This is a genomic window from Puniceicoccales bacterium (assembly GCA_031283585.1).
GTDB lineage: Bacteria > Verrucomicrobiota > Verrucomicrobiia > Opitutales > LL51 > JAIRTH01.
Genome location: JAITBP010000003.1, coordinates 57,672 through 115,342 on the forward strand (window position 1 = coordinate 57,672; position 57,671 = coordinate 115,342).

General features: G+C 41.8%; 53 protein-coding genes, 4 tRNA genes and 1 pseudogene (2 of these 58 cut by a window edge). 34 read left to right on the forward strand and 24 right to left on the reverse strand.

Going from position 1 to position 57,671, the window contains the following annotated elements; all coding sequences use genetic code 11:
* Positions 1 to 92, reverse strand: a pseudogene (gene infA / locus LBB20_00550) (translation initiation factor IF-1) (it extends 121 nt beyond the left edge of the window).
* Between the two features lie 93 nt (positions 93 to 185).
* Positions 186 to 1,880 carry an iron ABC transporter permease gene (locus tag LBB20_00555; protein MDR2735322.1) on the reverse strand — a complete coding sequence of 565 codons (1,695 nt, stop codon included), beginning with the start codon at positions 1,878 to 1,880 and terminating at the stop codon, positions 186 to 188.
* 125 nt (positions 1,881 to 2,005) lie between these two features.
* Here LBB20_00555 and rpmB point away from each other — a divergent pair, with 125 nt between their 5' ends.
* The 11 genes from rpmB (at position 2,006) to ligA (ending at position 11,576) form a co-directional block, all read left to right on the forward strand.
* On the forward strand, positions 2,006 to 2,239 hold the full coding sequence (rpmB, locus tag LBB20_00560) for a 50S ribosomal protein L28 (GenBank protein ID MDR2735323.1): 234 nt from the start codon (positions 2,006 to 2,008) through the stop codon (positions 2,237 to 2,239).
* Between the two features lie 101 nt (positions 2,240 to 2,340).
* The gene (locus tag LBB20_00565) at positions 2,341 to 2,985 is read left to right on the forward strand and encodes a hypothetical protein (GenBank protein ID MDR2735324.1); all 645 of its coding nucleotides are present in this window, start codon (positions 2,341 to 2,343) and stop codon (positions 2,983 to 2,985) included.
* Between the two features lie 3 nt (positions 2,986 to 2,988).
* Complete coding sequence (locus LBB20_00570) at positions 2,989 to 4,140, forward strand: sigma-54 dependent transcriptional regulator (protein ID MDR2735325.1); 1,152 nt, start codon at positions 2,989 to 2,991, stop codon at positions 4,138 to 4,140.
* A gap of 89 nt (positions 4,141 to 4,229) precedes the next feature.
* Positions 4,230 to 4,703 (forward strand): low molecular weight protein arginine phosphatase, encoded by a 474-nt coding sequence (locus LBB20_00575; GenBank protein ID MDR2735326.1) that lies wholly within the window; start codon positions 4,230 to 4,232, stop codon positions 4,701 to 4,703.
* Positions 4,693 to 5,151, forward strand: a complete 459-nt coding sequence (locus LBB20_00580) for an RpiB/LacA/LacB family sugar-phosphate isomerase (protein MDR2735327.1) — start codon at positions 4,693 to 4,695, stop codon at positions 5,149 to 5,151. The genes LBB20_00575 and LBB20_00580 overlap by 11 nt, the downstream gene beginning before the upstream one ends.
* A 43-nt stretch (positions 5,152 to 5,194) precedes the next feature.
* Positions 5,195 to 5,890 carry an anaerobic ribonucleoside-triphosphate reductase activating protein gene (locus tag LBB20_00585; protein ID MDR2735328.1) on the forward strand — a complete coding sequence of 232 codons (696 nt, stop codon included), beginning with the start codon at positions 5,195 to 5,197 and terminating at the stop codon, positions 5,888 to 5,890.
* A 50-nt stretch (positions 5,891 to 5,940) separates the two neighbouring features.
* The gene (gene tkt, locus LBB20_00590) at positions 5,941 to 7,956 is read left to right on the forward strand and encodes a transketolase (GenBank protein MDR2735329.1); all 2,016 of its coding nucleotides are present in this window, start codon (positions 5,941 to 5,943) and stop codon (positions 7,954 to 7,956) included.
* A gap of 46 nt (positions 7,957 to 8,002) precedes the next feature.
* Positions 8,003 to 9,199: a phosphoglycerate kinase gene (locus tag LBB20_00595; GenBank protein ID MDR2735330.1), complete on the forward strand. Its 1,197-nt coding sequence runs from the start codon at positions 8,003 to 8,005 to the stop codon at positions 9,197 to 9,199.
* A gap of 24 nt (positions 9,200 to 9,223) precedes the next feature.
* The gene (gene ruvX, locus LBB20_00600) at positions 9,224 to 9,676 is read left to right on the forward strand and encodes a Holliday junction resolvase RuvX (GenBank protein MDR2735331.1); all 453 of its coding nucleotides are present in this window, start codon (positions 9,224 to 9,226) and stop codon (positions 9,674 to 9,676) included.
* A gap of 28 nt (positions 9,677 to 9,704) precedes the next feature.
* A tRNA-Arg gene (locus LBB20_00605) sits at positions 9,705 to 9,779 on the forward strand.
* Positions 9,780 to 9,794: 15 nt separating this feature from the next.
* A complete protein-coding gene (gene ligA, locus LBB20_00610) occupies positions 9,795 to 11,576 on the forward strand; it encodes an NAD-dependent DNA ligase LigA (GenBank protein MDR2735332.1) in 1,782 nt (593 codons plus the stop codon).
* 7 nt (positions 11,577 to 11,583) lie between these two features.
* Here ligA and LBB20_00615 read toward each other — a convergent pair whose 3' ends face one another.
* On the reverse strand, positions 11,584 to 12,420 hold the full coding sequence (locus tag LBB20_00615) for a hypothetical protein (GenBank protein ID MDR2735333.1): 837 nt from the start codon (positions 12,418 to 12,420) through the stop codon (positions 11,584 to 11,586).
* A gap of 98 nt (positions 12,421 to 12,518) precedes the next feature.
* On the opposite strand from LBB20_00615, the gene LBB20_00620 reads away from it, so the two are divergent.
* The 8 genes from LBB20_00620 (at position 12,519) to gap (ending at position 20,968) form a co-directional block, all read left to right on the forward strand.
* Positions 12,519 to 12,608 (forward strand) — tRNA-Ser (locus LBB20_00620).
* Positions 12,609 to 12,690: 82 nt separating this feature from the next.
* Positions 12,691 to 13,443: a hypothetical protein gene (locus LBB20_00625; GenBank protein ID MDR2735334.1), complete on the forward strand. Its 753-nt coding sequence runs from the start codon at positions 12,691 to 12,693 to the stop codon at positions 13,441 to 13,443.
* A gap of 28 nt (positions 13,444 to 13,471) precedes the next feature.
* Positions 13,472 to 14,800, forward strand: a complete 1,329-nt coding sequence (locus tag LBB20_00630; GenBank protein ID MDR2735335.1) for a hypothetical protein — start codon at positions 13,472 to 13,474, stop codon at positions 14,798 to 14,800.
* A 69-nt stretch (positions 14,801 to 14,869) separates the two neighbouring features.
* Positions 14,870 to 16,453: a peptide ABC transporter substrate-binding protein gene (locus tag LBB20_00635; GenBank protein MDR2735336.1), complete on the forward strand. Its 1,584-nt coding sequence runs from the start codon at positions 14,870 to 14,872 to the stop codon at positions 16,451 to 16,453.
* Between the two features lie 86 nt (positions 16,454 to 16,539).
* Positions 16,540 to 17,826 carry a glucose-1-phosphate adenylyltransferase gene (gene glgC, locus LBB20_00640; GenBank protein MDR2735337.1) on the forward strand — a complete coding sequence of 429 codons (1,287 nt, stop codon included), beginning with the start codon at positions 16,540 to 16,542 and terminating at the stop codon, positions 17,824 to 17,826.
* A 168-nt stretch (positions 17,827 to 17,994) separates the two neighbouring features.
* Entirely contained in the window at positions 17,995 to 18,750 is a 756-nt protein-coding gene (locus LBB20_00645) for a nucleoside monophosphate kinase (protein MDR2735338.1), read from the forward strand.
* Positions 18,751 to 18,781: 31 nt separating this feature from the next.
* Positions 18,782 to 19,870 (forward strand): peptide chain release factor 1, encoded by a 1,089-nt coding sequence (gene prfA / locus LBB20_00650; protein ID MDR2735339.1) that lies wholly within the window; start codon positions 18,782 to 18,784, stop codon positions 19,868 to 19,870.
* A 72-nt stretch (positions 19,871 to 19,942) separates the two neighbouring features.
* Positions 19,943 to 20,968: a type I glyceraldehyde-3-phosphate dehydrogenase gene (gap, locus tag LBB20_00655; protein MDR2735340.1), complete on the forward strand. Its 1,026-nt coding sequence runs from the start codon at positions 19,943 to 19,945 to the stop codon at positions 20,966 to 20,968.
* 90 nt (positions 20,969 to 21,058) lie between these two features.
* On the opposite strand, the gene LBB20_00660 is transcribed toward gap, so the two are convergent.
* On the reverse strand, positions 21,059 to 21,541 hold the full coding sequence (locus tag LBB20_00660; protein ID MDR2735341.1) for a hypothetical protein: 483 nt from the start codon (positions 21,539 to 21,541) through the stop codon (positions 21,059 to 21,061).
* A 52-nt stretch (positions 21,542 to 21,593) separates the two neighbouring features.
* Positions 21,594 to 22,043, reverse strand: a complete 450-nt coding sequence (locus tag LBB20_00665) for an SUF system NifU family Fe-S cluster assembly protein (protein MDR2735342.1) — start codon at positions 22,041 to 22,043, stop codon at positions 21,594 to 21,596.
* 411 nt (positions 22,044 to 22,454) lie between these two features.
* Here LBB20_00665 and dnaA point away from each other — a divergent pair, with 411 nt between their 5' ends.
* From dnaA to atpC, 6 genes are all read left to right on the forward strand, one after another.
* The gene (gene dnaA, locus LBB20_00670; protein MDR2735343.1) at positions 22,455 to 23,852 is read left to right on the forward strand and encodes a chromosomal replication initiator protein DnaA; all 1,398 of its coding nucleotides are present in this window, start codon (positions 22,455 to 22,457) and stop codon (positions 23,850 to 23,852) included.
* A 28-nt stretch (positions 23,853 to 23,880) separates the two neighbouring features.
* Positions 23,881 to 25,215, forward strand: coding sequence for a bifunctional UDP-3-O-[3-hydroxymyristoyl] N-acetylglucosamine deacetylase/3-hydroxyacyl-ACP dehydratase (locus LBB20_00675; GenBank protein ID MDR2735344.1), 1,335 nt, complete (start codon positions 23,881 to 23,883; stop codon positions 25,213 to 25,215).
* 1 nt (position 25,216) lies between these two features.
* Complete coding sequence (gene lpxA, locus LBB20_00680; protein MDR2735345.1) at positions 25,217 to 25,993, forward strand: acyl-ACP--UDP-N-acetylglucosamine O-acyltransferase; 777 nt, start codon at positions 25,217 to 25,219, stop codon at positions 25,991 to 25,993.
* An 80-nt stretch (positions 25,994 to 26,073) separates the two neighbouring features.
* Positions 26,074 to 26,955: an ATP synthase F1 subunit gamma gene (gene atpG, locus LBB20_00685; protein ID MDR2735346.1), complete on the forward strand. Its 882-nt coding sequence runs from the start codon at positions 26,074 to 26,076 to the stop codon at positions 26,953 to 26,955.
* A 6-nt stretch (positions 26,956 to 26,961) separates the two neighbouring features.
* Positions 26,962 to 28,368, forward strand: coding sequence for a F0F1 ATP synthase subunit beta (gene atpD / locus LBB20_00690; protein MDR2735347.1), 1,407 nt, complete (start codon positions 26,962 to 26,964; stop codon positions 28,366 to 28,368).
* An 8-nt stretch (positions 28,369 to 28,376) separates the two neighbouring features.
* On the forward strand, positions 28,377 to 28,787 hold the full coding sequence (gene atpC / locus LBB20_00695) for an ATP synthase F1 subunit epsilon (protein MDR2735348.1): 411 nt from the start codon (positions 28,377 to 28,379) through the stop codon (positions 28,785 to 28,787).
* 115 nt (positions 28,788 to 28,902) lie between these two features.
* On the opposite strand, the gene LBB20_00700 is transcribed toward atpC, so the two are convergent.
* The gene (locus LBB20_00700) at positions 28,903 to 29,964 is read right to left on the reverse strand and encodes a M20/M25/M40 family metallo-hydrolase (GenBank protein MDR2735349.1); all 1,062 of its coding nucleotides are present in this window, start codon (positions 29,962 to 29,964) and stop codon (positions 28,903 to 28,905) included.
* 121 nt (positions 29,965 to 30,085) lie between these two features.
* Between LBB20_00700 and LBB20_00705 the strand changes: the two genes are divergently transcribed.
* Positions 30,086 to 31,027 (forward strand): hypothetical protein, encoded by a 942-nt coding sequence (locus LBB20_00705; GenBank protein MDR2735350.1) that lies wholly within the window; start codon positions 30,086 to 30,088, stop codon positions 31,025 to 31,027.
* Here LBB20_00705 and LBB20_00710 read toward each other — a convergent pair.
* Together LBB20_00710 and yidC are read right to left on the reverse strand one after the other, a co-directional pair.
* Positions 30,966 to 31,718, reverse strand: a complete 753-nt coding sequence (locus LBB20_00710; protein ID MDR2735351.1) for a YebC/PmpR family DNA-binding transcriptional regulator — start codon at positions 31,716 to 31,718, stop codon at positions 30,966 to 30,968. The genes LBB20_00705 and LBB20_00710 overlap by 62 nt on opposite strands.
* 9 nt (positions 31,719 to 31,727) lie before the next feature.
* Positions 31,728 to 33,455: a membrane protein insertase YidC gene (yidC, locus tag LBB20_00715; protein ID MDR2735352.1), complete on the reverse strand. Its 1,728-nt coding sequence runs from the start codon at positions 33,453 to 33,455 to the stop codon at positions 31,728 to 31,730.
* A gap of 155 nt (positions 33,456 to 33,610) precedes the next feature.
* On the opposite strand from yidC, the gene nusB reads away from it, so the two are divergent.
* From nusB to LBB20_00740, 5 genes are read left to right on the forward strand one after another with little or no spacing between them, the layout of a single operon-like run.
* On the forward strand, positions 33,611 to 34,078 hold the full coding sequence (nusB, locus tag LBB20_00720; GenBank protein MDR2735353.1) for a transcription antitermination factor NusB: 468 nt from the start codon (positions 33,611 to 33,613) through the stop codon (positions 34,076 to 34,078).
* A complete protein-coding gene (locus tag LBB20_00725) occupies positions 34,075 to 34,563 on the forward strand; it encodes an adenylyltransferase/cytidyltransferase family protein (protein MDR2735354.1) in 489 nt (162 codons plus the stop codon). The genes nusB and LBB20_00725 overlap by 4 nt, the downstream gene beginning before the upstream one ends.
* Before the next feature lie 51 nt (positions 34,564 to 34,614).
* The gene (gene rpmH, locus LBB20_00730; GenBank protein ID MDR2735355.1) at positions 34,615 to 34,764 is read left to right on the forward strand and encodes a 50S ribosomal protein L34; all 150 of its coding nucleotides are present in this window, start codon (positions 34,615 to 34,617) and stop codon (positions 34,762 to 34,764) included.
* Entirely contained in the window at positions 34,755 to 35,099 is a 345-nt protein-coding gene (gene rnpA, locus LBB20_00735) for a ribonuclease P protein component (GenBank protein ID MDR2735356.1), read from the forward strand. The genes rpmH and rnpA overlap by 10 nt, the downstream gene beginning before the upstream one ends.
* Entirely contained in the window at positions 35,096 to 35,779 is a 684-nt protein-coding gene (locus LBB20_00740; GenBank protein MDR2735357.1) for a (d)CMP kinase, read from the forward strand. The genes rnpA and LBB20_00740 overlap by 4 nt, the downstream gene beginning before the upstream one ends.
* A gap of 3 nt (positions 35,780 to 35,782) precedes the next feature.
* Here LBB20_00740 and LBB20_00745 read toward each other — a convergent pair whose 3' ends face one another.
* The 4 genes from LBB20_00745 to LBB20_00760 all read right to left on the reverse strand — a co-directional run bounded on the left by LBB20_00745 (position 35,783) and on the right by LBB20_00760 (position 39,880).
* A complete protein-coding gene (locus tag LBB20_00745) occupies positions 35,783 to 36,460 on the reverse strand; it encodes a type II secretion system GspH family protein (GenBank protein ID MDR2735358.1) in 678 nt (225 codons plus the stop codon).
* Between the two features lie 120 nt (positions 36,461 to 36,580).
* Positions 36,581 to 37,492 (reverse strand): DUF58 domain-containing protein, encoded by a 912-nt coding sequence (locus tag LBB20_00750; protein MDR2735359.1) that lies wholly within the window; start codon positions 37,490 to 37,492, stop codon positions 36,581 to 36,583.
* 17 nt (positions 37,493 to 37,509) lie between these two features.
* Positions 37,510 to 38,499: a MoxR family ATPase gene (locus LBB20_00755; GenBank protein ID MDR2735360.1), complete on the reverse strand. Its 990-nt coding sequence runs from the start codon at positions 38,497 to 38,499 to the stop codon at positions 37,510 to 37,512.
* Positions 38,500 to 38,545: 46 nt separating this feature from the next.
* Positions 38,546 to 39,880 carry a ComEC/Rec2 family competence protein gene (locus tag LBB20_00760; protein ID MDR2735361.1) on the reverse strand — a complete coding sequence of 445 codons (1,335 nt, stop codon included), beginning with the start codon at positions 39,878 to 39,880 and terminating at the stop codon, positions 38,546 to 38,548.
* Between the two features lie 357 nt (positions 39,881 to 40,237).
* On the opposite strand from LBB20_00760, the gene LBB20_00765 reads away from it, so the two are divergent.
* The 3 genes from LBB20_00765 (at position 40,238) to LBB20_00775 (ending at position 43,552) form a co-directional block, all read left to right on the forward strand.
* A complete protein-coding gene (locus LBB20_00765) occupies positions 40,238 to 43,114 on the forward strand; it encodes a hypothetical protein (protein ID MDR2735362.1) in 2,877 nt (958 codons plus the stop codon).
* A 104-nt stretch (positions 43,115 to 43,218) separates the two neighbouring features.
* A tRNA-Leu gene (locus tag LBB20_00770) sits at positions 43,219 to 43,305 on the forward strand.
* 172 nt (positions 43,306 to 43,477) lie between these two features.
* Positions 43,478 to 43,552, forward strand: a tRNA-Asn gene (locus tag LBB20_00775).
* A gap of 13 nt (positions 43,553 to 43,565) precedes the next feature.
* Here the strand turns inward: LBB20_00775 and LBB20_00780 are convergent.
* The 12 genes from LBB20_00780 to LBB20_00835 form a co-directional block, all read right to left on the reverse strand.
* Positions 43,566 to 44,483 carry an SPFH domain-containing protein gene (locus LBB20_00780; GenBank protein ID MDR2735363.1) on the reverse strand — a complete coding sequence of 306 codons (918 nt, stop codon included), beginning with the start codon at positions 44,481 to 44,483 and terminating at the stop codon, positions 43,566 to 43,568.
* 30 nt (positions 44,484 to 44,513) lie between these two features.
* Positions 44,514 to 45,203 carry a 2-C-methyl-D-erythritol 4-phosphate cytidylyltransferase gene (locus LBB20_00785; GenBank protein ID MDR2735364.1) on the reverse strand — a complete coding sequence of 230 codons (690 nt, stop codon included), beginning with the start codon at positions 45,201 to 45,203 and terminating at the stop codon, positions 44,514 to 44,516.
* Positions 45,200 to 46,795: a CTP synthase gene (locus LBB20_00790; protein ID MDR2735365.1), complete on the reverse strand. Its 1,596-nt coding sequence runs from the start codon at positions 46,793 to 46,795 to the stop codon at positions 45,200 to 45,202. Before LBB20_00790 ends, LBB20_00785 begins: the two co-directional genes overlap by 4 nt.
* A 71-nt stretch (positions 46,796 to 46,866) precedes the next feature.
* Complete coding sequence (locus tag LBB20_00795) at positions 46,867 to 48,297, reverse strand: NAD(P)/FAD-dependent oxidoreductase (GenBank protein MDR2735366.1); 1,431 nt, start codon at positions 48,295 to 48,297, stop codon at positions 46,867 to 46,869.
* A gap of 39 nt (positions 48,298 to 48,336) precedes the next feature.
* Positions 48,337 to 50,070 carry a single-stranded-DNA-specific exonuclease RecJ gene (recJ, locus tag LBB20_00800; GenBank protein ID MDR2735367.1) on the reverse strand — a complete coding sequence of 578 codons (1,734 nt, stop codon included), beginning with the start codon at positions 50,068 to 50,070 and terminating at the stop codon, positions 48,337 to 48,339.
* 17 nt (positions 50,071 to 50,087) lie between these two features.
* On the reverse strand, positions 50,088 to 52,598 hold the full coding sequence (gene secD, locus LBB20_00805; protein ID MDR2735368.1) for a protein translocase subunit SecD: 2,511 nt from the start codon (positions 52,596 to 52,598) through the stop codon (positions 50,088 to 50,090).
* Positions 52,599 to 52,637: 39 nt separating this feature from the next.
* On the reverse strand, positions 52,638 to 52,934 hold the full coding sequence (yajC, locus tag LBB20_00810) for a preprotein translocase subunit YajC (protein MDR2735369.1): 297 nt from the start codon (positions 52,932 to 52,934) through the stop codon (positions 52,638 to 52,640).
* 58 nt (positions 52,935 to 52,992) lie between these two features.
* On the reverse strand, positions 52,993 to 53,913 hold the full coding sequence (locus LBB20_00815) for an ABC transporter permease (protein MDR2735370.1): 921 nt from the start codon (positions 53,911 to 53,913) through the stop codon (positions 52,993 to 52,995).
* A gap of 12 nt (positions 53,914 to 53,925) precedes the next feature.
* On the reverse strand, positions 53,926 to 54,888 hold the full coding sequence (locus tag LBB20_00820; GenBank protein ID MDR2735371.1) for a hypothetical protein: 963 nt from the start codon (positions 54,886 to 54,888) through the stop codon (positions 53,926 to 53,928).
* A gap of 98 nt (positions 54,889 to 54,986) precedes the next feature.
* Complete coding sequence (locus LBB20_00825; protein ID MDR2735372.1) at positions 54,987 to 56,381, reverse strand: Mur ligase domain-containing protein; 1,395 nt, start codon at positions 56,379 to 56,381, stop codon at positions 54,987 to 54,989.
* A complete protein-coding gene (locus tag LBB20_00830) occupies positions 56,378 to 57,418 on the reverse strand; it encodes a 3-oxoacyl-ACP synthase III (protein ID MDR2735373.1) in 1,041 nt (346 codons plus the stop codon). The genes LBB20_00825 and LBB20_00830 overlap by 4 nt, the downstream gene beginning before the upstream one ends.
* 48 nt (positions 57,419 to 57,466) lie before the next feature.
* A protein-coding gene (locus tag LBB20_00835; protein ID MDR2735374.1) for a hypothetical protein crosses the window boundary here: on the reverse strand, positions 57,467 to 57,671 show its 3' portion. The gene runs 170 nt beyond the window's last position; the window shows 205 of its 375 coding nt (coding positions 171-375); the start codon falls outside the window, past its right edge — the gene reads right to left on this strand; the stop codon is at positions 57,467 to 57,469.

Sequence of the window (57,671 nt, forward strand, 5' to 3'; positions counted from 1 at the left end):
ACCACATGGTTATTTTCCAACTCTACCTTAAACATCGTCCCTGGAAGGACAGCTATTACTTTACCAACAACTTCTATACACTCATTCGCCATACATCAATAAACAATGGAAACATATAATATTGTCTTAAATTTATTATATAAATGTCAATGATATTCTATCATCGGATTTGTGATTTGGCAATATTATACACGAAATATCGCTCCAAAACTTTTGCCCATCATGGACGAGGTGCCGATGACTGTAACTGCCAAGAATGTCATGGCCCAGACGCCGAGCGCACAGGCTAAAAATGGGCCGTCAGATAGCATATGCATCAGCTCGTAAATTGCCTTTGTAATAGGATAATATTGCTGTTTTTGAGCCAGAACTATGGAGTCTGACACCTCAAGCATTGCCTGGGAGAATACCAGTAGTCCGCCGGATATTAAGTTGGCAGTGATTAGCGGAAGTGTAATCTTCAGTGACGTCTTAAAGGGATGACAACCGAGGCACTGAGCGGCTTCTTCATAGGTTATGCTTGTCTGTTGTAACCCAGCCATGGCCGAGCGAACGGCAAAGGGAATTTTTCTGACAATATAGGCTATGATCAGCAAAGCGGTCGGATTCTCTATGGGGTTGAGAATTTCAAAGGTACGACCGGTCTGGGTCATGGCCAGATAGCCAAAAGCCATTACCAGTCCGGGTACTGCCAAGGGCATCATCGATAGGGTATCTAGGATGTGACGGCCGGGAAACTTTGTTCTAACCACAACAAAAGCTATCGCAGTACCAAGTAGTATTGCACCGACCGTTGCCATACTGGAATATATAAGGCTGTTTTTTATAGATGGTACGGTCAATGGATGGCTCAGTGCGCGTTTGTAGTTATCTATAACAAATATGTCTGGTAATATGGAATTGTACCAATCCGCTGAGAACGACTTTATGATCACTGCCAGGTGCGGTAACAGTGCGGCCATTATGACCACCAGAAATGACCCAGTGCATAGCAATTGTCTGGGCACTGATATGTTCCTTGGGCCGGATAGGTGGGTTGACTTAGCCATCATGGAAAAGGTTTGTCTACCAAGTAATCCTTTCCCAAGAATATAGAACAACACCGAGAAGCCAAGCATGACCGAGACCAGTGCAAATGGAAGTGGATTGTTTCCTATGTCTTTCAGCCCAAAATAGATTTGTACAGGTGTTACTCGGTTATAGTCAAACATGAGCGGTACACCAAGTTCGGTAAAGGCCCAGATGAAGATCAGGGTACATCCGGCAAATATCCCAGGTCTGAGTAATGGAAATGTTATTTTGAAGAATCTTTTCAATCCGCGACAGCCGAGATTGCCAGCGGCTTCGTCTAGGGATGGGTCTATGTTTGCCAGGGCTGCAACCAAACTTAGATACAATATAGGGTATAGGCTTAGCGCGTTCATCAATGCTATGCCCAGGAACTTGTGTGAGCCTAACCAATCTATGTAATTACCTGGTTCGATCATGCCGAGTTTCAATAGGATGGCGTTTAAAACACCGTAGGTGCTGAATATTTGTTGTATTCCTATTGCGCCGACAAATGGCGGTAACATGATCGGTAGCAATATGGCAGATGTTAGGGTTTTTTTGAATGGAAACTTATACCTGTCGGTAAAATAGGCCAGAGGCATGGCTATCAATAGGGACAGTAACGTGGACAGCAGTCCAAGGGCTGTAGAATTTAAGAGGCCATCGATAAATACTCGGTTATGAAATATTATCTCAAAGAAACCTAGTGTAAACCGACCATCGATATTAAAAAATCCACCCTGGACGATTTCCCATATGGGCCAAATGAAAAAGCATCCTAAAAAACTTGCTGTGAGTGCAAAAACACAAAACGCTAAAAACCTTGGCATGTGTCTGGATAATTTGAATGATTTTGGCAAAATGTCCAATAATAAAATTTGGCAAAATTATGATATAAAAAAGGCTTGCCAAAACGCAGTAATTGATCTAGTTTGCACCTATATTATTAAAGTAAATGGCAAGGGTTTGTTTTATTACAGGAAAAAAACCAATTAGAGGCAGTCGTATACGTCGCCGTGGTCAAACTAAGAAAAGTGGTGGCATCGGTACCCATGTGGTTAAAAAGACAAAACGGTTGTTCAGGCCTAATTTGCAGAAAGTTAGGATTGTTTTACCGAGCCGAGAAGTTAAGCGTGTTCTTGTGTCCGTCAAAGCAATAAAAGCAGGTAAAATTATAAAGGCGATATAACATGTTAAAATACAGGTAGTTGGCATTTTTTGGTGCCATAGCTGGAGTCGGAGTTGGTGTATTTGCTGGAGTCATGAGAATTTTAGATTATCATTGTAGCCATGGAGCCTTTCGCGAGTTATTCGTATTTCGATGATTTTGATGACGAAATTGATGCCGTTGAATGGTCAGAGATGGAGTGGCGGAAGTATTTGGCGAAGATCGATGTCGACGTGTCTTTGTTTTTAAAATTATTTGTTGAAACTAGGAATATTATAAACCACATGGAGATAATAGCTTCTCACATGGGATGGATTAAGCAATCCGGTAGTTTTTTAGGTTCATTGTCACAGATCGGCGAAAAGGATCCATATACAATTCATAGGCAACCAGTTGCGATCGTTACCCGGGCGTTGTATTGTTTTTTGGCTAAAAATTGGGAACTGTTCATGAATGAGCATAAATCTCCGGATCCGCAATTGTGCTGGGTTTATGCCAGAATATTGAATACCGGTGAACGGGATGCCATATTTGCATTGGCCTGCATGGATGCCGGTGATGATAATTTAGCCCTATGTCATTTCAAGTCAGCCTTGAAATCAATAAATTATACGATGGACATCATTCAAAAGCTTAAGGCTATCAGGATGAAGTGTAGTATTTTGTTGGATGATGCATTGATTGCCTGCTTCGATCTCCGGGAAGTGTGGCTGAAAGTCATGGATTCATGTAGAGATGGATTTGATGACGATGATGAAGAAGAATGATCTATGCCAGCGTTTCCATTGTTAGTAGTAGATGATGAAAAATATACCCGTGATGCCCTGGCAAAATTGCTTGAAGGAAAGTATGATGTTTTCATGGCCAGTGGCATTGATGAGGCCATAGCCTGTCTGAAAAATCACAAATTTTGTGCTGTTTTAACCGACCTGAGGATCGGAACAGCCTCGGGTATGAGTGTGGTTGAGCACTGTGTGTTGCGTGGCATTCCATCCATAGTCATGACGGCCTACGGCGATGTGGAAACCGCTGTTTCTGCTATGAAAAACGGTGCTTTCGATTTCATTACCAAGCCAATAGATTTGCCTAAATTGGATATTTTACTGAAGCAGGCTATTAAATATCAGACAAATAAAACAGTGGTCGCAAAGCGTGGCCATGAAGCACAGAATATAATCTGCGACGAGAGCTCACCGTTCATGGATATCATTCTGAAAGCCAAGAAGATAGCAAGCAGTAGAGTGAATGTGCTTATCACCGGGGAGACCGGTACCGGCAAAGAGATAATTGCAGGGATCATACATTTTTCAGGTAATAGAAAGGACAGCCCTTTTGTTCCGGTTCATTGTGTCTCATTGTCGAGTTCATTGCTGGAAAGCGAGTTGTTTGGCCATGAAAAAGGTGCTTTTACCGGAGCCACAGCCAGACATATCGGCAGATTTGAAAAGGCGAACGGCGGTACGTTGTTTCTGGATGAGATCGGAGAAATTGACCTGCAGACCCAGATTAAACTGCTGCGCTTTTTAGAAACAAGATCGTTTGAACGGGTTGGAGGAAGTGATCAAGTGTCTGTCGATGTAAGGGTTATCTGTGCAACAAACCGAAATCTGCAGGCCATGGTTTCCGATGGAAAATTTAGAGAAGATCTATACTATAGGCTGAATGTGGTGGAGCTTAAACTGCCGCCATTGCGCGAGCGAAGGATGGACATACCAAGACTGGTTGAGCATTATGTCGGTCTATTCGCCAGAGAAAACGATATGAAGGTTTCGATTTCCCAGGAGGCGATGGAGCTATTTGTTGGGTATCAGTGGCCAGGCAATGTGCGAGAATTGAAAAATGTCTGCGAAAGCACGGTGGCTCTACTGCCAGAGAATCGTAACACCATAGCAATATGTGATTTAGATTCAAGGTGTTATTGATTTTTTACTGGATCAATTTTTCTTATTGACAAAATATTTTTTCAAAAATATGCATTATTCTGTTGTGAGTTTATGCTGTCAGTTTTTGGATGAGGACAAAGGGTACTAAGATAATTATTGTATGTAGTGGTAATACCTGTCGTAGTCCAATGGCTGAGGCATTGCTAGCAAAAGCTCTAAAGCAGGAATCCTGTGCATTAGAAGTTGTTGGCGCTGGGTTGTTTAGTTCTGGTCAAGGTGCCGATGAAAAGGCTATTTTAGCCATGGAAAAAATAGGAATTGACCTGCATGGATATAAAAGTAAAAAGCTCACACAAGATGCTGTTAATGAAGCAGCTATGGTTCTTTGTATGACAAAAGAGCAGTTGGATAGCTTTAGGAAGTTATTCGATAATGTGCCAGGACATTGTTATCTGTTGAGAGAATTTCTTGGCAGTGAGGACAGGGATATTAAGGATCCATTTGGTTGTGATTTAGAGACTTATATCAATGTAAGAAATTCAATCTCTGAAGCTATTCCATCGATAGTGAATTTTTTGAAAGAGGAATTAAATGATAATTAGTTTAGGATTAGATCAGCACGCAGTTCATCTAAAAGGTGTTATCGTAAAGTATATTGAAGGTTATGGTTTTGAAGTATTAGACAGATGTGTTGGCGACGATACGCAAGTTGATTACACTGATATCGCCAGGAAAGTTGCCAAAGATATCAGGACAATGCAGGCAAACTTTGGAGTGCTTATGTGCTATACCGGAAACGGTATGGCAATTGCAGCCAATAAGTTCCAGGGTATACGTGCGGCTCTTGTGCATACCAGCGAAAACACGATGCTGGCAAGGGCACATATCGATGCAAATGTGATGTGTGTTGGTTCGGCCTATATAACTTCGGAAAAGTTGCGCGAATTGATTGATATATTTTTTAGAACAGAGTTTTCAAGTAGTGAACATGAGCGTGAATTGAGCAAGATCGTCCAGATTGAGTTCGGGCAGTTTATGACAAAATTATAGCTCGAATTTATCTAGGCTGAGTTCTATAAGTGGTTATGCTTTAATGATTATCGGTGGTCTGCAGCGGTTTTCAACAATAGATTTTCCCGGTAAATTGGCAGCGGTTGTGTTCACCAAGGGATGCAATTTAAGGTGTCCGTTTTGCCATAACCCGGAGCTTGTCAGTGGAAAATCCCCTGCCGGTGATCTGGAGATAGGTGAAGTTTTTAACTTCCTACGAAGACGGGTTGGTCAGCTGGATGGCGTAGTTGTATCTGGTGGAGAGCCGACTTTGCATGACGATTTGGCCGACTTTGTTTTTGAGATAAAGACCATTGGTTTCGATGTAAAACTTGATACGAATGGAACCAGGCCCGATGTTATTAACTCTTTACTAGATAAAGAGTTACTGACGTATATTGCCATGGATATGAAGCATGTATATACCAAGTATGCCACCGCCTGTGGAACCCTGGATTGCGATGTCGATGATATAAAAAAAAGTGCATCTCTTCTGATTTGCAGTGGCATTGACCATGAGTTCAGGACCACCATGGTACCTGGAATTCATACCCTCTCAGATGTTCCGGAGATTGCGGCTCAACTAATTGGCGCTAAGCGATTTGCAGTACAGGAATTTATTCCAAAAAAAACTTTATCTCTGGGTGATTCATGTGAAAACACGTTTTCCCGAGAGGATTTGGAACCACTGCGCCCGATGGTCGAAGAATATGTCGATGAATTTGTAATAAGATATTGAGTTACTGAACTACTTCTTGAATATTTAGTTGTGGGTCATTAGCCTAGGTTATGGAACATTATTCTTATTCGCCTTATATTTCGGAAAGGGAACTGGATGTATTGCAGATGGCGGCGAACCAGTCCCGGGGAGTGGTGTTGGATGCGGTTGCCGCAGCCAGCTCGGGCCACCTCGGAATGCCATTGGGAGCCGCTGAGATAGGGGCAGCTTTGTTTGGTAAGTTGCTCAGATTTAACCCACTTGAGCCAAGATGGATCAATCGCGACAGGTTCATTTTGTCCGCCGGCCATGGGAGCCTATTTCTGTATTTCTGGCTGCATTTATCTGGTTTTGGAATCAGCATGGGCGACATCAAAAAATTCAGAAAGGTCGGCAGTTTGACTCCAGGTCATCCGGAGTTTGGCCTTACTCCCGGAGTTGAATGCACAACCGGACCATTGGGCCAGGGTATTGCCAACGCGGTTGGGTTTGCCATGTCATCGAAAATGTTGGCTAGCAGATTCAGTGACAAGCTCTTCGATAGCAAAGTTGTGTGTTTATGTGGAGATGGCTGTCTCCAGGAAGGTGTTTCCCATGAGGCCTGTTCACTGGCTGGTCACCTGGGCCTGAATAACCTGATACTGATCTATGATAGCAACGGTACTACGATAGATGGTTCGCTGGGTGTTTCCCAGTCAGACGATGTGGTGCTGCGATTCGAGGCCCTTGGATTCGATGTCCAGAAAATCGATGGCAATGATATCAATCAAATTATCCTGGCCTATGAAAGAGCAAAAGACAATGCATCGGATCGTCCCCGATTGATAATTGCCAAAACAATTATCGGCAAAGGGGTTAAGGAAATAGAAAATCTGAACATAGCCCATGGAGAGTTTGGGGCCAGGTATGTTAAAGATGCGAAAAAAGACCTTGGGCTTGGGTCTGACGAGTTCTGGTTGTCCGAAGAAGTTCGTGGTTTTTTCAAAAATCGTACGGTTAGCTTGGCGGCGAGTTATGATTCGTGGCTCGAAGAATACAACCATTGGCGAGCAAAAAATCCGGCCCTGGCGGAGGAATTGGAGGCAATGATTTCTGGACAAGGAATTTCTCCGACGGAATTGTTTTCCGCTGTACCAGAATTTTCCACAGACAGAATTGCCACCAGAGATGCTAGTTGTGTTGTAATTCAACAGCTTGCGCAGTTGGATCGGTCTTTCCTGGCCGGCAGCGCGGATCTATTTTCTTCCTGTAAAAACAAGATCGCAGATGCCGAGGCGTTTTCGAGCACAAGTTACTCTGGTAGAAATATTTATTTCGGGATTCGGGAGCATGCCATGGGGGCTATAATGAACGGCATTGCCTATGATGGAATTTTCAGGCCAAGTGGGTCAACTTTTCTGGTTTTTTCGGATTATATGCGTCCGTCGATTCGGTTGGCTGCCATGGCCGGGCTACCGGTACTGTATATTTTTACCCACGACTCGATCCAGGTTGGCGAGGATGGTCCGACTCACCAACCGGTGGAATCGATTACGGCGTTGAGGTGTATAAAAAATCTTGATGTGATCAGGCCAGCGGATGCGGAAGAAACCGTTGGTGCCTGGGCTGCGGCAATCAACAGAAAGATTGGCCCAACGGCTTTAATCCTTACACGTCAATGTGTTAATGTGCTTAGCTCATTGTCCTTGCGGCAAAGAAGGGTTGATCTAATCAACGGCGGATACATAGCAAAAAAAGAAATTTCTGCTCTCAGATTGATCTTTATTGCCACTGGGAGCGAACTGAAGTTGGCTTTGGACGCGGCTGAAGAAATAGGTGATTTTGTAAGGGTTGTGTCGATGCCCTGTTGCGAGGCATTTGATAGACAAAGTGATGAATATAAGGAACTTATACTGCCAAACTGCGAACACATGATCGCCCTGGAGGCAGGTATATCTTTGAATTGGTATAGATATATAGGCCGGAACGGAAAAATCGTTTCTGTGGATGAGTATGGTTTTAGCGCTGGAGCAGAAGAACTTACAGAGCATTTTGGACTCACAGTAACCAAGATAGTGGCCTTGGCGAATAAATTGCTAAATTTGTAAGTGACTTTTACTTGCGGACATATAGAACATTGATAGGATGTGAAACATGGACATTCTTAGTGTAAGAGATGTGAATTTATCCGGTAAACGTGTGTTGGTTAGAGTTGATTTCAATGTGCCGCTGGGAAAAATTGGCGAAGTTTCTGATGATACGAGGATTGTGGCCGCTCTGCCGACCATAAAATACCTGGTCGATCAGGGTTCAAAGGTGATACTTATCAGCCATTTGGGGCGGCCAAATGGGGAAAAAAACAGCAAATTTTCCCTGGCGCCGGTGGCCGAAGTTTTGTCTAAAAAGCTGGACCGGCCGGTGTTATTTTTGGCCGATTGCATCGGTGAAGATATCAATAGGGCCGTCATGGGATTGCAGAATGGTGACGTTGCACTCCTGGAAAACCTGAGATTTTACGCCGAAGAAACCGGAAATGATGAAAATTTTTCCAAAAAATTGGCCGAATTGGCCGAAGCTTTTGTCAATGACGCTTTTGGCACGGCCCATCGAGCCCATGCATCGACGGTTGGTGTCACAAAATTTCTGTCGCCCTGCGTGGCTGGATTTTTGGTGGAAAAAGAGCTTAAGTTCCTGGGCGAGAAGACTTCTAATCCCGACCGGCCATTTACGGTTATTCTAGGTGGAGCCAAGGTCAGCGACAAAATTTCCGTGATAGATGCTTTGTTGGACAAGGCCGATGCCATGATTATTGGCGGCGCCATGGCCTACACTTTCATGTTGGCCAAAGGTCATTCGGTGGGAACTAGTTTGGTCGAAGTGGACAGGGTTGAGGTGGCTGTGGCTGCGATCAAAAAGGCTCAGGCTAAAGGAGTTAGGTTGTTGTTACCGTTGGATTCTGTGGTTACAGACAGGATTGATTTCGATGGGCGTTCCGTCGGCGAATTGAAAATTGTTGGTGAAGATATTCCTGATGGGTTGATGGGCGTTGATATTGGGCCGAAGACGATCGATTTGTATAAAAAAATTGTGGCTGAATCCAAAACCGTCCTCATGAATGGCCCACTGGGAATTTTTGAAATAGAGGCCTGTGCCAAAGGTACGTTCGAGATAGCTAAGACGATTGCCAGCAGCAAGTTGACGTCGATAATAGGAGGCGGAGATTCGGTCAAGGCTGTTAAAAAAAGCGGATTTACGGACAATGTGACGTTTATAAGTACTGGCGGTGGTGCGAGCTTGGAATTCTTGGAAGGCAAAGAGTTACCTGGCATAGTTGCCCTGAATAAAAAATAACCATAGATCTGGGTAAATTTGTCTGTGAATTTTATCGGAATAGACTACGGAGAAAAGAGAATTGGCCTGAGCGTTGGCGATGATGAGTTATGTATCGCTGTGCCACTCAAGCCGATAGTTCACGTCAACCGGTGCGATGTATTTTCGGTTTTGCTAAATCTTGTCATCGAGCGTAAAATTGATTTGGTGTTGGTAGGCTATCCGATCAATATGGACAATTCGGTGGGCTTCAAGGCGAAGGAGGTCGATGCCTTTATAGCAAAACTAGAAAAAATCATTGATGTGCCGGTAGAGCGTATCGATGAAAGACTTACCACCGTTCAGGCCGATGGAGTATTGGGCCCGGTGGCCAATAGAAAATCGATGAAATCCAGGATCAAAAGTCGGCGTTCCGGTGCCATCGATTCGATGGCGGCCGCAATAATTTTGCAAGATTATCTGGATTCCCTGGGCCGTAAAGCTTATGATGTTGACTGAACTTAGGTCTTTATAAAAGTGGATCAATGCCCTCGTAGTTAAATGGATAGAACACTGGCCTCCGGAGCCGAAGATCCGGGTTCGAGTCCCGGCGAGGGCGCCATCTAGGTATTGAAAAATGTCTGATCAATTCAGCCAAGTTGAACAGCGAAAGCGTGTTGCAATGCTGACCCGGCTTAAAAAGCTCAGGGACGAAATCGCCAGGCATGACCTGCTGTATTACAGGGATTCAACCCCGGAAATATCTGATTTCGAGTACGATTGTCTGAAGGTTGAGTTGGAAAATTTGGAGAAATTGATTGGCTCCGGAGAAAAAATAGAAAAATATTCACAAAAAATCGGTGACGACAGCAGTCCTGACTTTGCTTCAAGAGCTCATCTCTCCAAAATGTTCAGTCTGGATAACACCTATAATCTCGCCGATGTGAAACATTTCGACGAAAGAATTAGGCGTAAAATTGGCCCGGGGGATGTAACCTATGTCATTGAACCAAAGATAGATGGAGTAGCAATAAACCTGATCTACCGGGATGGTAATTTGCTCTATGCACTCACCCGCGGCGATGGAACCCAGGGAGACGATGTGACCAAAAACATCAAAACAATCGATGGGTTTCCGAAAAAAATCGATTGGCCAAATGGTTTTGTGGAGTTTCGTGGTGAGGTTTTTATAACCAATGACGTTTTTAAGAAAACCAACGAGAATAGGATAAAAAATGGTGAAGAACCCTTTGCTAATCCAAGAAATCTTGCTTCGGGCACGGTCAAACTGCTGGATACTAATTTGGTGGCCGAGCGAAAGCTGAATATGGTTTTGTATGGAATAAGTCATTGCGATGGAATTGAATACGACACGCAGGCCCGGGTCTTGGAGATCATGAAGCAAAAAGGCTTTCCGATTCATGATGTGTATTTTTTAGCCACGGGTCTGGACGAGGTCTATGAGAAAATAGAAAAGCTAGGTTCGATAAAAAACACCTTGGGCTACCCAACCGACGGTGCAGTATTGAAAGTCAATGACCTGAAATATCATGGTGTGCTGGGCTGGACTTCCAAGTCACCAAGATGGGCTTTCGCCTATAAATTTTCTCCGGTCCAGGTGGAATCGGTGATTGAATCCATAGCGCTGCAGGTTGGTCGGACTGGCGTTATCACACCGGTGGCCGAGTTTAAACCCGTAATTATCTCTGGTACAATGGTTTCTCGCGCTACTCTTCATAATGAAGACGAGATAAAGCGCAAAGACATCCGGGTTGGCGATGAGGTTGTAATAGAAAAGGCCGGTGAAATAATTCCGGCCATAGTGGCCGTTAACCTGGCCAGGCGCGATAATGCCACGGTGCCTTTTGTTTTTCCAAAAACCTGTCCCTGCTGTGGATCGCTGCTGGAAAAATCCGACGATGATGCCCTTTGGAGATGTAAAAATTTTCGATGTTTTGACCAGGTTCATGGTAGGATTTTACATTTTTCGTCCAGAAATGCCATGGACATTCGTCAATTCGGATCGGCTGTCATAACTAAATTTATGGCCGTCAAACTGATCAATGACATCGACGACATATATGACCTGAAAATATCCAACATTATTTCCATTGATAATTTTGGGCTAAAATCTTCGGAAAATCTGTTGGCCGCAATAGAAGCTAGTAAACGCCGGGACTTATATAGATTGATCTATGGGCTAGGCGTTCCGTCAGTTGGGTTACAAACGGCTAAGGATCTGGCGGTTAGATTTAATTCATTGGATAGCTTGATTGGTGCAGACTTTGATCAATTGCTGGCGGTTCCCAGAGTCGGTGAAAGAACGGCCAGGGATATCATCGGTTTTTTTTCCATGAAACAGGTGATTGATACCGTTGAAGCACTTAGAGCCCATGGCGTTAATTTTTTAAAAATATAAAAAAAAGTCAGCGAAATCTGATAAGCCTATTCAACCTAACTACATATTTTTGAAGTAGTTCCCTGCGCATTTTGGGCGATGCTTTTTCGTATTTATTTACCAGTATGTCCGGAATGGTCTCGATCATTAGGTCGATGAATTTTGGCTCAGGGTTTCCAGCCATGCTATCTGGAACAACTTCGTTTCCTGCTGAATCAAAGACGGTGGCCTGCTCAATGTTGAAATGTTTTGGCGGCAGGCTAATATCCATGTAATTGAGTTCTGGAGTTGCCGAGACGGAATTGGTTAACCCACATAGACTTACTTGAAAATCAATCACATTTGGTAAGATCAGGTTATATATGTCTTCCTTTTCATTGGCTGATCTGCTGGCATTTGGCTTTGAACTGGGCAGAACATGTGGCCCATCCGTTAGGTTGTGGGCATCCAGTTCACTGCGTAGCATAAAGATACCCATCACGCTGGACAGAACAGCGGATTTGCTCATCAGATAGTAATAATCCTGGGGTAGTTTGGCCAACTTGAATTCAACCAGGGACATTTTTGACAGAAAATCGTTGTTTTGACGGCAAAATGATAGGCTTGTGCCATCATTGTCATAGCGCAGGGCCATATGGGCGACATGGCAACTGGGCACTGGGATGGTTGAATCGGTGATCGCGGCTTCAATTTTATCCAGACAAAGCAATGCATCGCAGTGAGCCTTGTCTATCGAAGCTTTTATACGCCAAGCAGTTATGGCCACATTCAGGCCGCTTCCAACTAACCAGGAAATGACCACAGCGATGGCACTTGCCAGCAAAATTTCCAGTATTGTAAAGCTCCTCGTGTTAAATTTCGCCATTTATTTACCAAAAAATACATAAATAAAAATTTTTAAAAGTGAATAGAGGAATTCTTAACTTGCACCGGCATACTGTTTTATTTTAGATAAATTCGTCCGGAGAGATGACAGAGTGGCCGAATGTGCCCGACTCGAAATCGGGTGTACCAGCGATGGTACCGAGGGTTCGAATCCCTCTCTCTCCGCCATAACTTAATGGGCTGGAAATAGTTATTGACAAGCTATCTGTATACTGCAGTATGGTTTCATCTTTTTAAAGGAGAAAAAGTTATGTTCATTGATATAAATAAAGTTAAAAAAGTTCTAATGGTTGTCCTTTGTGGAATAGTAATAAACAGCAGTTGCTTTGGAGGAGGAGGAAAGGATGATAAAAGTGAAGATAAAGATAAAGAGGGTGTACTTATAGGCGGAGTTACTAAAACAATTGAAATAAAACCTACCAAGTATACTTCTTTGAAATCGACTAGAGAGGCAAGGAATTTTGCGATGGATTTAACAGATAAGAAGAAAGGGAAAGTCATGGCCGCATCAAATTCAGGAGAAGAGATGAAAATTAGTGATGTGGTGAAATTGGTTTTGCGCAATACTCTAAAGGACTTGATTAAAGAGGATGTGGATTTAGATAATATTAAAGGCGAGGAATTAGTTGATAAATTTAAAGACAGTAAAAAGGATAAGGCGTTTTTTGTGTCCATATTATGGACAATTCAGAGTATGTTGATTGGGTATAGTGTAAATTCATCTATTTATTGTCTGAACCTATTTCATAAAATTGCTAAGAATTCTTTTGAAAAAGCCAGGCTATTATTATTATCTCAATGTGATCAAAATAGTAGTGATGAATATATTCCTCGCAAAGATTCAGATCGGGAGGTGATGAAGGTGGCGATTAATATGTTAAAATATGAAAAAGATGGATACACTAAGGATGCTGATGAGCTTTTAAAAAAATTGAAAGATCTGGAAAATACGCCCTATGGGTTTGGGTTTCTAGCGGGAAAAGGTGTTCTAGTGAGAAAATAAAAATTTAGATGGTAAGGAGTAATGGGATATGGAAAATTTTTTGTTGAGATCAGTGTTTATGGGCATGTTGTCCATAATGCTTTTGGTATGTAGGTGGTCGTTTGGTGGTATTATGTGTACAGGAAATGACCTTCGTATGGATGTCTTTTGTGTTGGACAGGGAAATTTTATAGTGTTAAGGATTAATGATGTGGCTCTTATTGTGGATTTTGGCATGGGTAAGAAGCATTATGACTTGGATTCGTTTTATGGATTCTTAGTTGATAGTTTTGGTGGTGTTAATGGATGTGGGATAGTTGTTACTCACAGGCATGGTGATCATTTTGATTATGGTATACTTAAGTATATATGTAGTAATAATATATTTAAGGGTACTTTTGCATATAGTGAGTATTTGGAACCATGTAATACAACAAAAGAATTATTATATCAGCATAACGATTCAGATTTGTTCAATGAAATTACTAGAAAGTTTGCTGAAAAAAATGTGTTAATTGAGGCAATTATACCAGAATCTGTTTGGCTTAATCCTATTGAAAAAAAACATAATACTGTAATTGATCATCAACATAACACTGTGGTAAAGATAAGCTATCGCGGAAGATCCATATTATTGCCCGGGGACGCCGGTGCAGCTTTGTTTGCCCATTGTTGTAACAATTTTCCTAATTTGTGTAAATATTACAGTAATTGGAATGGTACTGTTAATGGTCATACATTTAATGATTTTCCTTCATGGGTTAATAATGCCGCGGTTCTTGTTCTACCGCATCACGGCAGCTGGGCGAATGGTGAACAGTTTTGGCTGGAGGCATTTTTGAAGGATAGTAATGTGCCTAATAATCCTAAATTATGCATAATTTCAAGCGATCCTTGGTATGGCCACCATTTACCAAGGATAGATTATATGGCTAGTATGTTAAACAATGATTATATTAATAATATTAGCGGGTACGGGGTTAACCCCCACTGGATTGCATGTTTTACTAAAGATAAGCGTCAACGTACTGAAACTGGAAATGGTGTAAACGAACCTTTAATTTCTGAAGAAGAAGAAGATGGTAATGGTCAGCGTCAGCTATACATAACGCGGATAGAATCCAATGGTAACAGTGAATTAGTACAACAACAAGTACAAAATGAAAATGTAAAAATAATTGGAAAATGTAAAAATAGTAATAAATGCTCAAGGATCGAAAAAAGGGAATTAAATAGTGTGTACGATTTCATTACACAACTCCCTGTATTTTTGACAAGCTGTGCAGGATCTTGTTGTTATACAGTTGTTATTAGAAACAATGGAGATGTTCAATTGTTTGACGTAGACGGATGTATGTTCCAATCACCATACCGATAAACCACTACGATAATAATCTTGCAAAGGCGGCAGAAGAGTACAAGTATGTCCTCTTCGGAGGGTAATACCATGAGTAGTCGCATCAAGATATTGATACTGAGCTTGTTATGCTTAGTTATCGGACTGGGAGGTGGATGCGTTAAAAAAGAAAGTACTGCCATACTTAGAGTCGGCAATTCCATAGATCCAAGCTCGTTGGATCCTCAGGTGGCCAGCGGTGTCAGCGAAATAAAGCTGTTGGCTGCGCTGTTCGAAGGTTTGGTGGTTCTTCACCCGGAAACCCTGGAGCCGATGCCTGGCATGGCAAAATCCTGGACCGTATCGAAGGATTTTCGTAAATATAAGTTCAAACTTCGAAAAGATGCCGTTTGGTCCAATGGTGACCCTGTTATCGCTGAGGATTTTGTTTTTTTGGTAAAGAGGGGACTGTCGAAAAAATTAGCATCGCCCTGGACGGATATGTATTTTTTCATAAAAAATGCCCGAAGCTATTACGATGGTGAATTGAATGATTTCGATAAGGTTGGGATCAAAGCAATTTCTAAAAGAAGGCTGAAAATAAAATTAGAAAATCCTGTTCCATTCTTTCTATCGATCGTTTCCCATTCATCCTGGTTTCCGGTTAACGCTAGGACGGTTTTGGACCATGGACACATGGACGATCGTACTTCCAGGTGGACAAAAATCGGGAATATAGTCACAAACGGTCCATTTGTGGCTAAATCCTGGGTTTTGTCGGACAGATTTGTGGTGGCTAAAAATAGAAACTATTGGGACAGGGACATGGTCAGGCTAAAGGAAATACATTTTATTCCAGCAGATGCGGATACGGAAGAAAGAATGTTTCGAAGTGGTGAAATCGATATTACAGAAACCGTGTCCATATCCCAAATAGAACGATATAAAGGTTCGGATTGTCTGAAAGTCAATAATGGCCTTGGCTGTGTGTTCCTTTGGCTGAATTGCCAAAAAGCTCCGCTGGATAACAAAAATGTGCGCAAAGCCTTGAGCTTCGCAATAAACCGCGAGGCCCTGTGCAAAATATCCAACCGAGGGGAAAAGCCTGCCTATTCGTTAATACCACATGGCACAATGGATTATAAGTCCAAGGATCTGTTCCAGGAAGATATGGATGCGTCAAAAAAACTACTTGAGGAAGCCGGGTTCAAAAATGGCAATGGCTTCAGGTCGTTGACCTTTTTGTATAACACTTCCGAGTCCATCAGGTTTATCGCCGAGTCTACCAAAGAAACATTGAGAAAAAGTCTCGGTATAGATGTGGTATTGGAAAACGAAGAGTGGAAGGTTTTCCTGGATTCTAGACGCAGTGGACGGTTCGATATCGCTAGAGGTGGCTGGGAAGGTGATTATAACGATGCCACAACCTTTTTGAATTTATTCAGGTCCGATGATCCAAATAACCATGGCAGGTGGCGTAACCCTGAGTTTGATAAAATGTTGGACAAAGCCCTAGGCGACGCAAAAAATAGATCAGAATTCTTAGAAATAGCCGAAGGAATTCTCCTAGATGAGATGCCGATTATACCGTTGTATTTCAGAACTACTGCCCATCTGGTCAACGATAAAATCGGAGGCTGGCATGGCAATGTGTTGGATTACCATCCCTGGAAAAGTATCTTTATTAATCCCTAGCCGATGGCCAGATACTGGCCAATGGTCAATGGGTCATTTCTTGATTTATTGACTTTGCCATCCTAATTTATAGACTACCTGGCGGGATGGGATTAACAGATGTATTGTGTGTCATAATGGGTGGTGGCAGAGGCACACGGTTATTTCCGTTGACAAGATATCGGTGCAAACCGGCGGTCCCATTGGCCGGTAAATATAGACTCGTGGATGTGCCTATAAGTAACTGTCTAAATGCCGGACTTAATAAGATATATATCCTAACCCAGTTTAATACAAGATCGCTCCATAGACATATAGAAAATACCTATAGATTTGACACCTTTGGTGGTGGCGGTATCGAAATTTTTTCAGCAGAGCAAACCGATGATGGTATCGGCAATTGGTACGAGGGAAATGCTGATGCAGTAAGAAAAAATATGCGTTACTTTAATGTCAATGATGATGATATAATGGTAATCCTATCCGGTGATCAGCTCTATAGAATGGATATTGCTGACTTCATTAGGCATCACATAGAAACCAAAGCCGATCTTACCATTGCTGCCAAATCAATTATGACCGCAAAGGTTTCACCCTTCGGTGTAATGAGAGTAGACAGTAACTTTTCCATCTGTGAGTTTGTCGAGAAACCAACGGATCCATCTGTGATAGAAGAGCTTACGCTTCATGGACCTCTAAGAAATAATTTGAAAGATATGTCCGATACACCCTATGCATTGGTTTCCATGGGCATATATGTTTTTAAAGTTGGTATATTGAAAAGAGCTCTGGCTGGTAGCGGAACGGATTTTGGTAAGGAAATAATACCGTCTTTGTTGAATAGGATCAGGTTAAAAGCATATATTTTTGATGATTACTGGGAAGATATAGGTACCGTGCGTTCATTTTTTGAAACCAATTTGATGCTAGCCAAGGATGTGCCGCAATTTAATTTTTTTGATGAAAAAAACCCAATATATACGCATCCTCGGGCATTGCCAGCGTCAAAAATAAATAGCTGCAGCATGAGGGAGGTCCTAATCTCCGAAGGAAGCATAATCTCAGAATCTACGTTGCGTAGATGTGTCATAGGTCAACGAGGCATTGTGGGCAGAAGTTCTTTGATGGAGAATGTGTTGATGATGGGTGCGAATATGTATGAAACCGCCGACGATGTGGCGAATAATAAAAAAATTGGGATCCCAAACATAGGTGTTGGCGACGGATGTTATATTCGTAACTGCATAATAGATAAAAATGCAAGAATTGGTAATAATGTAAAATTAACCCCAGATAGAAAGGATGATGGATTCGAATACGACGGAATTTATGTAAGAGACGGGATATTATGTGTTGGACAAGATGCGATAATTCCTGACAATACCTCCATATGATATTATAATTTTCTTGACTTGAGAGTAAAAAAGGTATTCGTGCGAGTTTGTTATTGCAACTGGAAATAAAGCATGTTGGTTAGTGTATTAGTAATGTTTTTGTTGTATGTTTATAGTGATACAATTTATCCAATTATAAATGAGAAAGTTATTTGCAATATTGATACCATGGAAACGGAGATATATAATAAGCTAAAGGCAACCAGTGGTGATGTATCACTCCAGGCTAGATTACTATTCGATAAGGTTTGGAATAATCTCGTTATCAAGTATGGTAATGAGGAGACGTTTAGAATGCCTCCATATATACTATGGCTAAATGGTGCCCCTGGTTCAGGCAAAGGTTCTAATACTCGCAGTATAATGAAGGCGACAAATATATTTTCTAAGCCGGTTGTGGTCAGCGACCTACTTAATTCAGACGACAATAAGGACCTGATCGATAATGGATCGCTTATCGATGATGAGAAAGTCGTTAGACTGGTATTTGAGAAGTTGCTAGATGGCAGCTGTAAGGGTGGCGCAATAATAGATGGTTATCCTCGTACGCTGATCCAGGCCGAGTGTGCCTATTTGCTCATGATAAAACTCCGGCAATTGCCTAAGGGTAAAAATACTAAGTTTTCTGTTGTAATTCTCAATGTGGATGAAAAGACCAGTGTGGAGAGGCAGTTATACAGAGGTAGAATTGCCGAAATGAACAACGATAATGTGAAAAGAACCGGTGTTGGTGAGTTCCAGGAGATACGTAAGACAGATATGGACCCCAAATTTGCTAGAGCCAGATACCGGACGTTTTTGGAACAAACAAAAGAAGCACTGGAGTTCATGAAGAAAGTCACCGAAGCCCATGAAATAAGCGCTGCTGGATCTTTTGAGGAAATAAAAACCAGGATATATGAGTCGTTGCGTAAAAAGATGTAACCTTTCTGTACTTTGCAGTTGATTCTTTTCCATGGATAGGTTACCAGATATTTCGAGGTTCAGGAAAAGATTCGAGGCCCTTGAGAATGAGATGGCCGATGAGAAGTTTTTCTCAGACCGAAGAAAAGCAGCTGAGTTATCCAAAGAACACAGCAGGTTAGCTTTACTTTTGTCCAAATTTGAATCCTACGAAATGATGAAAAAATCTATTTCGGACAGTGCCAATATGGCAAAAGACCCGTCTCTGGATCAGGAGATGCGTGATCTTGCAGCAGAGGATGTCGAATCAGGCAACGTGGAATTGGATAGACTGGTCCGTGATATATTACTTGCCATGATTCCCGGTGATAAAAGTGACTCACGAAATACGGTGATTGAGATCCGTGCTGGTACCGGCGGAGATGAAGCAAGTCTTTTTGCCGGAGATCTTTACAGAATGTATACCCGGTATGCCGAGAGGCGTGGCTGGACCGTGGAGATCCTCGGTACAAGTGCCTCGGAATGCGGAGGAGTTAAGGAAATTTCGTTCCTGATAAGCGGTGATGAGGTTTATAAAAATTTAAAATTTGAAAGTGGTGTGCATCGGGTTCAAAGAATTCCAACCACCGAGGCAAATGGCCGAATCCATACGTCGGCGGCTACGGTTGCAGTTTTACCTGAGGCAGAAGAGGTTGACATACATATAGCGCCGGAGGAGCTTGAGATATCCATATGTCGAGCCAGTGGTCCCGGTGGTCAGGGTGTGAATACCACCGATTCGGCGGTACAGATACTACATAGGCCGACGGGAATGATTGTAACCTGTGCAGATGAAAGATCTCAGCAAAAAAATCGCGTGAAAGCGATGACGGTCCTACGCTCCAGATTGTTACAGAAGAAAGAGGAGGAAGAACATGCAAAGTACGCCGCGGATCGCAAAAGCCAGGTAGGATCCGGCGATCGTTCCGAGCGGATAAGAACTTATAATTTTCCACAGAATAGGCTTACAGATCACAGGATTCAAATGACACTATACAGTTTGCCCCAGATAATGGACGGTGATCTGGATGAGTTGGTAAATGCACTGATTTTATTTGATACGGAGCAAAAAATTGAGGGTCTGCTAACCAACAAATGCTGATTTTGGTATAAATTTCTTGTGTATTTAGTCTAAAATTCTATAATCTAGACAGATTTGTTTTCAAATAAAAATATGGCAATTAGAGTAGCAATAAATGGGTTTGGTAGAATTGGTAGACTTGTCTTCAGGGCAATTGTAGATAGTGGGAAGTTTGGCAAAGAGATAGAAGTTGTTGCTGTCAATGACCTTGTCCCTGCGGATAATCTGGCGTATCTGCTGAAATACGATTCTACCCAGGGTAAGTTTACCGGTGAGGTTCGGGCCGATGGTGAAGAGGTGTTAATAGTTAACGGTAAAAGGATTAGGTGCCTAGCAGTTAAGGATGGGCCCGGTGCCATGCCCTGGAAAGACCTGGAAGTGGATGTGGTCGTAGAATCGACCGGATTATTTGCCAGTGATATCCTTGCGGAAGGCCATCTGAAAGCCGGTGCGAAGAAGGTTATAATATCTGCTCCAGCCAAGGGCGAAAGAGTAAAAACCATTGTGCTTGGCGTCAATCATAATACCCTAACCAAGGATCACAATATAATTTCCAATGCATCCTGTACCACCAATTGTTTGGCACCAATAACCAAGGTGATCGTTGACAATTTCGGCATAGTAGAAGGACTTATGACTACTATCCACAGCTATACAGCGACCCAAAAAACCGTGGATGGTCCGTCGCGTAAGGATTGGAAGGGTGGACGTAGTGCTGCGGTGAATATAATTCCATCCACCACCGGTGCCGCCGCCGCCGTTGGATTGGTTTTACCTGAGGTAAAAGGTAAGCTTACCGGCATGTCATTCCGGGTACCGACTCCGACGGTTTCTGTGGTTGACCTGACTGTAAAGACCGAAAAACCAACGTCCTATAAAGAGATTTGCCAAAAAATGGAAGAGGCCTCCAATGGCTATTTGAAGGGAATTTTGTGCTATACGGCCGACGAGGTGGTTTCTTCTGATTTCATCCACTGCAGCCATTCTTCTATTTTTGATGCTGGATCTGGCATCGAACTGAACCAGACCTTTTTCAAGCTCGTCAGTTGGTATGACAATGAATGGGGTTACAGTTGCCGCTGCGTTGAACTTATCGACAAAATAAAACAATTTCTTTAAACTCCATCCTATTCGATTCAAACGTTAGTTAATATTAAAAAAACAGCCTTCGGGCTGTTTTTTGTAAGTAAAGATAAAGAAAAAAAACTGCTAGGTTTTTTCAATGTCTTCAATATCAGGTATATTGCTTCGATTTATGCCGGTTATGACTATATCTATTTTATCGATATTTTTTATACCAATGTCATCGGCCAACACAATATGCAGGTGTTTTTGTAGCCTAGTACTGACCTCGGGTAGCTTCTGATCGCTAGGGATATTAAAGCTTATTTTGATATTTATTTTTTTACTTTTACAAAAAATATCTATCCTTGGTCTGGACTGCATTCCTAGGGATTCGCAGGCTTCTCGGATGGTTTCCTTTAGTACGGATTTTTTTATAAAAACCTTACCACTTTCATTGTCCAGTAGGCACAGAATTGTTTTCTTGGCAGATCGTAGGGCGATTTTTATCAGGACATAAACGGCCATTAACCCAATAAACCACAGGAAATATCTAGAGGTAACGAGGCAATAAATAACACCGTCTGTCTGAAGCTGAGTCAGCAGCCAATTATAAAAATCTCCTAACATCCGACAAAGATGTTACTAATATGATGGCACATATAAAGAAGAAAATTATGATTCAGCATCCGCTGATGTTGAAAATTGACTGATCGAGGGCATGCCACACCAGTGTTGCACATTTTATTCGCATTGGAAAATTTCTAACACCAGCCAATGCTAGGATATCAGTTGCTTTTTTAATGCTTTCGTAGTCTAAATTATCAGAGGTGGTTAGGAAACATTGGGCCGAGGCAGAAAGCGCAAGGGCATCCTCCAACCGTTTAAATTTCACATTTTCACTCATTATCGAGGCCGATGCCATTGAAATCGCGCAGCCACTACATTCAAAATTGACATCGGTTATCATTCCCTGGCTGATCGTCAAGTAAACAGTTACCTCGTCACCACAGGAAGGATTTGTTCCATTTGCTTCGGTGGTAAATCGCGTTGGACGACCGTAATTCCGTGGATTCTTGTAGTGGTCAAGTATGATTTCTTTATATAAATTATCGATTTCTGTGTTTATCATTGCAGTGCAAAATCATCAATCTCATGACGCGGATATAAAAATTTATTACTAATGCAAGGTGTAAAATTTTTTTACTAAAAAATAATAGATTATGCTACAAAACTTATTGCTGATTTATGAGTTATAGATCGATAAAGTTATTCACATACCTATTGTTAATAACTTGTGCATATATTGGGCTTGATACCAAAAAATCTTTTGCAAAACTGTTAGGTTCTGATGGCGATGAATACTATCGGTAGATTGAAGTGGAAGTTGTTATCATCCGTCAAATACAGTATTTTAGCGGGATGTGGATATTTTTTATAGATTGGTTTTGTGAGTTTGTTGCCTGGAAAAAATGCGCAAGCTTGGTTGGCAGTGAAAGCACTAGGGTGATTTATATGTTGCCAGAAATGTTAATAACTTTTGATGCGTTGTGTTGGTATGGCGAACCTTGCAAATATAAATGATATCTGGAATGTGGTGAAGGAGGACTTCAAAAAGTCATTTCCGGCAGATGTATACAGTACCTGGTTCGATACAATCCCAGGTGTGAAACAGAGTGGCAATGATAGCGTAATTATCATGGTGCCTAACGATTTCGCCGCCATATGGATCCACGATAACTACCGGGATATTATAATCGATAAATTCCAAATGGCCCTGGGGCATTCCACCGAAATATCCTTCGAAGTTGTCTGTGATGATGTTGACTGTGGCTATGCCGATCAAAAGCCGCTAAAAAAACGTACAGCCAAGGGCAGTAAGGATTCCAAGGCCAACTGTTCTGATAATTCTGAAGAGTATGCACTTAGTCCGCGCAATACCTTTGAAAATTTCGTAATTGGTACCGGAAACCAAATGGCCCATGCGGCCAGTATTGCCATAGCAAATGCGCCGGCTAAAGCCTATAATCCATTGTTTTTGTATGGGTTTACAGGTCTTGGTAAAACCCATTTAATGCACGCTGTTGCCCATCATGTTTTAGCCCATAACAGGAACACAAAAGTCGTGTATACCTCTACGGAAAAATTCACCAATGAGTTTATCCATGCCATTCAATCCAATGCCATGACAAGGTTTCGCTCGAAATATAGAAACGTAGACGTACTGTTGCTGGATGATATTCATTTTCTTTCCGGTAAAGAACGCATACAGGAGGAATTTTTTTACACTTTTAATGATCTTTTTGAATCACAAAAACAGATATTTTTATGTAGCGATAGGCCGGCTTCAGAAATTGCAGATCTTGAAAGTAGACTTGTGTCAAGGTTTCAATGGGGCCTGGTTACCGACATACAGCCGCCGGATCTTGAAACCAGGACTGCTATACTTTCGAGAAAGGCGGAAGCTATGCACCTTAGCTTGGATAGCGATGTGTTACTATATCTGGCGGAACACATCTCCACAAATATTAGGCGGCTTGAAGGGGCACTAACCCGTCTGGCCAGCTTCATAAAATTGTCCAAAATAAACGTGGATATCCATGCCATAAAGACGATAATGCGTGATATCTTTGAAGAGGAAAAGAATGTCCAGTTGCCGATCGATGCAATACAACAAAGAGTGGCTGAATTTTTCAAAATAAAAGCGTCAGATATTCTTGGCAAGCGGAGGCCGGCGAACATAGCATTGCCGCGGCAGGTTGCCATGTACCTGAGCAGATCCTTGACAACACTCTCACTGGTAGACATAGGTCTCGCGTTCGGTGGTCGAGATCATGGAACGGTTATTCATGCCTGTAAATCCATCGAAAATATCATGAAAATAGATCCTACTTTGAAGCGCAATGTCGATCATCTCAAAAAGATATTGCAAAATAGGTAAAGCTAGGTGTTCTAGAATGGCAACAGGAATGAAGCAGCGTACGATCAGACGAGAAGCAAGCATCCGTGGGAAAGCTCTACACACCGGCACCGAAGTAACTCTTACAATAAAACCAGCCAAGGAAAATGTTGGCATAGTATTCCGGCGCATGGACCTGTATAATAGGCCGGAAATTTGTCCATCGGTTGATGCCATCGGTGACCTGATTCGTTGTACGACAATAACATCTGGTCACGTAAAGGTTCACACAGTCGAGCATATACTCAGCGCCATATACGGCATGAATGTGGACAACATCATCATAGAAATGGATGCTTCCGAGCCACCGATACTGGATGGATCGGCGAAATTTTTTGCTAATTTGATAAATGAAGCTGAACCTATTGAACAGGAGGAGGATCGTGTATACTGTGATATCACGAAGCCGATTTCTGTAACCCGGGGTAATCGTTCGATGATCGCCTTGCCCTACGATGGGTTCAAAATAACCTGTACTTCCTCCGATGATAGAGGCATACATACACAGCATCTGTCCATCGACCTAGATCCCGAGGTTTATTTATCAGAAGTAGCTCCAGCAAGGACATTTACGATATATGAGGACATCGAAGAGCTCCTGAAGCTCGGCAAAATCCAGGGAGGCAGTTTGGATTCGGCAATAGTCATAAAGGGCGATAAGATATTATCAAAAGAGCCGTTGAGGTTTGCCGACGAGTTCGTTCGGCACAAGGTCTTGGATGTGGTAGGAGACCTGGCGTTGGTAGGAATGCCGATAAGGGGCCATATAATTGCCGTGAGGCCTGGCCATGCTTTGAACGCCGAATTAACAAGAGGCATTGTCAACTCGTACAATGAAGCAAAGACGGGTAAAAAAAAGATGCCTCAAACGCCGGCTGGTCCAGTGGTAATCAACGAGGAAGAGGCCTGCCTGGACATAAAACAGGTACTAAACACGTTGCCACACAGGTATCCATTTGTGTTGATAGACCGGGTTGTAGAATTCATTGGTGATACAGAACTACGTGCCATAAAGAATGTTACAATAAATGAGCCCTATTTTGTTGGTCATTTCCCTGGCCAACCGGTGATGCCCGGTGTTCTTCAAATAGAAGCCATGGCCCAGGCTGCCGGCCTATTGATGATGCGCCGGGGTGGCATTGAAAACAAGTTAGCCTACTTTATGAGTTGCGACAAGGTCAAATTTCGGAAGGCCGTTGTGCCGGGCGATCAATTGGAAATATGCGTAAAATTACTGAAGCGGCGCGGAGACAGAATCGGTATAGCCGAAGCTCAGAGTAGAGTTAATGGGAAAGTCGTATCGTCGGCCGAATTGATGTTTTCCATAGTGGATCACGAAGAGTGACATGGCTAAAAAAATTCACAGTACGGCTATAATAGAGCCTGGAGCCCAGCTGGCCGATGATGTGGAGGTTGGTGCCCAGGCCTACATTGGCAGCCAGGTGAAAATTGGCCCAGGTTCGGTCATTATGCATCATGCTACGGTGGAAGGAGATACGTCCATTGGCCGTTGCAACGTTATCTATCCCTACGCCTATCTCGGTGGACTTACCCAGGATTTAAAATACACCGGTGGAAAATCCAGGTTATTGATAGGCGATAATAATATATTTCGTGAATTTTTTACAATACATACAGCCACAAGTCCGAACCATGCCACAATCGTAGGTGATAATAATGCTTTCCTGGCCTATGCCCATGTGGCCCATGATTGTGTTGTGGGCAGTGGAGTGATTATGAGTAGCCATTCGGCACTCGGTGGTCATGTCCTGGTAGAAGACTATGCCAATATCGGATGGGGTTCCGGAGTTCATCAGTTCTGCCGAATCGGTAGCTATGCAATGCTGTCGGCTATGTCCAAGGCAACGATGGATGTGCCACCCTATATGATTGCCGATGGTAACCCGGCTAGAACAAAGGCATTTAACAAGATACTACTTGACCGTCATGGATTTAATGAACAAGAGATTCGTGTGATTAGGGAAATTTACGTGATGTTGTATGTGCAAAAGGGGATTAGAGCAGATTCATTGGCAAAGCTGAGAGAAGCCAGTTTGACCAGTGGCGATTTATATGATAGGGTGTGTTCGTTTTTCGATGCTAGCACTCGTGGTGTCTGCTAGCAATTTTATCTACATCAAATGTTGTAAAAATGTTGCGGATGTTTGTGTTATTGTTCTACTTAACCCCAGGTGAACGTTGAATGAAGGGCATAAAGGAGATTCGTCAAAGAATTAAAATAGTTGATGGCACTGCGAAAATAACCAAAGCCATGCAGCTGGTCGCGGCCTCAAAGATGAAAAAGGCCCAGGCCCTGGCCATTGGAAGCCGGAAATATATAGTCGGATTAACCGATATCATTGGCTGTATGTCATTAACATGTATTGAAAAATTAAAAAGCAGTCGCTTTTTTAATATCAATGATGAGGGATCTCGTTGCGTGATTGTTGTGGCGAGCGACAAAGGGTTATGTGGCGCAATGAATAATAATATATTTCGCGAAGCTGCTCAGGTTGAAAAAGATGCTCAATTCATCGCCGTTGGGAAAAAAGCCACCAATTATTTGAGCCGTTGTGCTAGGAAATTAGTGGCCAGTTTTTCTATCAATGATATATCCGAATTTCACGAAATCCTTGGCATAAGTGAACTTGTTATGCAGTTGTATGAATCCGGTGAGATAAGTAGATGCGATGTGTTGTATTCGGGGTTTAAGAATACTTTGGCCTATGTGCCCGTCTATCGAAGAATCCTGCCAATGGTCGATTTTTATGATGAGTTTAAAAAGATTACCGATTTCCTAGGCATTGATAGTGAAATACTTGTGAAAGATAAAAGGAAGATGATCTTCGAACCATCGCCGGCAGGCATCCTTGATTCCATCGTAAAGACATTTATTAAGCATGGTATGTATCAAAGTATTTTGGAAGCAAAGGCTTCTGAACATAGTGCCCGGACCGTAGCCATGAAATCTGCCACGGATAACGCCAAGGAATTGTCGAAGAGCTTGAAATTAGAGTACAATAAATCCAGGCAATTTGCCATAACCAATGAGATTATTGAGCTGGCGGCAGCTAATTGTAGTTAGTTAATAATGAGTAAGTTAGGAGAGATAGTACAGGTAATAGGCGCCGTGGTCGATGTGCGGTTTGATGACGATAATATGCCAGACCTATATAATGCCCTTGAGGTTGATCTGGGAGAGGGTGGCCGAAAGCTCATACTAGAAGTTCAACAACACATTGGCGATGGTAAGATTAGGGCTGTTTCAATGGCATCGACCGATGGCCTATCCCGGGGAACCAAGGTGCTGGATAAAGGTGAGCCAATAGTTGTTCCGGTGGGTCCGGAAGTTCTTGGCCGAATCCTGAATGTTGTTGGCGAACCTATTGATGGAAAAGGTGTTATTAAAACTGATATGCGTTGGGCGATCCATAGAAAGCCTCCAAAATTACTTGATCAGGATATTGGTGCCACAATTTTAGAGACAGGAATAAAGGTTATCGACCTGATCTGTCCCTTTGTGAAAGGCGGAAAGATTGGCGCGTTTGGAGGTGCTGGTGTAGGTAAGACTGTAGTAATCACTGAGTTGATAAACAATATTGCCCTTGGTCATGGTGGCTTTTCTGTTTTTGCCGGAGTAGGTGAGCGTTCTAGAGAAGGTAATGATCTTTTCCATGAGATGTGCAGCTCTGGAGTTATCGATGAGAAAAATCCGATAAATTCCAAGGTGGCGCTGGTTTTTGGCCAGATGAATGAGCCACCAGGTGCTCGTATGCGTATTGGACTAACCGGATTGACGATTGCCGAGTATTTCCGCGACGAAAAGCATCAGGACGTATTGCTATTTATAGATAACATATTTAGGTTTTCTCAGGCAGGATCTGAGGTGTCGGCTTTGCTTGGGCGATCACCGTCGGCGGTCGGATATCAGCCTACGCTCAGCTACGAAATGGGTCAGTTGCAGGAAAGAATCACGTCGACAAAAAATGGGTCAATAACTTCTTTCCAGGCAGTTTATATACCGGCCGATGATTTGACAGATCCGGCACCGGCTAACACCTTTGCCCATCTGGATTCGACCATAGTGCTGGATCGACGGATCGCGGCGTTGGCCCTGTTTCCGGCGGTGGATCCATTGGCGTCCACATCCAAGGCTCTTGATCCTAACATTGTTGGTGAAGAACACTTTAGGGTGGCGCGAGAGGTTCAGGCTGTACTTCAAAAATATAAGGAATTGCAGGATATAATAGCCATCCTTGGGATGGATGAGCTGTCCGAATCCGATAAGTTGACTGTTTCCCGGGCACGGAAAATTCAGAAATTTTTGTCCCAGCCGTTTCATGTGGCCGAAGCTTTTACCGGAATACCAGGCAAGTATGTGTCTGCTGAGGAAACTGTTCGAGGCTTTGCTATGATACTTGATGGCAAGCTCGATGATGTTCCAGAAAATAATTTTTATATGAAGGGCACCGTGGACGAGGTTTTTGGTTCATCCTAGGAATAGCTATGCAGATTTTTCTGGAAATAATAACTCCTGGTGATGTTGTTTTTAGTGGCGAAGCGTCTTCGGTGACCATTCCTACTGCTCTTGGCGAGATCCAGATTCTGCCGGAACACAGGCCTATAATTGCCCTGGTATGGCCAGGTAGTGTTGTTGTTTCCATCGATGAAAACCGTGAAGACATTGCCGTTTCATCCGGTTTTTTGAAGTTGGAGAATAATAGGTTATTGCTGTTGGTCGACGAAGCCGTGGATATAAAATCCGTGGATATTGACAGTGTGGCAGATGCTAAAGAAGCTGCCGAAAAAGCTCTCGAGGCAGCAAGATCAAAGGGCGATTATGATCAGGAGAAAATCGAAAGCCTTGAGGCTAAAATACGTTACCATATGGCTCAACTGGCCGGCAGAGTCAGATAATTGCTCGGCCAAGCAATTATATTTTTCTTTTTTCTTTTTTCTTTTTTTCTAAAAGCATAACAATGGGCCACAACAAATCCAGGCCACAGCCTATAAAAACGGACCTCTAAATAAATTAGAATTCAAAATTGTCGCTGCTTGTCAGGGTTTTTGCAAACTCACATAGCAGCTTAATGGCATTGCTGATGTCGTCCAAATGGGCTGTCTCTGCCGGTGTGTGCATATAGCGAAGAGGTATGGATACCAGGCCTGTGGCCACTCCACCTCTTGAAATCTGCATCGATCTGGCATCGGTGCCGGTTGGAGCTGGTTCGGACTCTATTTGGTAAGGTATTTTAGCCTTTTCAGCACACTTTACCAGTTTTTCGAAAACCAGTGGATTTATGTTACAGCCTCTCGCAATTATCGGTCCTGCTCCTAGCTCAATCTTGCCAAAGCGCTTTTGATCGCAGCTAGGGAAATCTGTGGCATGACCCACATCAACTGCCAGGCCAACGTTAGGCCGGATTGAAAATGTTGATGTTATGGCTCCACGAGTACCAACTTCTTCCTGTACAGAAGCTACTGATACAACGCCACATTTTAACGAAGATTTTTCTTCCATAAGTTTATTGATGACCTCCATTACGACGTAGGTGCCGGCTTTGTCATCGAATGCCTTGCCAGTAATCACCTTACCCTGAATGGCGGCCACGTCTGGCATGTCATATACCACGGGATCGCCGATCTGTACTAATTTTTTGGCTTCTTTTTCATTTTTGCAGCCCAGATCGATCCATAGGTCATAGGCTTTTGGCACCTTGTTGCGTTCATCCGAGTCCAAAAGGTGTACTGCCCTTTTTCCAGTGACACCGTGGATCGGTCCATTTTTTGTCAGGACAATCACTCTTCTTCCGGAAATCATCGAGATATCATGGCCACCAACCGTATCAAAGTATACAAACCCTTTGTCATCAATGTATTTGACAAGGAATCCAAGCTCATCCATATGGCCAGATAGCATCAGCAGTGGTGTTTTGCCCTCATTTATATAGGCATAGCGATTGCCCATCACATCTTTTTTGTACACCTCGGCTTTGTTATCCATGTATCTGTCCACAACCTTCTGGGCTTCGAATTCATAGCCCGATGGAGATCTTGCAGCCATTAAATCTATGAGAAATTTTGGAATATTCATAATCAACTACACACCGTGATAACTAATAACATAGCCGATAGGTGGTTAGTATGAATATCAAGGCCTATAAGATATTGTCAATAGCTATATTAATTGTTAGAATTCTGTCGGTGAAAATTTTATGAAACTGGCTATTTGTATACCGGTCCATGGATTCAGTGATGTGTTCCATAATACATTGGACATCATAGCTAATTGTGATGATGACCGGGTTAAAACCGCAACCATCGTCGTTAGCAATAGTGGTGCGGCTTTTGGTGAAGATTCCATAAGGTTTGACCGGAAAAAAATACTGGGCGTTCCTGGAAATTTCTACTGGTCGAAGGCCGTTGAGGTTTTGTATAAGTACTGCATCGCCGAGAACTTCGACAAGGTTTTGCTGATGAATCACGACTGCCATCCGGCCACAAACACATTGAAACAGCTTCTTGATTTACACGAGACCTATCCGGAGCATGTTCTCCATCCTGTTGTGGTAGATGCGGTTGATGAAAAAATTATCTGGGCAGGCATAGATATCAAGTTCTGCCGCCGTCCCCGGTGGAGGTATTTGGGCGATTCATTAAAAGATCTGCCAAGTCAATGCTATGAGACCGATTGTGCACCAGGACAGATGTTGTTGTTACCCCTGGGCGCTGTCAGGCCAGAATGTTTAAAAGCAAAATATTTCCCGCATTATTTTTCTGATTTTGTGCAGATCCGGGAACTCCAGCGCCGGGGTATAAAAACACTGGTGGTTCCCGATGCTATTGCCTATGCGAATGAAGCCGATTATGAAAGAAAAAAATTATTTATGGATACCGGAACCTGGGCCGGTGTGTTCAGGGCATTCTTCGATGTTCGATCCCAGAGAAATTTGCGTAGCAGAATCCTGGCTCCATTTTTTCTCCAAAGTAATCTGTTTGGCGCGTTGATTCAACTGGGTTATCAATTCCCAGGGAGCATAGCAAAAACCATCCTCGAAAGGCTAGCTAAGTACATCGTGCACAGAGACCAACAACCTAGTCATCAAGCTGATCGGAAATTTCATCAGGAAAATCGTGATTGGAAAAAACCATCTTGACATCGTCCAATTCATCGAGTTTGTCTAAAAGTTTTACGATTTTTTTTGCTGTTTCGATGTCGGTGATCTGAACGTAGTTATTGGGAATATAGGCCAATTCAGAGGCTTCTACCGCTACATTTGCTTCAACTAAGGCCTGGGAAAGCTTATCATATTCGCTGACCTGGCACAGAACCTCAAAAATATCCTCTTCTTTCTTAACGTCCTCGGCCCCAGCGTTTACTACGATGTCCATCAGTTTGTCTTCGGTTATGTCGTTGGCCGGAACTATGAATTGGCCCATTCTTTGAAAATTGAATGCTAGAGCTCCCGGGGAAGCTAAATTGCCGCCACATTTTGTAAAAACACTTCTTACTTCGGATACGGTACGATTCTTGTTATCGGTGGTAACTTCAACAATCACGCCAATGCCGCCATAGGCATATCCTTCATACATAAGTTCTTCTATGATGACACCCGGGATTTCCCCGGTACCTTTTTGGATGGCTTTTTTAACGTTGTCGGCGGGCATGTTTGCCGCCTTTGCTTTCTGGATAACGGTTCGCAGCCGAGGATTAAATTCGGAATCACCGCCACCGGCTCGAGCCGCAATGGTCAATTCTTTGCTCAAAATACTGAACAGTTTACCTCTTTTAGCATCAACGGCAGCCTTATGCCTTTTCGTTGTAGCCCATTTACTATGTCCTGACATTAATTCCTCCTAAATTTTTCGCTTTTTTTTCTTACCATGATCAGGCTCGGCCGGATCGACCTCTAGGTTTTTGTTATTCAACACAAATTGCTGTAATATTGTGAATAAATTTTGAATTGTCCAATATAGAACCAACCCGGATGGCAAATTATAACAAAAAAATGTGAAAATTACTGGCATAAACTGAAACATTTTTTTCTGAACATTGTCTATGCTTGGGCTTGGCATTATCTTCATCTGCAGGTAGGTAGTAAGTCCCATTATAAACGGCAACGGATTTATCGGAAAGGCCCCGATCCTTCCCAATGTGTCTGGCATGGACAGATCTTTTATCCATAAAAACTCAGCAAATCTCAAATCTGACGCAGTCCTCAGCATGGAGTATAAGCCCAAAAATATCGGTATTTGGATAAAAATCGGAAGACAGCCGGCGGCCGGATTTATCTTATTAGCTTTAAACAACTTCATTGTTTCTGCCTGTAGTTTTTGCGGATTATCTCGAAACTTTTCCTTTATTTCGCGCATAGGTTCCTGGATTTTTGCCATCCGACGAGATGATCGAACCTGGGCCGTGGTTAAAGGCCACAAGACCAATTTAACTATCAGCGTCAGGATGATGATCGTCAGGCCCCAGTTTCTTATAATCGAATGAATTCCTCGCATCATCAGCAGAAGAATTTTCCCTATAAAGCCGAAAAATCCGAATTGCATGACCAAATCCTGGTTATGACCAAGCCTATCCAGTTTAACGAAGTCCTTGGGCCCGGTATAGAATTCTGCCTCAAGTATTTTGGTTTCACCGGCATTTAGAATGCCAAGGTTGAATTCCAAAGATCCGGCCACGGTGTCCTTGGCACTTTTTGACATGTAATCGTAGGATTTGGCAGGAAAGGCCAAAAATCCACAGGCCGGTGTGTTTGGTCTCAAAACCGCCGCAAAAAATTGGTTTTTTACAGAGCCCCAGCTGATCGTAGACTTGCTAGATATTACTTCGCGAGCATCTCTTCGGCCCAGGCCCAGAAAGCCACTGCTGGCACTGAAGTCGGTCAGATTCAGGAAGTGGACATTTCGCCCATCGTAGTAACCAAAATTTAGAAATTCTCCGGTGGAATCGCTGGCCGTTGGCGGAAAACTACCAAGTTCAAGGAATACACCCCTGAGATCAAATGCCTGGGTTCCATTGTTGGTAAATTTTGTCGAATGTTTTATTAGATATTTTTCTGTAGACTCTTCGTCACGAGGCACCGAATAGGACCTTTCGATAACAAGGCCATTGGTTGTTTTATAGCTGAACGATATGGAGTTGTCGTTATGTTGCTTGACCACCGTTTCGTTGGTAAAAAATTTCCTGTTTTCTCCAGAAATCGACAGGGACAATGCTGGTATATCGGATTCCTTATTAAAAATAAACGGCTCGGTTTCGCCTTTTTTCACCGGATATTTTAAAAATGAAACGCTTTCGATTGTGCCACCAAGATTGCTTAGATTCAATAAGATGCTATCGTTTTTTATGGTGAAATATTTTGGCTCATTATCTTTTTGTGAAATGGTCTGTTGATCAACCACCGGTACCAGGTCTTCGTTGTTGGTTGTACGATTAATCGCCAAACCATGGCCAACAGGACCGCTAGGCCTAGGCAGAGCAGCTGTGGTTCTAATTTGACTGCCGTGGTAGAGCATGAGGCCAAGTGCCGCAATAATGCAAAACATTCCTGCCCAGAAACTACTTTTATCCATAGATATTTGCCTACAAACCAAAGTAGGTTGTTAAGCCATTGCAAGGATTTTCAGGAAAATCCAATAATTGTCTCTGATATTTTATAACAATATTTCATAATCTTAAAAATTTTCTTGCCTGTCATCTTGATTAATGTTTAACATTAGCATCGCGTATGTGTGAGTTTGGACTGAGTGTTGGTGAGAATGGGAGCGGTACTAGGACTGCGAATAGATTACTGGCGGTGCAATTTCTTTATATGGCCGAGGTCAGAAATCTGGATGATGTGGGCTCTGAATTTGTTACCTTCTTTGATGCGGTGAATGTGGATGGCATGGATTGTACATTCGCGTCGGAATTGGTTACATTGGTTTTATCTAACCGTGAGGAAATAGACTCAGCCATACGGAAATGCGCTACAAATTGGCAGATAAACAGGATCGCAAAGGTGGAACTATGTGTACTGCGCATGGCTATCGCGGAAATGTTATTTAGACAGGATATACCCCCGGTGGTTACGATAAACGAGGCCATTGAGATTATTAAGATGTTGGCAGACAATGATTCAAAGCGATTTGTCAATGGTGTCCTCGATAGGGTAAAAGACTCTTTGAATAGGCCGTGTAGAACGGCAAATATATGAAGATGGTGAACTATAAATTATCTTCGTTTGAAGATGCGGTTAGAAGACGTAATGAGGCAAAAACGTCCGGTGCTGTCGTTGTACTGACAAACGGGTGCTTTGATTTTCTTCACGTGGGACATGTTTTATCGCTGGAATCAGCTAAAAAACTAGGTGATCATCTATGGGTTGCCATGAACAGTGACGATAGTGTCAAAATGATCAAAGGTGATAACCGACCAATTATGAATGAGGAGGAAAGAGCTTATATGTTGGCTGCCTTGGAGTGCGTCGATGGTGTTTTTTTGTTCGATGGTCTAAACTTAGCAACCGAACTAAGCCTCTTTCGCCCAGACGTATATGTGAAATCTTCCGACTATAACATGGATACGCTGAATGAGGAAGAAAGAGTTGTTCTCACAGAAATTGGTAGCCGGATCGAGTTTACCCAATACCTTGATGGTATGAGTACTACGAAACTCATAGAAAGAGTAAAAAATATCTAATCCTATCAATCTTGACAAAACCCTTTTGGGTGCTTCTATGCCTACATAGTTATGAAACCTACCTATAACCCATCCAGGATAAAGAGAGCAAGAAAGTTTGGATTTCGGGCAAGGATGGCTACCTCTGGAGGCAGAGCGGTTCTTTCGGCCCGTAGACGTAAAGGCCGTAAAAGATTGTCGGCTAGTACCCCATGCAACTGATCTCTCCAAATAGATTGCTGAAGTCTCAAAGGATAAGAAGACAGCTTGACTTTAAAGCTTTTTGGAGTGTTCGGCCATGTTTTGATGGAGGGATGTTTTTAGTGAAAGCCCTAGGGAATGATTCCGGTCTTGGTAGGGCTAGGTTTGCCGTTGTGGTTGGCAAAAAGGTTGGCAATGCTGTTTACAGAAATCGTATAAAAAGGATTTTTCGTGAAATTTTTAGGTTGAACCAGCAGAAATTAAAGCAGGACTTCGATTATCTTGTGGTTGCCAAGCCAGGTATCATGGATGAATTCTATGATCTTCAGCGATTGTTTTTACATGTGGTCAGATGAAGGATTTTATTATAGTTGCCATCGATGGTACGGCTGCTTCAGGAAAATCCACAACGGCGGCTAGATTGGCTGAGGCTCTTGGTTGTATGAATGTAAACACCGGGAATCATTATCGATGTCTAACGTCGCTGTTGATTAGAGATGGTAATAGCTATGATGATTTTGATTCCATAGGCGAGTTTTTAGGTTCGGCTGTGCTGGACACAAAACTAAATGGCAATTGTGCTGACCTGGTAATCAATGGAATGACCAGGGATCAACTGGATGCAAGATCAGGCCTGGTTAATGATCAGGTGTCGATGTTTGCTAAAAATCAGGAGCTGAGAAAGTTTTTAAAAAAATATCAGCAGAGTCTTGTGGACTTCGCTCGCCAAAATGGTTTCGGTGGAATTGTCATGGAAGGCAGGGATATTTGCTCGGTGGTTTTACCCGAAGCAGACTTCAAATTTTTTCTGACTGCGGACAGGGGTGTACGTGTGAATCGTTCTATTAATGATAATCGTAGTGACAATATTTGCCTGCGTGACAGCATTGATTATTCCGAGTCCAACATTACAAAAGATGCTATAAAAGTAGATACGACCCATTTAGATATGGATCAAGTCCTGGCGTTCATGATTGAAGTAATCACAGCTTCTATGCCAGCCCGCCGGATATCAGACTCACTAATAATTAAATGATTATTAATCAATTGCCATCGCTCTTAATGTGGGGATCGGAACTCCGCCACCAAGTGCCTCGGCTATGTTATTTGTGGGTGTTCCGGTGCCACTGTTTACCAACTTACCGTCCGATGGACCGGTGCCGAGATCACTAAACCACTCCACATGGCCATCTAGAAACCCAATGTATCCTCCTTTGTTTCCATAGATACCGGTTGTATCCCATTTGCCATCGGCTCCAAGACCCCTGGTCCAGGCTATCGGTGTGATTGATGGATCAGCGTGGGCCGGAACTCCGGCAGCAACGCAAATACTTGTGATGGCATTCGTGAAATTGGAATCGGCAACACTGCCATCGGGCTTACAGATTATCTTCGAAGTGATTTTGGTGGCCATGGTATCATCCGGGAATAGGTACATTCTGACATCATTCAGTAATCCGGCCTTGGCCAATATCACGGCCCATTCACCAACGGTATCCACTTCCTCGGGGTTAATGGTCGTACCTTCACCATTCATGCTTGAAAATTGTAAATAGGCTTTAGCTATCTGGGCCACAGCATTGGCACCTTTCGTTCTTCTGCCCTGTTCCATGACCCTACTTGTTGCTGGCACAAGCATGGAGACCAATATGCCTATGACAGCCATGGCCACAAGTAACTCAACCAAAGTGAATCCACTTCTATGTTCCACACCCACGGTTGATTCGAACTTTATGTATTGGGACCTAAATGTCTATATAATTTTATAAAACAACATCCATTTTGCAATTTGTTGATAATAAACGATCTATCTAACAAATTAGCTAAAATTAATGTCCTAGTTTCGGCGTTTTTTACGTGCATGGAGAAAATTTTCCAATGATTTTATATAATGCTCATCGGTGGATATACTTAGAACATCTATCTTGGCCTTATTCAGTTTTTCGCAGAAATATGATTCTTTTTCTTTCATCCTGCTTATATACTTTTTAAGATAGGTCTTGTTGGATGTGTCGATTTCCAATACCTCGCCGGTTTCCATGTCTTCCAACGTGAGGATCCCAATATTTGGTATAAACGTCTCCCTTGGATCGCTTATCTTTATACATACCAGATCATGATGCCTGTCCGTAAGTTTAAGAGCTCTTATCATGTCATCGGACTTCTGATCCAGTTCATCGGTGGCGAAGTCACTTATTATAAAAATTATCGACCGTCTTTTCAAAATATTGTTCACATAGCCAAGTGTACCTACAAAATCCGTCCCATTGCCTGTGGGTTTATGAAACAGAATATCGCGTATTATGCGCAATGAATGCTTCCTTCCCTTGTCTGGCTTGATAAGTTTTTCCACAATATTTGTGAAAAGAATCAGTCCTACCTTGTCATTGTTTTTGTTGGCCGAAAATGCAAATAAGCTGGCCAACTCGGTGGCTATCTCACGCTTACTTCTCGAGCTACCGAAGTCCATAGATCCGCTCATATCAACTAGGATCATCATGGTAAGCTCGCGTTCTTCCTTAAATTTTTTTATGAATGGGCGATCCATTTTTGCCGTAACATTCCAGTCTATGGCTCTAACGTCATCGCCGGGCGCATATTCACGAACTTCCTCGAAATCAATACCTTGACCTTTGAATATGCTTTTATAGGTACCGATGAGCTGGTCATTGAGTAGCCGGTCAGTGCTTATCTCAAGACATCTAACATGCTTCAGTATTTTTCGAGTAACTTCGTTGCTGTAGGTCATTTATTCATCATCAAATTTTATGGAACAGGTACCGTATTGAGAATCTTCGATACCACGGTTTCCGATGACATTTCTTCGGCTTCGGCTTCATAGGTCACTATGACCCGATGCCTCAGCACATCCATGCCAATGATCTTAACATCGTTTGGCGTCACATAGCCACGGCCCTGGAGAAAAGCCCAGGCCTTAGAAGCCAATGCCAGGGCGATGGTTGCTCTGGGTGATGCGCCAAACTGAATAAAATTATCCATGTCCAATTTGAAGTCACTTGGCTTCCGTGTTGCGAAGACAATATTTATGATATAGTCGCATACCTTATCGTCTATGTATATATTATCTAAAAGCTTCCTCGATTCCAATATCACCTCAGGGCTAATCACCTGGGTAACCTTCGGAACCTGGGACGTTTTCCCCATGGATGACATTATTTGTTTTTCTTCCAAAATGCTTGGATAATCTATGCTGAGCTTTAGCATAAACCTATCCACCTGAGCTTCGGGTAATGAATAGGTACCTTCTTGGTCCACAGGGTTTTGTGTAGCTATTACTATGAAGGGCTTTGGAAGGAAGAAGGTTTCCTCGCCCAACGTAACTTGTTTTTCCTGCATTGCCTCGAGCAATGCGCTCTGGACTTTGGCCGGTGCACGGTTTATTTCATCGGCCAATACAATGTTTGCAAAAATTGGACCTTTTTTTGTTACAAATTCGGCGGTTTTTGGATTATATATCAGTGTGCCGATTATATCAGCTGGTAATAAATCCGGAGTAAATTGTATCCTCTTGAAGTCAGCTTTAATCGCATCCGACAGCGTTTTTACCGACAGAGTCTTGGCCAAGCCTGGTACACCTTCCACCAGTATGTGCCCTCCGGCCAGTAGTCCGACAATTATTCTGTCAACCATATATCGTTGACCGACAACAATTTTACCAACTTCATCTCGCAGTAGCGACACCCAGCTGGAAGATTCTCTTATTCTATTGTTAAGTTCTGCTAAATCTCCACTCATATCAAACTATGTTCAATAAGGATATTATCAGTAACTTACAATGCAACTATGATTTTTGTATTTTTTGAAAATATGGTCTAATAAATGGTAATATCAATAGTCCAATGGCGAAAATTGTTGTGCCATAGTGGCAAGCTGTGGTATCCCAGCTCCAAAATAGCGGTATGTATTTTTCAAGGCCACTGAGCACGTTTTCGATGGCCGCAGCGCCGATGCCAGCGAAGAACAACAACATATTGGTAATAGCTTCTATATTAACGAGTAATGACAGTATCGTTAGAGTTCCTGCGATGATGGTGACCCAGGCCACGGGAATAACTACTATATTCGCCAATATGCCAACCAGACTTATGGATCCGAAATATTCAAAGATCAAAGGTAGGCTTGCCATATTGGCTGCCAGAGATATGGCCAGGGAATCTATGATGGCATAGATTATTTTTTTTAACAATTTAGAAGAGGCAGTTATTTCGTCTTTTGGTACAAATTTGTCTATAGATACAAAGGATTTTAGTTTATTTGCCAGTGGTACACCAAGCAGTATTATATAGTACGCTACGCCGTAGGACATCCTAAAGCCTGGGTCAAACAATTGTACTGGGTTGACCAATAGAGACAATACGGCCGCATTGATAAGCGAAGAAAATGTGTTTGGCTTTCGGTTGAAATAGCAGGCACTCCAATAGAACGATAGCATTATAAATGCTCTGGAAGCCGATGGCGGCGAGCCTATTATGCCAAGATATAGGAAGGCAATCACCAGGCAGGGAATTCTCCTAAATTTTTTTCTCAGGCCAAGTATTCTGAGCAACAGTTCAAGAGAAAAGCCTATTATTCCCATATGCAGACCGCTTACCGCTAAAAGATGTGCTGTACCGGTGTTGTGGAAGCTGTTTTTTTGCTCTTTGGATAGATTTGTTTTGCTGCTTAAGAGCATCCCTGGCAATATGCTGAGGAACGACTTTGTTGTATTTTTGGTCAGGCCCTGGTTGATTTTTTCATGGGCAATGAAGTATAGTTCGAATAATTTGGTCCCGTTGTCTGTTATTTTTTCTACGGTCCCATTCGACGCATAGAGGAATACTTTGGATCTGTACAGATAGGAAAAGAATGAATTGTTTTTATCTAAGTTGTCTATTTTTTCAATGGCCGCATAGGTTTTAAATGATTGGGACTGAAACAGATTGGCGCTATTGGTTTTTAGCATAAAGTATATGGGTTTGTCGATGATTACCCTATCTTCAGCGTCCTTTATGATTCCTTTGCCATAGGCATAAAGACCAGAGCGAAAATATTTGGTCGCGACCTTGGTTATATGTATTTCCAGGTGTTGTTTGGCCTGGTGGCTAGGATTAGGTGGAGCACTATCGATTTGCCACATAGCATTTAGGTAGGAAATCACAGAGACTAGGCACAGAATAAGTCTATTTAATTTTGGTCCAGGTACTATGCAAATAGCTGATGCAATAATGAAAATTATATAAATTCCCCAGGAAATTTGTGACAAAATTATTCCTACTATTATAGCAACCAGAGCGAATAATAGGGGAGGGTAGTTTTCCAGCAATTTTTTGTACTTATTAAAAATTTGTGATGGATGTATCAGTTGGCCTCGATTTGTTCAATGCAAAAATTTGTGACTTGAAAAATTTACACCAATCCTATTAACTGCGATGATTTTATATAAAAAGCGTAAATAATTGTAGTTTTTATATTTTTTTAAATAATTGATTTTATTATGTATCTATCTAGGGCTATCTTGTACAATATACTTATCTGTGCGGGTTCTTTGTTATTTAGCGTAACCGCTCTGGGTGCTTCAACTACATCCTTTGCAAAACGGTATGATGAAATACGTGAATTTATTGATTCAGATAAATGTAAACCTGAATACGAACAATCGCTGAAGTCTTTGGTTGGTAAAGAGTTTACTCTTACACAGGATTGTTTTGAAAAATTGGAAGACGATACCGTAACTCCTTTGGTCATCGATCTATTTGAAGGAAAGAACCTGGCTGTTGCCATAAAGAAAGTTATTGAGTTTTATCTGAATCCAGAAAATACCACGGATAATGAAGGAAAGAATACTCCGTTCATTTTTGGACACTTTGGAATTGTAGATGACATCAGGAATAATGATGAGCTAAAAAATAAATTATCTTCTATTTTGGAAGAATTAAATAAGACGCATGAAATTGTAGATGGCTACGAAAATTATTTTGAAAAATTAATTACAATCAGACCTTTTTTGTTGGATGCTCATGATTTAATAGTCAAAGATGCTAACATTAAGGCCGACGGTGGTCTGGCGAAGTTTATTAAAGGTGCCATAAGGATTATCAACACAGTAGAAGCAAGTGGGATGGCAGCAGAAATTTTGAAGACACTCAGAAGTGATGCAGAATCAGAGCTGCTTAGTGCAGGTGTTTCCAATGATGTTTCGGTAGATATTTCTAGTAATGGTGTTGTAAGCCTAAGCGCCGGAATAAGCTATTCGGTGAAAAAAGGAGTAGGAGCTAACTCTTTGTATGAAATATCTAGTAAAATTGGTGCTTCTGCTGGAGTCAAAATAAAAGTTCCTGGTGATATTTTTTCTCTTTCTGGAACCATTAGTGCAGAGGTTGCCTACACATCTCTTTTCTTCTCCATTGAGCAACTGCTAGATTCAGGTGAATTACTGGCAGGAGATCAGCCAGGACATATTTCTAAAGCCCTTTTTAATGAGCTTTCTGGGAGTAGGCAAAGATTACAGGATAAAGAACGGGAATTGTTAGCTTGTTTTGGTACTGATGTCGAAAATTTCCTAAAGATGCTTATGGTTATACCTTTTGACGTGAATATACGTTGGCCACGAATTACCCGGGCCGAAGGAGCCATGTCGAGCGTTTCTAAAACATTGGAAGCTGCAATATCTGCAGAGATAACCAGTTTAATTGAGTTAGGATTTGAATTTACTTCAAGCTGTACAAGTACGATTTACAAAAAATCGCATCCTTTTTTATCCCTGCTCAATGATGATTGTTTTCCAGCAAATAATCTAAATATAAAAGATATTAAGAAAATCATAGGCTCAAAATATGATCTTTCTGGCAATTTTATTAAGGACAAGCTTATTAAGGACAAGATTCCAGTCCTATATCAAAGTTATATATTTTTAGGAGACCTTCGTGATTATGTTTCTACTCTGGCAGATTTGGCAGAATTGGCACAGGATATAAAAGTGCTTGTGGAAGCCAAAGATGATTATGGAAAAAAGAGTAAAATTTCAAAAATAGGATTTAGCTACGTGGTTGATAAAGAAAATGGGTCGGATACAGATAAAAAATTAAAAGCTAAAAAAGCCTTAGTAAAGGAATTGACAAAGAGAAAACATAAATATGAATCTAGCCTTTCTCCTAAGAATCTAATTGGCTCCGAAGGACGTTTAGGGGTTTTGAAAGCCTGTATTATCACCGCGGCGATTCTAAGAAGTGCAGCAAAAACAGAAGAGGAAATTTCTTTGTTTAGGAAGATGTTCATGGAGATTGAGAAACTATCGCTACTTTTGGAGTTGTCGAAGGATAAAAATTCTAGAAAAGGAAGTTTTTCTCATAGCGCAAACCAGAAACTTCGTGACATTGGATATGCCGGATCTATGACGGTCACTATTCCAGGAATTATTGAAAACGTTACCGTAAGTTGTGATTATCATAATGTTTCGAATAGCGTGTTTTTAGACGAGGACGGGACATCCATTTCGTTAACTATAAAAATACCATCATACTTTGTCGATAAAGATATTACTAATAAATTGATAAACCTTTGTAAAGAAAAATCCAAAAACTCTAAAATTGAATCGATCAAAAAAATATTTAGATGCATGAAAAACTCGATTAGTTGGTTTGCGTCAAAATATGATAATTTAACGGCTTCCGAGCTTATTCCTTTTGTCAACATAAAAAGCCTTATTTATCGGGGTGAAATAGAAATAAGTACATCTATTGCAAAAATACCAGGTAACTCTTCGCCAGAATCATCAAAACCAAAACCTATACCTGGCAGAAAAAAGTTTATTAAAACCAAATCCAAATGGAAGCGGGTTTATTCTCAGTACAGTGTGGTTCTTCCATCGACCTATACAATACCAGGCAAAGAGGAGATAGAAAACAGCCTGAAAAAGATCGTACCAATAGAGGTAACCTTAACTAAAGAGCTTACCCAAAATACTCAACAACTTGGAACTGAGACTCTTAATTACATTGTTTCCAGGTTCAACGTGTGGCAAATGGGTCTTAGCGGAGAAGAGGATAACGTTAGTGTAACCTGGAATTCCTTTAAGAGTAGCAATAAACAAGAACTGTCAGGAATTATAAAAAATATAGGCAGTAGCAAACCAGGCATTCTTTATGAGCTGCAATGTATTTATAACGACAACCTAGGAAACGTTAATAAGATGACCAAAAAAGACAATAAGATTTTCGAGAACTTGCTTAAGTGTTGTAGTACTTTTGTACAAAACGAAACAGATGCCAACCTTAATGCAGCTCTAGACGCTTTAGATGAGGTACTAAAATTCAACTACAAAAACAATTTTCTTGTGCACTATAACAAGGCATTTTCTCTGAAAAAATCTTAAAAATCTTGATTTGTTCAATGCAAAACAGCTATTCGGACCCGGTGACTGCCTGGATCAATTTTTACTTGCAAATGCCACTGTAGTCGGCAGGTTGGCATTTGCTTGCCCGGATGGCGGAATTGGCAGACGCGTCGGACTCAAAATCCGATTCCAGTGATGGAGTGAGGGTTCGACCCCCTCTCCGGGCACCATGTTATAGGTAAATCGACTGCTATAAATTATACGGTGTTGTCAGAAGTTAGTGTAAATAGTCATTGAATGTTATTTTTGATTATCCGGTGTTGCTAGCAATAAATATGAAGTAACACCTAGGAAAACATTGACAAATCCCTGCGCAGCCGTTTATTGCAAAAACTGTTGTGTTGCCCGGTAGCTCAGCGGTAGAGCAGGTGACTGTTAATCACTTGGTCGCAGGTTCGAATCCTGCCCGGGCAGCCAGTATGGAATTTGACTATAATTTATCTTCTAGGCTCTTGCCTACGATAATGGATTCTCTTATTTGGTCAGCCAGTGACGCTAGATTTCCCGGGGAACTTGGTACAAATATTACATTGGATTTAGAAGTGCCGGCGATTTCCTTTAGTGTATCTATGTATTGTATCAGCAATACCGTTTCCATCACATCTTTCTGGGTCAATCCAGGCACCTGTTTTACAAATTCTTCGACAGAATCTTTCAGTCCGGCTACTATGGCGTGCCTTTGCCCAGCCAGCCCCTTACCATGCAATATGGAAGATTCGGCTTCGGCTTCGGCTTGCTTTACCTTTAGTATCTTTTCGGCTTCACCTTTTTCCGAGGCAGCTACCCGGGTTCGTTGGGCTGCATTTATCTCATTCATTGCTGCTTTGACATTGGCTGCTGGAGCTATATCTGTTACAAGAGCTTTTACTATTTCGTAGCCAAATTCAGCCATCATTTCCGAAAGCTCGACCTTTACGGCATCGGCTATGTCATCTTTTTTAGCAAACACGTCATCCAGGGATATTTTTGGAACCTGTGCTCTAACTACATCAAATACAAAGGCTTCGATCTGATGTGTAGGGCTCTGCAGCATATAGAATGCTTCGTAAATTTTTCTTTCCAGGACACGATACTGGACTGAAACAAGTATATTTATAAAGACATTATCATTGGTTTTTGTTTCCACATTCACGTCAAGCTGATTTATCCGTAGCGATAGTCTTGCGCGAATGCCGTCGATTATTGGTATTTTGAATTGGAGTCCAGGATAGGCTATGCGGATGAATTTTCCAAACCTTTCGATTATGGCACAGGTCTGTTGTTCGACTGTGAACAGGGTTGCAGACAGGATCATAAGGATCATAAGAGCCCCAGTAATCATGACCGGTATAATCATTATACTTTCCATGGTTTTATCCTAGCTATCTAGCTGACTAAATCAACTAAAATTGCCACAGGAGAGCAGTGCGCCGACGATACCAAGGTCTCCAGGGAATGTTACTTTTATATTCCAGGTTTTGTTTTCGATGAATTGAATCTGGGACCTATCAATGATTGCTGAGCTGTCATCTGGCAGATCAATTCCGTTTTCGATGGCGCTTTTGTAGCTATCATGGATGAGAGAGAAATCAAAGGCCTGGGGCGTTTCAATTGCATATAATGTGTTTCTATCAATATAGTTAACACATCCCTCTTCCGATGAAATCACGGTGTCGGTGATTTTATGATAGAGTACCGCTGCCGGATGATTTTTTATTTTTTCGTTCAAATCGATGATGTTTTTTGCGGTTACAAGAGGCCTTGCTCCGTCGTGGATGAATATATTTTTGACTTTTGGGAAATTTTTTTTTAAAAAATTTAGGCCATTCCAGACGGAGGATTTTCTATCATCACCGCCTTTTTCAAAAAAGATAAAATCGGTTTTTTCTATGTATTTATTGATGAAATCCTTCTGGCTTTCACTGTGGTAGACCAGCACAAAAATATCCATGAAGCCGGTGGCAAAGATAGTTTTAAATGAGTGATACACAAGTGGATAGTCATTCACTATTGCTACGCATTTATCTCTACCAAATCTTTTGCCTGACCCTCCGGCGAGGACTATTGCAGCGGAGAAATTTTTGCTCATTTGTTGTCAAGGACCGCCTTCAGGAAAGAACTGAATAGGGGATGGGGCTTGTTCGGCTTTGATTGAAATTCTGGATGAAATTGACAGGCAATGTGCCAGGGATGGTCTTTCAACTCCAGTATTTCCACCAGATCTAGCTCGATGTTTTTGCCGGCAACGATCATGCCCTGTTCCTCAAATCGAGACGAATAATCATTGTTGAATTCATATCTATGTCTATGACGCTCAGATATATACTGCGTGTTGTATGCCTGAAATGTCCGCGAGCTTTTATGTAACAATTTGCAGTTAAACGATCCAAGTCGCATGGTACCACCTTTGTCCGAGATATTTTTCTGGGCCTTCATCATCTGTACCACCGGGTTGGATGTTTTTGGAACCATTTCGGTACTGTTGGCATCTGGTAGACCTAGCACATGGCGTGCAAACTCTATTGCCGCGATTTGCATCCCGAGGCAGATGCCAAAAAATGGTACCTTGTTTTCTCTGGCATAGCGAGTTGCGTCAATTTTACCATTTATTCCTCTGACACCGAATCCGCCAGGTATCAGTATGCCATCCATGGACTTCAGCAGCTCGTCGCAGCCCATTTTTTCAATTTCCTCGGCATCGATATTTACTATCTCAACGCCACTGTCATTTTCTATGCCGCCATGAACTAGGGCTTCATGTATGGATTTGTAAGCATCCTGAAGCTCGGTGTATTTGCCAATGACACCTATTTTACAAAAATTTTTCGGCGATTTCAGCCGTCGCACGATGTTTTCCCAAGCACTTATATCACATTCGGAGCCGCCAAGGTTGAGTTTTTTAATAACAATTTCATCGAAATTTTCTTTGTGCAGAGCCGAGGGGAGTTCATAGATGGAGCATGTGAGATCAAGTTCTTCTACCACACAAGAAAGCGGAACATTGCAAAAAAGGCTGATTTTTTGGCGCATGTCGTCGGTTATTGGTATTTCCGAGCGACAAACTATTATGTCTGGCTGGATTCCTATTTCCCTCAACTTCGCCACACTTTGTTGGGTTGGTTTTGTCTTAAGTTCACCAGCGGCACGAAGATAGGGGATTAGCGTTACATGGATGAAGAGAACGTTTTCATGGCCTAATTCCAAAGCTAGCTGCCGAAGGGCTTCTAGGAATGGGAGGCCTTCTATGTCGCCGGTGGTTCCACCAATTTCCGTTATCACCACATCAGCATCTTCGCCGGCACCGTAAATCCTTTCCTTTATTTCGTTTGTGACATGAGGTATCACCTGGACAGTTTTGCCAAGGTAATCACCACGCCTCTCTTTTTGAAGCACAGCTTCATAGATTTGCCCCGATGTTAGTGTATTTTTTTTTGACAGAGTACATGATGTAAATCGTTCGTAATGACCAAGATCTAGATCTGTTTCCGTTCCATCTTTCAACACATAAACCTCTCCATGTTGAAAGGGATTCATGGTACCTGGATCTATATTGAGATATGGGTCAAATTTCTGCAAACATACACTGAAGCCACGGCTTTCAAGCAACGCTCCAAGGGAACCGGTCGTGAGCCCCTTGCCTAAAGAGGACACAACACCGCCGGTTATGAAAATATATTTCATCCTAGAACATAACGAAAAAAATGAGACTTTGGTCAAGCTCAAGCTAAAAGTGGCATTTCATTGATAATAATTTATGATTTGGATAGAATGTGGTTGTTTGCAATGGATACGCCGCTCAGCATGGCTCCAACTATACCAAGGAATCCCTGGTCGGTTCCGCATAGGTACAGGTTTTCAATTGGCAGTAATCCGCTGTAGATCTTATTTGGTGAACCATATATTGCTCCATTTTGGTGACCGGTGAACCGTTCGATGGTGAGCGGTGTAAAAAAGTCAATATCTATGATTTTTTTTAGAAATGATTGCCTGTTAAACCCTTCGCGATCTCTGGTTAAAATGCTGATGGCTTTGTCTATCAATGCATTGAACCACCTGGATTTATTTTCGCTGTAATCATCGATGGGTGCTGATTTCCAAGCATCATAGCTGGCCAGAGCGGTTACTCGTAGCATGCCTTCGTTGAGTTTCATGCCATTCTGGTAGTTAAAGTTGTTTGGCATACAAATGACCCCGGAGGATGTATCGGCCATATTTGTTGGAGTCCGATATTCAAAGTGGTTTTTTTCCTCAAAAAAAATTATGGTATCATCCCAGCCAAAATCCGACGGTTGGCCGTCAAACATGGCGATCGCCTCGCAAAAAGAAAGTTTTCCAACTATTTTATTATCGTTGGTGTTGGCCGAGTAACACAGTTTCATTGTCTCCGCATGGCCAATGGTAGAAATTATGTGATTGGCCTCGATAAATCTATCATTATCAATGACTACGCCACTGGCTTTACCATTGATCGTTTCTATTTTTTTCACGGCGCAACGAAGCTTTTTTTCACCGCCGAGTTCGTTAAATTTTGTTATCAGCAGCTGAAGTATTTTTTTTATACCATCAAAGGGCCTGGCAAACCCCTCGAGAAATATGGAGCGGAACATGATTACAAACTGTCTCCAATCCATATCATTTTCTCTGGCACTGCCATAGTAGGATGTAGGCAATAGAAGGATATCTTCCAATTCTCGATTATTTAAAATTTCCGAGAGTATGCTGCGAGCCGAAATGTAATCCGAGGTTTCAGCGAAAGGGTTGTATGCCTTGATCATTTCAACCAATTTTTTGAATCTGTCCATGGCCTGGGGAAATAGGCGTGAGATCTCTGATTCCAACAGAGAAAAATCGTTGTTAAATTTAACAACAAGCTGGTTTAGTAGTATTTTTGATGATTTTTGTTCACTCAGCTCCAGGCTGTCGTGCGATATCCTGAGCTGGCGCAACAGCTTTGATAGGGGCGAGCCGGTAATACCCTTTTTAACAAAATTCGTTATGGCATGCAACCCCACATCTATTCGCCGGCCAAGCCGATTGTAAAAACTATTGAGACCACCAATAACATAGTGTTTCTCGAGCAGCAAGACTTTTTGCCCGAACTGGGCCAGCCTTATGCCTGTGGCCAGCCCTGACAATCCAGCGCCTATGATGATCGAATCGTATTTATCCGAAATAATAGCCATCTTATGAATTATCTAAATTTTCTAGGAAATTTGCAAATATTATTTAGTATATTGCCAATCAATGATTGTGAGCTGTGGACGATTTGAGTTATTCCAGGTATCCGCGCCAAGCTTGACAAGCATATCGAAGGATCTATTCAGCTCGGGCATATTGTCCGCCATATTCCAAACAATGCAGCAAATTGGTAGGTTGTTTTCGCCTAGTATGTTGAATTTAAAATGGTTTTTATATAGGCCAAAAATTTCTGGTTTTGTCATAACCACATTCCTTATGCAAAAAATTGGTTCTTCATTTTTCTGTCCATAGGGTTGTAACTGATCGAGTTCATGAATTAATCCATTGCCCAATTGATTTGGTGTCAACTCACATATTACGTTTATTGCTGTTTCCGTATCACCCAGTTGGTAAGCTGATATTGCGTTACAAAACCCGGTCCGAAATTGATCTATTTTTTCTACGGCTAGCGATAGGCCAATGGCGAATGGATGACCACCCCAGGTTTCTATATTTTTTTGGCATTTTAAAATTATATCCACCAGGTTATATGGTGGGATGCTGCGTCCGGAGCCTTTGGCCAGACCTCGTTCTTTCCCTAAAATAATGCATGGTCTGTTATAATCACGGCAGAGTCTGCCTGAAACAATGCCTACGACGCCGGAGTGCCAATTTTCATCATACAATACAAAGCCCGGGGCATTTGGGTAATTTGTGTCAATTATTTTCGACGCCTGGATGATAATCTCATGTTCTATCTTTTGCCTCTCTTTGTTCATTACTTCGAGTGTCGATGCTAACTCTTTGGCCAAGTTTGTGTCATTGGATAACATCAATTCGACGGGCAGTGAAGCATCTGCCAGTCTTCCGCAGACATTTATTCGTGGGGCGAGTTTGAATGAAACGTCGGCAGCTCTTAATTTTTCTCTATCATGGATGCCAGATTCATGGCATAGAGCTGCCAGTCCAGGTCTTTTTTTTGCTGCAAGGCATTCCAGCCCAAATTTTGTAAAAATTCTATTTTCTCCTTCCATTGGAACCATATCGGCAATGGTTCCAAGTGCCACAAGGTCTAGATAATCACTGAGTTTTATGTCAAAAGCGATCGCATCATCGGACTCTCGTCGCAGTTTGAGGAAGGCATGCATAAGTTTGAAAATCAGGCCAACGGCGCAGAGGTTTGGCGATTCCTTGTCATCGTCTGAATTGGAAATATGCGGATTAACAATGACACATCCACCAAAGATTTCTCCATTCGATATATGGTGATCTACCACAAGCACATCAATGCCAAGAGATGTTAAATGGCGGATTTGCTTTGCACAGTTTGTTCCGCAGTCGATGGCTACCAGAAGCTTTGGCTGTGATTCGATCAGCACCCGGTTGACTATTTCGTCTGAAATACCATAGCCTTCCGTGAACCTTCTTGGAATGAAGAACTTTGGGAATAATCCAAACCGGCGCATGATATCTATAAAAAGTGAAACGCCGGTTATTCCATCCACATCATAGTCTCCTATGATGCTGATCTCGGAATGAGCTCGTATATGTTTATCAAGTACTTCGACGGCACGATCCAGGTTTTTTATCAGAAATGGATCTGCTATATTCGCTAGTTTTGGAAAAATAAACCGTGCGGCACTGGCTTCGTCGGTAATACCATTGTTGACCATAACCATCGCCGCAACTTTGCTTACATTAAGTCGTTCTGATATATTTTTTACATAATACTCATCTAGTTCGGCAAACCGCCACGGAATTTTATTTTGATTAACCAAATTGAATTAAATTTAGGTTATAATTCCTTGGTTAAGGAATTTTTTAATAACTTTTCACCAACATCCATGCTTTTGCGATTACCATTGTGCCATAGGAATAGTATTTGTGATGCTACAAAAATGGATGAAAATGTGCCGGTTGTGATCCCTATCATGAACATAAGTGCTATATTTTGTACCACACCGGTGCCAAACCAAAACAACGCAAAGGCTGAGAAAAATGTGGTAAGACTGGTTAAGATTGTCCGCGATAGCGTTTTGTTGATGGATAAATTTATTACATTGCGCAGAGATAGCGCTGGGTTCAGATTCAACTCTTCGCGGATTCTATCGAATATAACAATGGTATCGTTGATTGAATACCCGATGATCATTAGGATCGCAGCTATCATTGGAGAAGAAAACTGTTTACCGAAAATGATGTATACTCCTATGGTTGATAAAATGTCATAGATTGTTGATACCAAAGCGCCTATGCCAAAGCCAACTTCAAATCTGAATGCTATATATAGCACAATGCCGATCAATGCTACGATAATTGCCAGTAGGGCATTGAATCTTAGGCTGCTGCTAACCGATGCGCCGATACTATCTCTTTTAATAATAGAGATGTTTGCATCTGGGTATTCGGTCCTCAGTGCCGAGATCAATGCTTCGCCCCTGCCTTCTTCGGTTTGCAATTTGAGAATTTCTGAGTGCCCACCAAGGGATTTTTGATATAAAGAGTAGACTTCTTTTAAGCCAATTTGCTTGGCCGTATATTCTATATCCTGCAGGGCAATTTTTTTGTCAAAGGAAATGCTAATTTCGTCTCCGCCGGAGAAATCCATGCCATAGATATGCTTACCTCTATAGGCTGCGGTGGACAGACCAGCAATGATTATAACACCGCACAGAATGGCTGCCAATTTTCTATATTTCATGAAATCCAGATGTGTTTCGTTGAAAAGCGATTTTGGTAACAATTTTTTCCAACCAAGCGAGATAAGTGCTTCGGCTATAACACGGCTTAAAACCAGAGCACAGAACAGCGTTGCGAAAATTCCTATGGATAGAATTATTCCAAACCCACGAACCGGTCCGGTGCCTAGCCAAATTAGTATTAAGGCCACAAGAAGGGTGGTTATATTGGCGTCGAATATGGTCGAAAATGCTCTATTATATCCGTAGGCCAGTGCTGATTTGATGGTTTTCCCCAGCTTTAATTCTTCTCTAATTCGTTCTAATATAAGAATATTTGCGTCAATGCCCATGCCTATGTTTAGTACCAGTGCTGCAATGCCAGGCAGAGTAATTGTTGATTTGATTAGGGCCATGATTGCCAGGGTGATCAGTGTATTGATCAGCACGGCGATGATTGCTATTAGGCCAGATGTTCTGTAGTAGGCTACCATGAATAGTACCACAAAAGAGACTCCTGCGATAGAAGCATTTATGGAACTTATTCTGGCATCTTCTGCTAGAGAAGGCCCTATTTCGTTAACCTCTATGAGCTTTAATGCAAACTCGAGCGGATTGTTTAGCACATTTGCCAGTTCGATGGCATCGCGCTGGGAGAATGAACCAGAAATGCTTGCTCGACCTTCATCGATTTCACTTCTAATTACTGGTGCTGAACAAAGTTTGCCATCAAGTACAATCGCCAGAGGTCTATTTATATTATTCCTGGTTATGGTTGCGAATTTTTTCGCACCTTCATCGGTCATGGCGATACTTACTTCGTAGCCACCGAATTGGTTAATAACTGGTATGGCAGACTTTATGAATTTCCCGGTCATCTCGGGAATTCGCTTAACATACATCGGAATGCTTATCATTTTTCCGGTGTTTTTGTCTTCGTATTCTTCCACAAGCAGTTCATAGCCAGGAGGAACGTCGCTGTCGGTGACAGATTTTGGTTCCAAATCAGGATGAACTAACCTAAATTCCAGTTTCGCTGGCTTTTTGATAGCATCGATTATCTCCGGATTGTCCTGGGTTGATAGGCCAGGTAATTGTATTTCAATCTGGTTGATTCCCCGGGTGCGAATAATTGGCTCTGCCACCCCGAGGCCATCCAAGCGCTTACTCATTATCTGGATGGTTTTATCAAGATTAATAAAAGAATCTTCGGTTTTTTTGGCTTTTATTTCGTCGGAAATTTCCAGGGTGAACGAGATGCCACCTTGCAGATCCAAGCCTTTACGTAGCTTGCTATGGGTTTCGTTTAAAATCGCGCCCAATATTATGGAATTTTTCTTTTCCAAATTTTTGACATCGGCTATGTTGAGGTCACTGAAGTATTGTGACAAATCCAAATGCTTTTCCTTTGCCACCTCTTTTATTGCGACAAACAGGCTCGGCGTCTGTTTATTGTCGACAATATCTCGAGCTTCTTTTAGCACCTCCAGAAATTCCTCTTTATTGGATGTGGCGCGATGCTGGATGTAATCGTTGAACACTCGATCGTTGATTGGTATCAAACATATAAATGACACCAACACAATCGTTATACATAACGCTAACCTTGAAAATATATCCCTAGCCATAATTACAGAAATAACAATATGTGAACCATTTGATTTATGTTAATCTAATTTTGCATGTACAAATGATCTATGCAACTCCACATGAACACCATTTGATATTTCCACCACAAATATGCTGTCTTTTACATCTATAATTTTGGCAAATATTCCGGAGGTGGTCAATATGCGGTCATTTTTTTTGAGAGCCTTGATCATTTCATCATGGCGCTTCTGCTTTTTCCTTTGTGGTGCTATCAATATGAACCATAGGCCAATAAAAAACAAGGCATAGGCTAGTAAAGGAATACCTATACCTGGTGTTTGTGACTGTACAATTTGATCAGATTCAACACTCATACGCGGTTTAATTGTACCTGATCAATAAAATTTGTTAAACAACTGCAAGATTCTTTTCCTATAAGCTTAATTTCTGTCGTGGATTTAGCCAAACCTGAACCACATCTGCCAATGTGTTGAATAGAATAATCAGTAGGGCATAGAAGTTTACAATACCTAGGATCAGGGTATCATCCCGGTTAGAAATCGCATTGATAAACAACCTGCCGATGCCAGGAATATTGAATACGGTTTCGATGACTATGGCTCCACTGATAAGACTAGCAAAGGCCGGGCCTAGGAACGCAATGACTGGTTGTAGTCCGTTGCGTAGTACATGGATAAAAAAAATTCTTAGTTTTGAAAGACCCTTGGCTCTGGCTGTGATAACATAGGGCCTGTTCATAGCTGCCAGTATACTGTCCTTTGATAATTTGCTTATATAGGCTGTATAAATCGTGCCCAGTGTCACTGATGGTAGAAACTTGTTGCTAAAATCAGACCAGCCAGAAACCGAAAACATATGAAGTTTTATGGCAAAAATATATGCTAAAATTGGGCCCAGCACAAATGTGGGTAGGCATACGCATAGGCTCGATAGGGATGAGAAAAAAATATCGATTTTTGTATAACTGTATATGGCTGAGATAGATCCAAATAAAATCCCAAATGTGGTTGCTATTAACAGTCCATAGCATGCTAATTCGAAACTTATGGGTGCCTTGGTCATCACCAATTCGGTCACATCCCAATCGGTGTACTTATAGGATGGCCCGAAGTTACCATGTAGCATGTTATTTACATAGTTGAAGTACTGAACTATCAATGGCTTATCAAATCCATAATAGCTGTTCAAAGCTACTTTTACCTCGCTGGGAACCTCCCGTTCCATGTCAAAAGGTCCGCCCGGTATGATTCTGACAATAAAGAAAGTTATGGTTATTACCGTTAAAATCACAGGTATCGCATACAATGTTCGGCGTATTAAAAATTTAAACATGACAGGCAGGCATTATATAAAGGTTTTATTGTAATAACGAGCACGCAGACCAGCAATCCATTTATTATAAAGCTCTTCACTGAGTTTTTTGGAAATTTTTTTCTCTATATCATCGGATGCTTCCTGGAGAGTCAGTTGATGGGCTTCAGATATCCATTTGTTGACAATTATCATAATGTAATGTCCTTTGATTTTTATTGGCTTCGATGCCATGCCCTCCTGTAATAAGCCGACCTCTTGACGTAGTTCGTCGATGACATCGGCTAGGGAAATTTTCCCAAGTGGAGTTACTGATATGTCGCAGCTATTGTGATATTTTTTTACTATTTCATTTAGATTTTCATTTTTTGAGAATTTTTTGTAAATATCATCTATGGTGGCATCGATATCCTGACAACCATTATGAGGGAAAATCGCTACCTGAGATATGTCTATTTCCGCATCTTTATAAAAATCATTATAATGTGCATCGTAGAATTCTTTTATCTGTAGTGGGCTTACTTCAAAGTGTTGACCAATCCTTTGCTTAAGCATAAAGCTCGATATGGCATTTTTTTGTATATCATCTTTGAATGCTTTGGCTGATTGACCGGTCATATGAAGATATTCGGAGAATATCACCCGGTTACCTCCAAAATCTTCGTTGAGGATTTGTATAAATCTCTTATCCTTAAAGTGTTCTGGTGCTTTGCCCTTCATCCTTTCGAATTCTTTATTCATCAATTCCATGTCTATATTATGCTGAAGTATTTTTCGACCGAGTTTGTCCAGCATATCTGGATTGTTATTGTATCTACCGTTGGTTTCCTCCGACAGTTGTACTCCAATTTGATGGGATGTGATTGCCCTATCATTGGCTACGGCTGCTATCTGATTCATGTATAGTATAGTTGGGTCCTGAGGCGTTGTTGTAGCCGAAGCAAGTACGAAACAGCCCATAAATATTGAGGCAAGTGAACAGAAAAATGATTTCATAATATTAGAGTAATTTTTATTATTTATAATATATTAAAAAAGAAAGACAAAATTAACCCACCGGGTATGATATCCAAAATTCATGGCTGTTTATCATGTTAGCCGAGAATTTCCACAAATTTTTTCGGTATGTTACCAAAATTTCCATTGGATAGGAAAGCCACAACGGTAGCTTCGGTAAATTTCATTTCTGTCAGGGCCGACAAAATTTCTTCATTGTTCAGTGCCCTGGCACTTATACCAGTTTTGTTTAAATCTTCGGAGAGCCTGGCGGTATCAAGAGTGGTTTCTCTGGATTTAAATACATTTGCTATGAACACATGGTCGGATTCATCGAATGCACCGATGAACTCGTTCTGAAATACGTTGGAGCAAGCGGTGTTACTTCTTGGTTCAAAACAAGTTATAATCCTATGGCCGGGGTATTTTTGTCTGAGACTTTCCAGGGTTACTTTTATGGCAGTTGGATGGTGTGCGAAGTCGTCAATTACGGTTAATTTTTCGTTAGAGACCAACACTTCTTGGCGTTTTTTTATGCCTTTGAAATCCGGTAGCCATCTGATGTCAGTTCCAAGGGGGTCACCGGAAATGGCCAAGCCCGATGCGATGATTGACATCATGGTATTGCGAGCATTGTACTTACCAAATAAACTCGATGCTATCTGCATTTTTCTGCCAGATTTTTTTTCAACAATTTCGAAGGTGGTAAACGAGTCGTTGACCACAAAATTCCTCAGCAGGTAGTCATTATCGTCATTTTCACCAACAAATATGGATTTCGTCCAGTTTACTGGAAGAATGGACCTGATATTTGGGTCATCACCATTGGCGACGATGCAACCATTTGATGGAACAACTCGTACAAGATAGCTGAAGGATTTTTTGATATCCTGGATGTCGCGAAAAATATCACCGTGGTCGAACTCTATATTTCCAATCACAAGTATATCCGGCGCATAGTGTATAAACTTGCTTCTTTTGTCAAAAAATGCCGAATCATACTCATCACCTTCTATTATAAATGGACCATTTTCATCACCAATATGGCTTCCGGATGAGAAATCCAATGGCACTCCACCTATCATATATCCTGGATTTAGACCATTTTTTTCCAGTATGAATGAGGTCAAGGTTGTTGTGGTTGTCTTTCCATGGGTACCAGTTATGACGATGCTTAGTCGTTTTTTTATTATTTCCCTATGAATAAATTCAGGTAAGGAACAATAGGGTATTTTTTTTGTAGACAGTAACCATTCCACTTCCTCATTTCCTCTGGGTATGGCATTCCCTACAATGACCACATCGGGGTTCAGGTACTCAATTCTAGCGGCAGAGAAGGAATCATATATTTCGAGATTATTTGCTTCTAACAGTCCGGCCATTGGCTGATATGGCTTTGAATCAGAACCACATACGCCATGACCAAGTTTACTTAACATAATCGCCACATTTCCCATGGCCGTCCCACAGATTCCTATAAAATAAATTTTCATGTACGTATACCGAGTATTATTGAGCTCAATCCACTACCTATGCCAAGCAATGCATAATTTGAGTCATTTTTTATCAATCCGGTTGATCTGGCTATGGCTAATGTGATCGGTAGTGCTACTGAACCAGTATTACCTAGGTAGGTATAGGTGGAAAAATCCTTATGAATATCTAATCCCAGTGTTTCATAAAGCCTTACCATATGTCTTCTACTTACTTGATGACATAGAGATTTGTCAATTATTTTATCATTCCAGCCGGATGATTTACAGAATTTTTCCCAGTTCGATGATGCCAATGATATGCCGGCGTTCAGTAATTTTTCGGATTCGGTTTGCATGGTTAGTGAATTATTCGCAACATCACCTTCACATAGGTTGCAGGCACTGGAATCTGACAGGACATTTGCGTATTTTACCCTTGGGCTGGAAGTGGAAAGTGAACTGTGGCATAGCAGTGCAGCAACGGCTCCGGAGCCCAACGTCAGGTTCGCAAAATATGGTTTGATTTCATTTCTATCAAAACGAGATGAATTAAGTATGGATATGGTGTTATCTAGCACTGGCTTACCATCTTCTCCAGAAACTATCAGCGCGCAGCCTATCCGGCCGGATTCTATCATTCCTCCGGCGATGAGTATGGCGTTTAAAAACCCTAAACAGGCATTTGATAGATCGAAAAATTGCGCAGACTTGCTGAGGCCCAGTATGTTGTGTACATAGGCAGCCGTCGATGGTTCAATCCGATCTCTACACACCGAAGAATGTATCAGCAGCTCTATGTCATTCTTCTTGAACTGTGATGTGCCGGAAGAGAATAATTTGTCTGCCGCTTCTGCGCTGGCTTCGGATGGTTTTTTATAATCTTTCCAGAAGCGCCGTTCCTTTATTCCTGTCATCAACTCCAGCCGCCCTTTTGGCAATCTCAATCGCTCATAGGTGCTATGTAACAGGCCTTCTATTGAATCTGAAGATACACACTCCGGTGGTAAAACATAGTCCATGGCCTCGATCGAAACATTTTCGAAGGAAAAAAACATCAGATCCTATGCTAACGTGGTAACGGTGGAAAACAACATAAAACTATGCTAATCAAGGCATATATACTTAGCGTCTATGATCCTGTTGTTGTCTTTTTTCCGTATTTTACCACCTATTACCACTTTTTTATCAATGAACTTTGATATATCGCTCTGGAGTACCGCTTTGGAAGTTTCCACATAGGCAACCCTAGTACCATTGGAACCAACAAGTTCGTATTTAGCTTCGGGACTAAATAGTCCAAAAAACCCA

Bases quoted from the DNA above. Each gene is read 5' to 3' on its own strand.
- rpmB (MDR2735323.1), top strand. From the start codon at position 2,006: ATGGCAAGGGTTTGTTTTATTACAGGAAAAAAACCAATTAGAGGCAGT.
- LBB20_00790 (MDR2735365.1), bottom strand. From the start codon at position 46,795: ATGAAATATATTTTCATAACCGGCGGTGTTGTGTCCTCTTTAGGCAAG.
- atpC (MDR2735348.1), top strand. From the start codon at position 28,377: ATGCAGATTTTTCTGGAAATAATAACTCCTGGTGATGTTGTTTTTAGT.
- LBB20_00825 (MDR2735372.1), bottom strand. From the start codon at position 56,381: ATGAAAATTTATTTTATAGGAATCTGTGGGACGGCCATGGGAAATGTG.
- LBB20_00830 (MDR2735373.1), bottom strand. From the start codon at position 57,418: ATGTTTTTTTCCTTCGAAAATGTTTCGATCGAGGCCATGGACTATGTT.
- LBB20_00795 (MDR2735366.1), bottom strand. From the start codon at position 48,297: ATGGCTATTATTTCGGATAAATACGATTCGATCATCATAGGCGCTGGA.
- atpG (MDR2735346.1), top strand. From the start codon at position 26,074: ATGAAGGGCATAAAGGAGATTCGTCAAAGAATTAAAATAGTTGATGGC.
- LBB20_00785 (MDR2735364.1), bottom strand. From the start codon at position 45,203: ATGAGCAAAAATTTCTCCGCTGCAATAGTCCTCGCCGGAGGGTCAGGC.
- LBB20_00645 (MDR2735338.1), top strand. From the start codon at position 17,995: ATGGAAACGGAGATATATAATAAGCTAAAGGCAACCAGTGGTGATGTA.
- glgC (MDR2735337.1), top strand. From the start codon at position 16,540: ATGGGATTAACAGATGTATTGTGTGTCATAATGGGTGGTGGCAGAGGC.
- LBB20_00710 (MDR2735351.1), bottom strand. From the start codon at position 31,718: ATGTCAGGACATAGTAAATGGGCTACAACGAAAAGGCATAAGGCTGCC.
- LBB20_00570 (MDR2735325.1), top strand. From the start codon at position 2,989: ATGCCAGCGTTTCCATTGTTAGTAGTAGATGATGAAAAATATACCCGT.
- LBB20_00615 (MDR2735333.1), bottom strand. From the start codon at position 12,420: ATGGCGAAATTTAACACGAGGAGCTTTACAATACTGGAAATTTTGCTG.
- LBB20_00815 (MDR2735370.1), bottom strand. From the start codon at position 53,913: ATGTTTAAATTTTTAATACGCCGAACATTGTATGCGATACCTGTGATT.
- rpmH (MDR2735355.1), top strand. From the start codon at position 34,615: ATGAAACCTACCTATAACCCATCCAGGATAAAGAGAGCAAGAAAGTTT.
- LBB20_00555 (MDR2735322.1), bottom strand. From the start codon at position 1,880: ATGCCAAGGTTTTTAGCGTTTTGTGTTTTTGCACTCACAGCAAGTTTT.
- LBB20_00675 (MDR2735344.1), top strand. From the start codon at position 23,881: ATGAAGCAGCGTACGATCAGACGAGAAGCAAGCATCCGTGGGAAAGCT.
- dnaA (MDR2735343.1), top strand. From the start codon at position 22,455: ATGCGTTGTGTTGGTATGGCGAACCTTGCAAATATAAATGATATCTGG.
- LBB20_00750 (MDR2735359.1), bottom strand. From the start codon at position 37,492: ATGACCTACAGCAACGAAGTTACTCGAAAAATACTGAAGCATGTTAGA.
- LBB20_00740 (MDR2735357.1), top strand. From the start codon at position 35,096: ATGAAGGATTTTATTATAGTTGCCATCGATGGTACGGCTGCTTCAGGA.
- rnpA (MDR2735356.1), top strand. From the start codon at position 34,755: ATGCAACTGATCTCTCCAAATAGATTGCTGAAGTCTCAAAGGATAAGA.
- yajC (MDR2735369.1), bottom strand. From the start codon at position 52,934: ATGAGTGTTGAATCTGATCAAATTGTACAGTCACAAACACCAGGTATA.
- yidC (MDR2735352.1), bottom strand. From the start codon at position 33,455: ATGGATAAAAGTAGTTTCTGGGCAGGAATGTTTTGCATTATTGCGGCA.
- LBB20_00580 (MDR2735327.1), top strand. From the start codon at position 4,693: ATGATAATTAGTTTAGGATTAGATCAGCACGCAGTTCATCTAAAAGGT.
- LBB20_00760 (MDR2735361.1), bottom strand. From the start codon at position 39,880: ATGTGGCAAATCGATAGTGCTCCACCTAATCCTAGCCACCAGGCCAAA.
- atpD (MDR2735347.1), top strand. From the start codon at position 26,962: ATGAGTAAGTTAGGAGAGATAGTACAGGTAATAGGCGCCGTGGTCGAT.
- LBB20_00630 (MDR2735335.1), top strand. From the start codon at position 13,472: ATGGAAAATTTTTTGTTGAGATCAGTGTTTATGGGCATGTTGTCCATA.
- gap (MDR2735340.1), top strand. From the start codon at position 19,943: ATGGCAATTAGAGTAGCAATAAATGGGTTTGGTAGAATTGGTAGACTT.
- nusB (MDR2735353.1), top strand. From the start codon at position 33,611: ATGTGTGAGTTTGGACTGAGTGTTGGTGAGAATGGGAGCGGTACTAGG.
- LBB20_00660 (MDR2735341.1), bottom strand. From the start codon at position 21,541: ATGTTAGGAGATTTTTATAATTGGCTGCTGACTCAGCTTCAGACAGAC.
- secD (MDR2735368.1), bottom strand. From the start codon at position 52,598: ATGGCTAGGGATATATTTTCAAGGTTAGCGTTATGTATAACGATTGTG.
- tkt (MDR2735329.1), top strand. From the start codon at position 5,941: ATGGAACATTATTCTTATTCGCCTTATATTTCGGAAAGGGAACTGGAT.
- ligA (MDR2735332.1), top strand. From the start codon at position 9,795: ATGTCTGATCAATTCAGCCAAGTTGAACAGCGAAAGCGTGTTGCAATG.
- LBB20_00780 (MDR2735363.1), bottom strand. From the start codon at position 44,483: ATGGAAAGTATAATGATTATACCGGTCATGATTACTGGGGCTCTTATG.
- LBB20_00565 (MDR2735324.1), top strand. From the start codon at position 2,341: ATGGAGCCTTTCGCGAGTTATTCGTATTTCGATGATTTTGATGACGAA.
- LBB20_00635 (MDR2735336.1), top strand. From the start codon at position 14,870: ATGAGTAGTCGCATCAAGATATTGATACTGAGCTTGTTATGCTTAGTT.
- LBB20_00595 (MDR2735330.1), top strand. From the start codon at position 8,003: ATGGACATTCTTAGTGTAAGAGATGTGAATTTATCCGGTAAACGTGTG.
- LBB20_00765 (MDR2735362.1), top strand. From the start codon at position 40,238: ATGTATCTATCTAGGGCTATCTTGTACAATATACTTATCTGTGCGGGT.
- LBB20_00625 (MDR2735334.1), top strand. From the start codon at position 12,691: ATGTTCATTGATATAAATAAAGTTAAAAAAGTTCTAATGGTTGTCCTT.
- prfA (MDR2735339.1), top strand. From the start codon at position 18,782: ATGGATAGGTTACCAGATATTTCGAGGTTCAGGAAAAGATTCGAGGCC.
- LBB20_00585 (MDR2735328.1), top strand. From the start codon at position 5,195: ATGATTATCGGTGGTCTGCAGCGGTTTTCAACAATAGATTTTCCCGGT.
- LBB20_00665 (MDR2735342.1), bottom strand. From the start codon at position 22,043: ATGATAAACACAGAAATCGATAATTTATATAAAGAAATCATACTTGAC.
- LBB20_00705 (MDR2735350.1), top strand. From the start codon at position 30,086: ATGAAACTGGCTATTTGTATACCGGTCCATGGATTCAGTGATGTGTTC.
- LBB20_00575 (MDR2735326.1), top strand. From the start codon at position 4,230: ATGAGGACAAAGGGTACTAAGATAATTATTGTATGTAGTGGTAATACC.
- LBB20_00820 (MDR2735371.1), bottom strand. From the start codon at position 54,888: ATGAAATCATTTTTCTGTTCACTTGCCTCAATATTTATGGGCTGTTTC.
- lpxA (MDR2735345.1), top strand. From the start codon at position 25,217: ATGGCTAAAAAAATTCACAGTACGGCTATAATAGAGCCTGGAGCCCAG.
- LBB20_00700 (MDR2735349.1), bottom strand. From the start codon at position 29,964: ATGAATATTCCAAAATTTCTCATAGATTTAATGGCTGCAAGATCTCCA.
- LBB20_00725 (MDR2735354.1), top strand. From the start codon at position 34,075: ATGAAGATGGTGAACTATAAATTATCTTCGTTTGAAGATGCGGTTAGA.
- LBB20_00755 (MDR2735360.1), bottom strand. From the start codon at position 38,499: ATGAGTGGAGATTTAGCAGAACTTAACAATAGAATAAGAGAATCTTCC.